General features: G+C 66.8%; 37 protein-coding genes. 20 read left to right on the forward strand and 17 right to left on the reverse strand.

The annotated features are described in order from the left end of the window. From GVL12_RS22310 to GVL12_RS22320, 3 genes are all read left to right on the forward strand, one after another. A partial coding sequence (locus GVL12_RS22310; RefSeq protein WP_200844007.1) for a YDG domain-containing protein occupies positions 1-3159 on the forward strand: 3159 nt, incomplete at its 5' end. A 32-nt stretch (positions 3160-3191) separates the two neighbouring features. Then, the gene (locus tag GVL12_RS22315; RefSeq protein WP_159917764.1) at positions 3192-4871 is read left to right on the forward strand and encodes a ShlB/FhaC/HecB family hemolysin secretion/activation protein; all 1680 of its coding nucleotides are present in this window, start codon (positions 3192-3194) and stop codon (positions 4869-4871) included. 89 nt (positions 4872-4960) lie between these two features. Beyond that, positions 4961-5560, forward strand: coding sequence for a TetR/AcrR family transcriptional regulator (locus GVL12_RS22320; protein WP_235033952.1), 600 nt, complete (start codon positions 4961-4963; stop codon positions 5558-5560). Here GVL12_RS22320 and GVL12_RS22325 read toward each other — a convergent pair. Next, positions 5532-6770, reverse strand: coding sequence for a multidrug effflux MFS transporter (locus GVL12_RS22325; RefSeq protein WP_159917765.1), 1239 nt, complete (start codon positions 6768-6770; stop codon positions 5532-5534). The genes GVL12_RS22320 and GVL12_RS22325 overlap by 29 nt on opposite strands. A 220-nt stretch (positions 6771-6990) precedes the next feature. Between GVL12_RS22325 and GVL12_RS22330 the strand changes: the two genes are divergently transcribed. From GVL12_RS22330 to GVL12_RS22350, 5 genes are all read left to right on the forward strand, one after another. Further along, positions 6991-7512 (forward strand): MarR family winged helix-turn-helix transcriptional regulator, encoded by a 522-nt coding sequence (locus tag GVL12_RS22330; protein ID WP_159917766.1) that lies wholly within the window; start codon positions 6991-6993, stop codon positions 7510-7512. 51 nt (positions 7513-7563) lie between these two features. Next, positions 7564-9009: an efflux transporter outer membrane subunit gene (locus tag GVL12_RS22335; RefSeq protein WP_159917767.1), complete on the forward strand. Its 1446-nt coding sequence runs from the start codon at positions 7564-7566 to the stop codon at positions 9007-9009. Between the two features lie 94 nt (positions 9010-9103). Continuing rightward, positions 9104-10378 (forward strand): HlyD family efflux transporter periplasmic adaptor subunit, encoded by a 1275-nt coding sequence (locus tag GVL12_RS22340; RefSeq protein ID WP_159917768.1) that lies wholly within the window; start codon positions 9104-9106, stop codon positions 10376-10378. Between the two features lie 141 nt (positions 10379-10519). Next, entirely contained in the window at positions 10520-12016 is a 1497-nt protein-coding gene (locus tag GVL12_RS22345) for a DHA2 family efflux MFS transporter permease subunit (protein ID WP_235033954.1), read from the forward strand. A 310-nt stretch (positions 12017-12326) separates the two neighbouring features. Beyond that, positions 12327-12938, forward strand: a complete 612-nt coding sequence (locus GVL12_RS22350; protein ID WP_159917770.1) for a hypothetical protein — start codon at positions 12327-12329, stop codon at positions 12936-12938. A 50-nt stretch (positions 12939-12988) separates the two neighbouring features. Here the strand turns inward: GVL12_RS22350 and GVL12_RS22355 are convergent, their stop codons facing one another. Next, positions 12989-13996, reverse strand: a complete 1008-nt coding sequence (locus GVL12_RS22355; RefSeq protein ID WP_159917771.1) for a porin — start codon at positions 13994-13996, stop codon at positions 12989-12991. A 174-nt stretch (positions 13997-14170) separates the two neighbouring features. Between GVL12_RS22355 and GVL12_RS22360 the strand changes: the two genes are divergently transcribed. The 4 genes from GVL12_RS22360 (at position 14171) to GVL12_RS22375 (ending at position 18102) form a co-directional block, all read left to right on the forward strand. After that, entirely contained in the window at positions 14171-15034 is an 864-nt protein-coding gene (locus GVL12_RS22360) for a fumarylacetoacetate hydrolase family protein (RefSeq protein WP_159917772.1), read from the forward strand. A gap of 10 nt (positions 15035-15044) precedes the next feature. Beyond that, positions 15045-16034: a tripartite tricarboxylate transporter substrate binding protein gene (locus tag GVL12_RS22365; protein ID WP_159917773.1), complete on the forward strand. Its 990-nt coding sequence runs from the start codon at positions 15045-15047 to the stop codon at positions 16032-16034. A gap of 45 nt (positions 16035-16079) precedes the next feature. Next, positions 16080-17282 carry a Rieske 2Fe-2S domain-containing protein gene (locus GVL12_RS22370; RefSeq protein ID WP_200844008.1) on the forward strand — a complete coding sequence of 401 codons (1203 nt, stop codon included), beginning with the start codon at positions 16080-16082 and terminating at the stop codon, positions 17280-17282. A gap of 130 nt (positions 17283-17412) precedes the next feature. Then, positions 17413-18102: a Crp/Fnr family transcriptional regulator gene (locus GVL12_RS22375; protein WP_159917774.1), complete on the forward strand. Its 690-nt coding sequence runs from the start codon at positions 17413-17415 to the stop codon at positions 18100-18102. On the opposite strand, the gene GVL12_RS22380 is transcribed toward GVL12_RS22375, so the two are convergent. Then, positions 18099-18536 (reverse strand): bacteriohemerythrin, encoded by a 438-nt coding sequence (locus GVL12_RS22380; RefSeq protein ID WP_159917775.1) that lies wholly within the window; start codon positions 18534-18536, stop codon positions 18099-18101. The genes GVL12_RS22375 and GVL12_RS22380 overlap by 4 nt on opposite strands. Positions 18537-18757: 221 nt before the next feature. On the opposite strand from GVL12_RS22380, the gene GVL12_RS22385 reads away from it, so the two are divergent. Continuing rightward, positions 18758-19729, forward strand: coding sequence for a PDR/VanB family oxidoreductase (locus tag GVL12_RS22385; RefSeq protein WP_159917776.1), 972 nt, complete (start codon positions 18758-18760; stop codon positions 19727-19729). Between the two features lie 287 nt (positions 19730-20016). On the opposite strand, the gene GVL12_RS22390 is transcribed toward GVL12_RS22385, so the two are convergent. Together GVL12_RS22390 and GVL12_RS22395 are read right to left on the reverse strand one after the other, a co-directional pair. After that, on the reverse strand, positions 20017-20373 hold the full coding sequence (locus tag GVL12_RS22390) for a PRC-barrel domain-containing protein (protein WP_159917777.1): 357 nt from the start codon (positions 20371-20373) through the stop codon (positions 20017-20019). A 146-nt stretch (positions 20374-20519) separates the two neighbouring features. After that, positions 20520-21254, reverse strand: coding sequence for an IclR family transcriptional regulator (locus GVL12_RS22395; protein ID WP_200844009.1), 735 nt, complete (start codon positions 21252-21254; stop codon positions 20520-20522). Between the two features lie 163 nt (positions 21255-21417). On the opposite strand from GVL12_RS22395, the gene GVL12_RS22400 reads away from it, so the two are divergent. Genes GVL12_RS22400 through GVL12_RS22410 form a run of 3 tightly spaced genes read left to right on the forward strand, consistent with a single transcriptional unit; the run spans position 21418 to position 24769 of the window. Beyond that, positions 21418-22866: an aldehyde dehydrogenase gene (locus GVL12_RS22400; protein ID WP_159917778.1), complete on the forward strand. Its 1449-nt coding sequence runs from the start codon at positions 21418-21420 to the stop codon at positions 22864-22866. Positions 22867-22880: 14 nt separating this feature from the next. Then, entirely contained in the window at positions 22881-23765 is an 885-nt protein-coding gene (locus tag GVL12_RS22405) for an NAD(P)-dependent oxidoreductase (protein ID WP_200844010.1), read from the forward strand. A gap of 29 nt (positions 23766-23794) precedes the next feature. Further along, the gene (locus tag GVL12_RS22410; RefSeq protein WP_159917780.1) at positions 23795-24769 is read left to right on the forward strand and encodes a tripartite tricarboxylate transporter substrate binding protein; all 975 of its coding nucleotides are present in this window, start codon (positions 23795-23797) and stop codon (positions 24767-24769) included. A 213-nt stretch (positions 24770-24982) separates the two neighbouring features. On the opposite strand, the gene GVL12_RS22415 is transcribed toward GVL12_RS22410, so the two are convergent. The 4 genes from GVL12_RS22415 to GVL12_RS22430 all read right to left on the reverse strand — a co-directional run bounded on the left by GVL12_RS22415 (position 24983) and on the right by GVL12_RS22430 (position 32101). Next, positions 24983-26434, reverse strand: a complete 1452-nt coding sequence (locus tag GVL12_RS22415; RefSeq protein WP_159917781.1) for an efflux transporter outer membrane subunit — start codon at positions 26432-26434, stop codon at positions 24983-24985. 16 nt (positions 26435-26450) lie between these two features. Next, complete coding sequence (locus GVL12_RS22420) at positions 26451-29669, reverse strand: efflux RND transporter permease subunit (protein WP_159917782.1); 3219 nt, start codon at positions 29667-29669, stop codon at positions 26451-26453. Between the two features lie 156 nt (positions 29670-29825). Continuing rightward, positions 29826-31064, reverse strand: a complete 1239-nt coding sequence (locus GVL12_RS22425; protein WP_159917783.1) for an efflux RND transporter periplasmic adaptor subunit — start codon at positions 31062-31064, stop codon at positions 29826-29828. Positions 31065-31258: 194 nt separating this feature from the next. Beyond that, a complete protein-coding gene (locus GVL12_RS22430) occupies positions 31259-32101 on the reverse strand; it encodes an alpha/beta hydrolase (protein ID WP_159917784.1) in 843 nt (280 codons plus the stop codon). A 165-nt stretch (positions 32102-32266) separates the two neighbouring features. On the opposite strand from GVL12_RS22430, the gene GVL12_RS22435 reads away from it, so the two are divergent. Further along, entirely contained in the window at positions 32267-33181 is a 915-nt protein-coding gene (locus GVL12_RS22435; RefSeq protein ID WP_159917785.1) for a LysR family transcriptional regulator, read from the forward strand. Positions 33182-33402: 221 nt separating this feature from the next. On the opposite strand, the gene GVL12_RS22440 is transcribed toward GVL12_RS22435, so the two are convergent. After that, entirely contained in the window at positions 33403-34341 is a 939-nt protein-coding gene (locus GVL12_RS22440; RefSeq protein ID WP_200844011.1) for a tripartite tricarboxylate transporter substrate binding protein, read from the reverse strand. Positions 34342-34492: 151 nt separating this feature from the next. On the opposite strand from GVL12_RS22440, the gene GVL12_RS22445 reads away from it, so the two are divergent. Next, entirely contained in the window at positions 34493-35308 is an 816-nt protein-coding gene (locus GVL12_RS22445) for a FadR/GntR family transcriptional regulator (protein ID WP_200844012.1), read from the forward strand. Between the two features lie 3 nt (positions 35309-35311). Here the strand turns inward: GVL12_RS22445 and GVL12_RS22450 are convergent, their stop codons facing one another. Continuing rightward, positions 35312-36175, reverse strand: coding sequence for a transglutaminase family protein (locus GVL12_RS22450; protein ID WP_159917787.1), 864 nt, complete (start codon positions 36173-36175; stop codon positions 35312-35314). Between the two features lie 219 nt (positions 36176-36394). Further along, a complete protein-coding gene (locus GVL12_RS22455) occupies positions 36395-37267 on the reverse strand; it encodes a LysR family transcriptional regulator (RefSeq protein ID WP_159917788.1) in 873 nt (290 codons plus the stop codon). Positions 37268-37336: 69 nt separating this feature from the next. Here GVL12_RS22455 and GVL12_RS22460 point away from each other — a divergent pair, with 69 nt between their 5' ends. Then, the gene (locus GVL12_RS22460) at positions 37337-38605 is read left to right on the forward strand and encodes an alpha-hydroxy acid oxidase (RefSeq protein ID WP_235033953.1); all 1269 of its coding nucleotides are present in this window, start codon (positions 37337-37339) and stop codon (positions 38603-38605) included. Positions 38606-38662: 57 nt separating this feature from the next. On the opposite strand, the gene GVL12_RS22465 is transcribed toward GVL12_RS22460, so the two are convergent. The 3 genes from GVL12_RS22465 to GVL12_RS22475 form a co-directional block, all read right to left on the reverse strand. After that, positions 38663-39637, reverse strand: coding sequence for a tripartite tricarboxylate transporter substrate binding protein (locus tag GVL12_RS22465; RefSeq protein ID WP_159917789.1), 975 nt, complete (start codon positions 39635-39637; stop codon positions 38663-38665). A 69-nt stretch (positions 39638-39706) separates the two neighbouring features. Beyond that, positions 39707-40399 (reverse strand): RraA family protein, encoded by a 693-nt coding sequence (locus tag GVL12_RS22470; RefSeq protein WP_159917790.1) that lies wholly within the window; start codon positions 40397-40399, stop codon positions 39707-39709. Beyond that, positions 40399-41388, reverse strand: coding sequence for a hydroxyacid dehydrogenase (locus GVL12_RS22475; protein WP_159917791.1), 990 nt, complete (start codon positions 41386-41388; stop codon positions 40399-40401). The genes GVL12_RS22470 and GVL12_RS22475 overlap by 1 nt, the downstream gene beginning before the upstream one ends. A gap of 123 nt (positions 41389-41511) precedes the next feature. Here GVL12_RS22475 and GVL12_RS22480 point away from each other — a divergent pair, with 123 nt between their 5' ends. Beyond that, on the forward strand, positions 41512-42420 hold the full coding sequence (locus GVL12_RS22480; RefSeq protein ID WP_159917792.1) for a LysR family transcriptional regulator: 909 nt from the start codon (positions 41512-41514) through the stop codon (positions 42418-42420). 64 nt (positions 42421-42484) lie between these two features. On the opposite strand, the gene GVL12_RS22485 is transcribed toward GVL12_RS22480, so the two are convergent. Both GVL12_RS22485 and GVL12_RS22490 read right to left on the reverse strand, forming a co-directional pair. Continuing rightward, positions 42485-43360 carry an IclR family transcriptional regulator gene (locus GVL12_RS22485; RefSeq protein WP_159917793.1) on the reverse strand — a complete coding sequence of 292 codons (876 nt, stop codon included), beginning with the start codon at positions 43358-43360 and terminating at the stop codon, positions 42485-42487. Further along, positions 43357-43770 (reverse strand): PaaI family thioesterase, encoded by a 414-nt coding sequence (locus GVL12_RS22490; RefSeq protein WP_159917794.1) that lies wholly within the window; start codon positions 43768-43770, stop codon positions 43357-43359. Before GVL12_RS22490 ends, GVL12_RS22485 begins: the two co-directional genes overlap by 4 nt. Between the last annotated feature and the right edge of the window lie 447 nt (positions 43771-44217).

Below are 44217 nucleotides of genomic sequence, written 5' to 3' on the forward strand. Positions count from 1 at the left end.
GACAAGACCTATGACGGCAATACCCACGCCGATCTGAACCACAGCGGCGCCGCGTTCGCCAATATGATCGCAGGCGACCAGTTGAGCGTGGCAAATGCCGACGGCAGCTTCCGTGACAAGAACGCGGCCGATGGCAAGACCGTCGATATCACCGGCATTGCCCTCGGAGGCGCCGATGCCCACAACTACACGCTGGCCAGTACGACAGCGACAGCCACGGCCGATATCGCCAAGGCGGAGATTGCCGGCGTCAATGGCATTACCGCCGAAGACAAGACCTATGACGGCAATGCCCACGCCGATCTGAACCACAGCGGCGCCGCGTTCGCCAATATGATCGCAGGCGACCAGTTGAGCGTGGCAAATGCCGACGGCAGCTTCCGTGACAAGAACGCGGGCGATGGCAAGACCGTCGATATCACCGGCATTGCCCTCGGAGGCGCCGATGCCCACAACTACACGCTGGCCAGTACGACAGCCACGGCCACGGCCGATATCGCCAAGGCGGAGATTGCCGGCGTCAACGGCATTGCCGCCGACAGCCGCATCTATGACGGCACGACCGATGCCACGCTCAACACCGCAGAGGCCTTCTTTGACGGCAAGATTCTCAACGATGTGCTGACCGTGGCAAACGCCGACGGCAGCTTCCGTGACAAGAACGCGGGCGATGGCAAGACCGTCGATATCACCGGCATTGCCCTCGGAGGCGCCGATGCCAACAACTACACGCTGGCCAGTACGACAGCCACGGCCACGGCCGATATCGCCAAGGCGGAGATCGCCGGCGTCAATGGCATTACCGCCGACAGCCGCATCTATGACGGCACGACCGATGCCACGCTTAACACCGCAGAGGCCTTCTTTGACGGCAAGGTTCTCAACGATGTACTGACCGTGGCAAACGCCGACGGCAGCTTCGACAACAAGAACGCGGCCGATGGCAAGACCGTCGATATCACCGGCATCGCCCTGGGCGGCGCCGACGCCCACAACTACACGCTGGCCAGTACGACAGCCACGGCCACGGCCGATATCGCCAAGGCAGAGATCGCCAGCGTCAACGGCATCACCGCCGAGGGCCGCATCTATGACGGCACGACCGATGCCACGCTCAACACCGCGGAGGCCTTCTTTGACGGCAAGGTTCTCAACGATGTACTGACCGTGGCAAACGCCGACGGCAGCTTCCAGGACAAGAATGCGGGCGATGGCAAGACCGTCGATATCACCGGCATCGCCCTGGGCGGCGCCGACGCCAACAACTACACGCTGGTCGACACCACGGCCAGCGCCACGGCCGATATCGCCAAGGCAGAGATCGCCAACGTCAATGGCATTACCGCCGAAGACAAGACCTATGACGGCAATACCCACGCCGATCTGAACCACAGCGGCGCCGCGTTCGCCAATATGATCGCAGGCGACCAGTTGAGCGTGGCAAATGCCGACGGCAGCTTCGACAACAAGAACGCGGGCGATGGCAAGAGCGTAGATATCACCGGCATTGCGCTGGGCGGTGCCGACGCCGGCAACTACACGCTGGCCAGTACGACAGCAACAGCCACAGCCGATATCGCCAAGGCAGAGATCGCCAGCGTCAATGGCATTGCCGCCGAGGGCCGCATCTATGACGGCACGACCGATGCCACGCTGAACCTCACAGAGGCCTTCTTCAACGGCAAGGTTCTCAACGATGTGCTGACCGTGGCAAATGCCGACGGCAGCTTCCAGGACAAGAATGCGGGCGATGGCAAGACCGTCGATATCACCGGCATTGCGCTGGGCGGCGCCGACGCCAACAATTACACGCTGGCCACTACGACAGCGACGGCCACGGCCGATATCGCCAAGGCAGAGATCGCCAGCGTCAGCGGCATTACCGCCGAAGACAAGACCTATGACGGCAACACCCACGCCGATCTGAACCACAGCGGCGCCGCGTTCGCCAATATGGTCGCAGGCGACCAGTTGAGCGTGGCAAACGCCGACGGCAGCTTCCGTGACAAGAATGCGGGCGATGGCAAGACTGTCGATATCACCGGCATTGCACTCGGTGGCGCCGACGCCAACAACTACACGCTGGCCAGCAGCAACGCCACGACCACGGCCAGCATCGAGCGCCTGGCCATCGGCGGCGAGATCACCGCCAGCGACAAGGTCTACGACGGCGCCCTTGGCGCCTCCACCAGCGGCACGCTGGGCGCGGTGCTAGGCAATGACAAGGTCACATTGGCCACCAGCGGCAGCTTTGCGGACAGGAACGCCGGCACCGGCAAGACCGTGACCGTCAGCGGCACGCTCGGCGGCGAGGACGCGCACAACTACGCTCTGACCCACAACGCCACGACCACGGCCAGCATCGAGCGCCTGGCCATCGGCGGCGAGATCACCGCCAACGACAAGATATACGACGGTACCCTTGGCGCCTCCACCAGCGGCACGCTGGGCGCGGTGCTAGGCAACGACAAGGTCACATTGGCCACCAGCGGCAGCTTTGCGGACAGGAACGCCGGCACCGGCAAGACCGTGACCGTCAACGGCACGCTCAGCGGCGAGGACGCGCACAACTACGACCTGACCCACAACGCCACGACCGCGGCCAATATCGACCGCCTGGCCATCAACGCCGCGATCACGGCCGACAGCAAGTTCTATGACGGCACGACCGACGCCACGACCCGCGGCAGGCTCGACGGCGTGCTGGCGGGCGACAGCGTCACGCTGGCAACCACTGGCAGCTTCGCCGACCCCCATGTGGATGCGGGCAAGACCGTCCACGTAGGCGGCGCGCTGCAAGGCGTGGATGCACGCAACTACCGTCTGACCCACAACGCCACCACCTTCGCGCAAATCCACGGCTCGCCAGGCAATGTCGTCGACGTACCCGGCAGCGAGCCTGGCGTCGTGGAAAGCCGGACCGACTCCGTGACTGTCGCGAACATCGCCGGCACCACGCTGAACCTGACGCTCGCGTCGGCCGCCAGTGTCGCCGGCGCGAGCCTGGCCTTTGACGGTTGCGCCCACCAAGCGAATGAAGCCTGGGACCAGCCCATCCAGATCAACTCCGGGGGAATGATGTACGCCGGCCTGCCATTCGCGACAGGCACCACGGCCGTCGCCATGGTCGATACCGACCGATGCGTGCCCCTGCGCTGAACCTCCCCTCCCTGCCCTGCATCGCCCCACCCATGACAACATCTACCTGCACGCGTTCGTTTCTCATGCCTGCGCTGTGGAGCGCTGCCCTTGTAGGCCTGCCCCTCGCAGCCAGTGCGCAGATGCTTCCCGATGCCGGCAGGGCCCTCGAAAGCCTGCAGCAGCAACCGCCGACGCCGCCCGCTCCAGCGGCGGTGGAACTGCACATTCCCGAGGCGCCCCGGCCCGCGCGCACCGACAATGGGCTGACCATCGCCGTCCAGGGTTTTGCGATCGACGGCAATACGGCCCTTGACACGGCACAGCTCCAGGCACTGCTCGCGCCGCTCGCAGGCCAGGCCCTGACCCTGGCGCAACTCGAAGCCGGCGTGGCGCGCATCACCGCGCTCTACCGCGAACGCGGCTATCCGTTTGCCTACGCCTATCTGCCGGCCCAGGAGATCGACAACGGCATGGTCCGCGTGAGCGTGCTCGAGGGGCGTCTGGGCCAGATCACACTCGACAACCTGTCGCGCCAGCGCACGCGCGTGCTGGCGCTGCCGCTGGCGCGGCTGCGCAGCGGCGACCTGATCCAGGCCGATGCGCTAGAGACCAGCCTGCTGCGGCTGGGCGACATCGGCGGCGTGCGCGCCCAGGCCAACCTGCGGCCCGGTGCCGAGACCGGCACGTCGGACCTGGTGGTCAAGGTCGAAGACCCGCCACTGGCCAGCGGCGCCATAGGCCTGGACAGTTACGGCAATCGCTTCACCGGAGCCTACCGGGCATCGGGCAGCGTGCAATTCAACGGCGCGCTGGGCCTGGGCGAGCAAATACACCTGCAGACCTTGCTGAGCAACGAGGATCTGTTCAACTTCCGCCTGGGCTACGAGATGCCGCTGGGCCCCTGGAGCACGCGCGTGGGCGCGAGCCTGTCGCACCTGGACTATGCGCTGGACGAGGAATTCGCGGTGCTTGACGCCTACGGCAGCGCCAAGGTGGCCAATATCCACGTCGCCCAGCCACTGGTGCGCAGCCGCCGGATGAACCTCAATGCGCGGCTGAGCTATGAGCAAAAGCGCCTGACCGACCACATTCGCCTGTATGGCACCCACGAGCGCAAGCGCTCGCACCTGGCCACGCTGGCCCTGGAGGGCAACTGGCAGGACAGCCTGGCTGGCGGGGCCGTCAGCCAATGGGGCCTGGCCTGGATCCATGGCCAGCTGCGCCTGGGCAGCGCGGCGCAGCAGCAGCGCGATGCGCTCAGCGCACGCAGCGCTGGCAGCTTCGAGGTGCTCACGGCCAACTTCGCACGCTGGCAGACGTTGAGCGGCCCATGGAGCCTGCATGGCCGCATCAACGGCCAATGGGCCAGCAAGAACCTGGACTCGTCGGAGAAGATGAGCCTGGGCGGGGCCTACGGCGTGCGCGCCTACCCGCAAGGCGAGGCATCGGGCGACCAGGGCCTGCTGGCCACGCTCGAGCTGCGCTACGCGCTGACCAGGGACTGGCAGCTCAGCGGCTTTGTCGATGGCGGCAGGGTCAAGCTCCAGCACCGGCCCTGGAGCGCGGGAAGCAACCACCGCAGCCTCAGCGGCGCGGGCTTCGGGCTGCAGCGCAGTGGCCAGGATTGGTCACTGGAAACCGCACTGGCCTGGCGCGTCGGCAGTGCGCCGGCCGCGAGCGCCCCGGACAAAAGGCCACGGCTATGGATCAAGGCACAGAAGTATTTCTAGGAGCGTCCGGGTAGCTTCGCTTACCCGGCCCGGGAAGGAAGCACCACGACCCGAACTACCGGACGGTCGGGCGACGTAAAATGCCGGCGATGGAACCCATTGCCCTGACCGCCTCCCGTTTGCAGGACGCAGCGCTGGCGCGCTTTGCGCTGCAGGGCTTCGACGCCACGTCGATGGCCGAAATCGCTGCCGACGTGGGCATCAAGAAGCCGTCGATCTATGCGCATTTCCGCAACAAGGATGCGCTGTACCTGAGCCTGATTCCGCTGATGATCGCAGCCGAACTCGACTACGCAAGAAGCGTGCTGGTCGGCGGCGAAACCATACGCCAGCAGTTGCACGCCTATCTGCAAAGCATCCAGGACCGGTATGACGATTCGTTTCGCGTGCAATTCTGGATGCGCGCGCTGTATACGCCGCCCAGCCATCTGTATGACCAGGTCATGGCACCCATGCATGGGTTCATGGACGAGCTCGAGGCCATCGTGCTCGCCGCGATCAGGCAATCCGACCTGGTGCCCAATGCCCAGGGGCTCAGCGCCGAGGTGCTGACCAGGACCTGCCTGGGCCTGATCGACTGCCTGCAGGTCGAGCTGACCTATGCAGGCCCGGCGAAATTCGCGCGCCGGCTGCAGGCGGTCTGGGCGGTGTTTGAAGCCGCTACGGCTGCGCGACCGGCGCCGGAATGACGCTGCACCGCCCTGCCCACCAGCAGCACAGCCCGGCCAGTGCGCCGCAGACCATGATCGCCGCCGGCAAAGGCACCAGGCCCGGCGCGGCCAGCGTCACCAGGCCGCCCACGAGCGCGCCCATCAGATACTGCAGCAGGCCCATCAGCGCCGAGGCCACGCCGGCCTGCTCGCCCGCCTGGGCCATGGTCAGCGCCGTGAGGTTGCCAAACACCAGGCCCAGCGTCCAGACCGACAGGCCCAGCAGCGCGAGATAGACGCCCAGGCTCGCCCAGCCCAGCAGCACCGCGACCAGCAAGGCCAGCCCCGCGAACGCGTGCACCGCAATGCCGGCCATCAGGACGCGCTGCTCGCTGCAGCGCTGGATCAGCCACAGGCTCAACTGCCCGGCCACGACCACACCCACCGCGTTCGACGCAAAGAAGTAGCTGAAATGCACGGGTGTCATGCCGAAATGCTCGATCAGCACAAACGGCGAGACGCTGATGTAGATGAACAGCGCGCCCAGAATGAAGCCGCCGGCCAGCGTATAGGCCATGAAGGCCGGGTTGCGGCACTGCTGGGCATAGGAGCGCAGGATGGCGCGCGCATGCAGCGGTGCGCGCCTGCCCGGCGCCAGCGTTTCGGGAATCGCGCGCAGGCCCCATGCCATGCCCAGCGCGCCGAGCACGGCCAGCGTCCAGAACACCATGCGCCAGCCGCCGTGGGTCAGCAGATAGCTGCCGATCACGGGCGCCAGAATGGGCGCAATCATCATCACCTGCATCAGCACCGAGAACACGCGCGCCGATTCCTGCACGGTGCATACGTCGGAGACGATGGCACGCGGCGCGACCAGGCCCGCGGCCGCGCCCAGCGCCTGCAGGAAGCGCGCGACCAGCAGCCATTCGACGCTGGGCGCGAGGGCGGCCATGACCGAGCCGAGCACAAAGATGCCCAGGCCGATCAGCAAGGGCCAGCGCCGCCCGAAGCGGTCGAGCAGCGGACCGTAGAGGCCCTGCCCCAGCGCCAGGCCGACGAGAAACACCGACAGCGTCTGCTGGATCTTGCCGGCCGATACGCCCAGCTCCTGCGCCACGGCGGGAAACGCCGGCAGGTACATGTCGATGGCCATCGCGTCGAGCGCGGTGATCATGGCCAGCAGGAAAAGAAACGGCCAGCCGAAAGTCGGCCGTGCCGCGGAGGACGACGGAGTAAATGACGCAGTCATGAAACGATTCCTGGCGCGAAGCCACAAAGAAGTCCGTCGGAATGGCGGTACAAAACACCACCTTCCTAACGGTCGGTAGGAAATTCTACTGCAACCGGTTTCACCACGCTCACCCCGGTAAAAACCCTGATGTCACCACGGTGAACTCCCCATGTCCATGCTGAAGCAATAATGTCGATGACAATAGTTGTCTAGGCAATCAAATACCCCGCACAAGCCCATGAACCGCCCATCGCCGACCCCTTCGGACTATTACCAGGCGGGCGTCTACACGCCCGATGAAAGCGCGGCCTTCCTCATGCGCCGGGTGCTGAGTTCCATCCTGCAGCAGGCCGATGCCGAGCTCTCGGTGCACGACCTGACCTATGTGCAATGGCTGCCGCTGTACAAGCTGCTGCTGTGCAGCGACGCCACGAGCGCCGGCCTGGCACGCGACCTGGGCATTGACCCCGGCGCGATCACGCGCGCGCTCGACCGGCTCGAAGCCAAGGGCATGCTGCGCCGCGAACGCTCCACGGCCGATCGGCGCGTGGTGCACCTGGTGCTGACCGACGAAGGCCGGGCGATTGCCGCCAAGGTACCGCAGGCGCTGACCAGCGTGCTCAACGCCCACCTGAGCGGCTTCAGCCACGACGAATGCCGGCTGCTGATCGACATGCTGCGGCGCATGGTGCTCAACGGCGAAGCCTTGCGCGCCGCGCAGGCGGCCGATGCGCCGGCCAAGCCCAGCGCCCAGAGCTGATCCACGCGCGCGCAGCGTCCGTTTTCTCGCATTTCCACTCCCACCACCACCATGCATTCTTTTCCCTCATCGCCCAGCCCGCGACTGCTGGCCTTGTGCGCTGCGCTCGTTCTCGCGGGCTGCGCCCTGCCCGGCCCGGGCCACGCGCCGCTGGCCCAGTTCACGCCCGCAGACACCGGCCTGACCGCGCAAGCGCCCACCCAGGGCCTGCCCACGCCGTCCTGGTGGAGCGCGCTCGGCGATCCGCGCCTGAACGCGCTCGTCGACCAGGCGCTGCAGGGCAGCCCCAGCCTCGCGGCCAGCCGCGCGCGTTTCGAGCGCGCGGCCGCGCTGGCCATGGCCAGCAGCACCGCCAGCCAGCCCCATGCCAGCCTGGGCCTGGACGCCACGCGTCAGCACTACAGTGCCAATGGCCTGGTGCCCGCGCCAATTGCCGGCAACACCTACAACAGCGGCAACGCCCAGGTGGGCCTGAACTGGGCGCCCGATTTCTTTGGCCGCCATGCGGCGGAACTCGAATCGGCGCTGGGCCAGGCACGTGCGGCACAGGCCGACAGCGCCGCCGCCGCCAACCAGCTCGCGGCCCAGGTCGCGCGCAGCTATGTGGCCCTGGCCCGCCTGCTCGCACAGCGCGATGTCGCGGCGCGCACGCTGGACCAGCGCCGGCAGTTGCTCGATCTGAGCCATCAGCGCACCCAGGCCGGTCTTGACAGCCAGGTCGAGCTGACGCAAGCCCAGGCCGGTTTGCCCGACGCGCACACGCAGATCGAAATGCTCGACGAGCAGATCACGCTCGCGCGCCGCACGCTGGCCGTGCTTTGCGGCCAGGCCCCCGAAGCGCAACAGGCGCTCGCGCCGCAGCTCGCGCAACTGGCGCTGCAGGACGTGCCCCAGGCCCTGGGCATGGACCTGCTGGGCCGGCGCCCCGACATCGTCGCCGCGCGCTGGCGCGTCGAAGCCGCGGGCCAGGACACAGCGCGTGCGCGCGCCGACTTCTACCCCGACGTGAGCCTCAGCGCCTTTGTCGGCCTCAACGCCATCGGCCTCGATCAGCTGCTGCAAGGCAGTTCGCGCCAGATGGGCGTGACGCCCGCGCTGCGCCTGCCGATCTTCGAAGGCACGCGCCTGCGCGCCCAGTTGCGCGGGCGCGAAGCCGAGCGCGACACGGCAATTGCCCAGTACAACGGCGCGGTGCTCGACGCCGTGAAGGAAGCCGGCGACGCGATCGCGTCCGTGCAGTCCCTGGGCCGCCAGCAGGCGCTGCAAAGCGAGTCCGCGGCCAAGGCCGAACAGGCCTATGACTTTGCGCTGCAGCGCTACCGCGCGGGCCTGAGCAACCAGATCACCATGCTCAACGCCGAAAACCAGGTCATCGCCCAGCGCCGCCTGGGTGTGGACCTGCAGGCGCGCCAGCTCGATACGCGCATCGCCCTGATGAAGGCCCTGGGCGGCGGCTGGAGCGACGACACCGCCAACCTGCAAGTCAGCCAGCGCTGAACGACGAAAGCCACTCTCTTCGCCCTTAAAAACCAGCGGGCAGCCAGCTGCCCCGGACGCAAAACCGCACCCGTATAACAAAGCGCCGACTCTCATGACCGATCACAAACAACCCTCCGCACCGGCCAACGCAACGCCCGCCGGCAATCCCCCCGCGCGCCGCAAGGGCCTGACCGTGATTGCGGCCGCTGCCGCCATTGCCGCCATCGCCTGGGGCGGCTGGCACTGGGCCCATGGCCGCAACTTCCAGACCACCGACAACGCCTATGCCGCGGGCAACGTGGTGCAGATCACGCCCCAGCTCGGCGGCACCGTGGTCAGCATAGGTGCGGACGACACCGACTTCGTGCGCCCCGGCCAGTTGCTGGTCCAGCTCGACGCGGCCGATGCGCTGGTCGCGCTGGCCCAGGCCGAGGCCCAGCTCGCGCAGACCGTGCGCGAAGTGCGCGCGCTCTACGCCAACAACGCGCCGCTGCAGGCCCAGGTCGCGCTGCGCGAAGCCGAGTTGCAGCGCCTCGAAGCCGACGCTGCGCGTGCCCAGCAGGACGTGGCTCGCCGCCGCCCTCTGCTCGAGACCGGCGCAGTGGGCAAGGAAGAGTTCGAGCACGCGCTGACCCAGTCCACCGCCAGCCGCAACGCCGTCAGCGCCGCCCAGGCCGCGGTGCGCGCGGCGCGCGCCCAGCTCACGGTCGCGCAGGCACAGACCGAAGGCAGCGCGCAACAAGACCATCCCAACGTGGTGCGCGCCGCGGCCAAGGTGCGCGAGGCGTATCTGGCACTGCAGCGCACGCGCCTGCTGTCGCCGGTCGAAGGCCATGTCGCCAAGCGCGGCGTGCAGCTGGGCCAGCGCGTCGCCGCGGGCGCGCCGGTCATGACCGTGGTCGGCCTGAACGACCTCTGGGTCGACGCCAACTTCAAGGAAAGCCAGCTTGCCGAACTGCGCATAGGCCAGAGCGCCGAGCTCACGGCCGATGTCTATGGCAACAAGGTCATCTACCACGGCAAGGTGCTGGGCCTGGGCGCGGGCACGGGCGCGGCGTTCGCGCTGCTGCCGGCGCAGAACGCCACGGGCAACTGGATCAAGGTGGTGCAGCGCGTGCCGGTGCGCATCGCGCTCGACCCCGCCGACCTTGCGAGCCACCCGCTGCGCATAGGCCTGTCGATGGAAGCCAAGGTCGACGTGAGCACCCAGGGCGGCGCACCCGGCGCCATGCTCTCGAGCGTGCCGCGCACCACGCCCGTGGCCTCGACCACGGTCTATGACACCCTCCTGGCCGATGCCGATGAGCGCATCGCGCGCATCGTTGCCGGTGAAGTCCTGCCCGCGCTCAAGGCATTGCCCGCGGTCGCGCCGGCCGCCAGCCTCTAACCCCGCCAGAGAAGTATTCGCATGAGTACCCCCTCCACCGCCGCCGCGGGGGCCGGCCCCGGCGCACCCCGCGCCCCTGGCGCACCTGTCCAGCCGCTGCGACTGTCACCCCTGCATGGCCCGGCCCTGCTGCTGGGCACGATGGCGCTGTCGCTGGCCACCTTCATGAACGTGCTCGACTCGTCGATCGCCAATGTGGCGATTCCGGCGATCTCGGGCGACCTGGGCGTGAGCCCGACCCAGGGCACCTGGGTCATCACCAGCTTTGGCGTGGCCAACGCGATTTCCGTGCCGTTGACCGGCTGGCTCACACAGCGCTTTGGCGCCGTGCGGCTGTTTACCATCAGCGTGCTGCTGTTCGTGCTGACCTCGTGGCTGTGCGGCTTTGCGACTTCGCTTGAAATGCTGGTGTTCTTCCGCGTGCTCCAAGGGCTGGTGGCCGGGCCTATGATTCCGTTGTCGCAGACCCTGCTGCTGTCGAGCTACCCCACGGCCCTGGCGGGCACGGCGCTTGCACTGTGGGGGGTGACGACGCTGGTCGCGCCCGTTGTGGGGCCGCTGCTCGGGGGCTGGATCACCGACAACATCTCCTGGCCCTGGATCTTCTACATCAACGTGCCCGTGGGGCTGTTTGCCGCCGCGCTGACCTGGGGCATCTACCAGCAGCGCGAGACCCCGACGCGCAAGCTGCCGATCGACACCATAGGCCTGGCGCTGCTGGTGCTCTGGGTCGGTGCGCTGCAGCTGATGCTCGACAAGGGCAAGGAGCTCGACTGGTTCGCGTCGGGCGAAATCATCACCCTGGCCGTCGCGGCGGTCATTGGCCTGGCGGTATTCATCGTCTGGGAGCTGACCGACGCCCACCCGGTGGTCGACCTGCGGCTGTTCGCGCGGCGCAACTTCGCCGCGGGCTCGCTGGCGCTGTCGATCGCCTACGGCCTGTTCTTCGGCAACGTGGTGCTGCTGCCGCTGTGGCTGCAGCAATGGATGGGCTACACCGCCACTTCGGCGGGCATGGCGCTCGCGCCCGTGGGGATCTTCGCCATCCTGCTCACGCCGCTGGTGGGCAGGAAAGTCGGGCAATGGGACCCGCGCAAGATGGCCACGGGCGCGTTCATCGTGTTCGCACTGGTGCTGTGGATGCGCTCGCGCTTCACCACCGAGACGGATTTCGCGCACATCCTCATTCCCACGCTGCTGCAGGGCGGCGCGATGGCGTTCTTCTTCATTCCGCTGACCACGCTGACGCTCGCCGGCCTGCCGCCCGAGCGCATTCCGGCGGCCGCGGGCCTGAGCAACTTCGTGCGCATCACGGCAGGCGCCATGGGCACCTCGATCGCCACCACGCTCTGGGACAGCCGCGCGACCCTGCACCACGCCCACCTGAGCGAAGGGCTGGTCCAGGGCCAGGGGGTGTTCGCCATCACCTTACAAAACCTGCAGGCCAGCGGGCTGAGCCAGGTGCAGGCGCTGGCCCAGATCAACCGCTTGATCGACCAGCAGGCCTATACGCGCGCCGCGGACGACATCTTCCTGGGCTCATCGTTCCTGTTCCTGCTGCTGATCGGCATGATCTGGCTGACCCACCGGCCGGCACGCGGCGGGGCCGGGGCTGCTGATGCGGCGGGCGCGCATTGATGGGTAAACAACGGACTTGAGCACGCTGCGGCGTTACACGAGATCCAAACAGCTTCTGGCGCCCCTCGGCGACAGAAGCTGTTTTTCCGCCAGCGTTCCCGGCGCAGGGCCAGCAGCATGTACTGCGCAGCTGACCCCACCCGATGCGAATAACCCCACGCCCTCATTAATAGCTTAAAACTATTGATAATATAAATTGCTTAGTCAGATTAATTTCCAATTCTGGCAAACCGGATTCTTCGCCTTGCCGCAGCAAGCATCCGGGACCGTACGGTCGCCTTCGCAGTCACCAACGCCTCATTCAATCCGTATGCTCAAAGCTCCTTACACCTCTGCCAACAACGCCACCCAGCAGGCGGACAGCTCCGGCGCCCCTTTCCAGCAGTCCGCGGGAAACCACGCTGCAGGCCAAACCCACCCGGTCCATGGCGTCCTCTCCACGCCAACCCCTTTCGCAGGCGCTTCAGCAGACCATCTCAACGACTGGAGCTGGAGCTACTCCAGCTTCGGCTCCAATGTCCCGCGGGCAGATATCCCTGTCGCCTCTTTCGATCGGCAAGAGAGCAACTCCAATGAAGACCCTGAGGAAGATGCCCCAGTGGACCTTCACAACACTTCGTTTTATGGCCTGGAGAACAGTGGTCTGGACGACAGCTTTTTTCAGCTGGAAGGGTCGCAGTTGCTGGAGAGCTTGTCGTTGGAGCATATGGTCTTGCATGTCCATTCCTCGCCAAACCGCCTGCTGCACGCGACTCGCGTGGATGTCGCCCCGCAAGACCTGTCTACGCCTTACGAATACCCGATGTGTGCAGACAGTTTCTTCCACGAAGAGATGGCAGCGCTTGCCATTGAAGAAATTCCCGCTGCTGCCATCGTTGCGCATCTGACGGGTTGCGTGGAGCATGGCGGGGCAACGCAATAACCCCCCTGCGGGAGAACCGGGCCTGCGACATCCGCTCAGGGGGGGGGAACTCAAAAGTCGTGCCGCAACCCCACGCCGAAGACACGCTTGTTCAGCTCGGGCTTACTGGAATCGACCTTGTCATGGTCGTAGAAAGCCTGGAACTCGGTGCGTTTGGACAGCGCGTAGGTATAGGCCAGTTGCTGGCGCGGGCGTTCGGCCGTGCGCGACGTCTGCACTTCGCGCTGCATGATGTTGAGCACCACGGCATGGGCCTGATGCGCGAACTTGACGCCCAGCAGCCAGTAGTCCGCGTTGCGCCGACTGGTGGCGGTGCTCGCATAGCTGTCCCGACCGATCAGCACATAGGGCGCGACCCAACCCACGTCATAGCGCAGGCCGGTCTGCCATTTGTTGGAAAACTCGTTGGGCAACAAGCCGCCCGGGCGGGAGTCCCGGCCATAGCTGATGCCGGTGCGCCAGGGGCCATTGGCGTAGGTCAGGCCCAGGTCCAGTGATTTGGCGCCGTTTTCTGCGCCCACATCGTTGGGCGGGCCGCGAAAGTAAAAACGCCCGCGCAGCATGAAGCCCGCCATGTTCGGGCTGACGTAGCCTATGCCGTTGGACGTGCGGTTGCGCAGGTTCAGGTAGTTGGGGCCGATCTGCGTGGCGCCGGCGTCGTTGGGCGCGAGGTTGATGATGGCCAGGGCCTGCGAAAAAATGGGCGATCCCACCGGCGTGCCCGAGTCCAGCCGCCCCAGCGCAAGACTGCCCCAGTTGCCTTTGAGCCCGACATAGCTGTTGCGGTAAGGCGGCTGCGTGGTGACGCCCGACGAGGCGTCGAAACCCATCTCCAGGCCGAACTGGGCGGCCAGGCCGCCGCCCAGGTCCTCAATGCCGCGAAACCCGAGTTTCGAGCCGTTTTCTTGCAGCACGGTCTGGTGCACGTCACCGGTGCGTACCGTGTTCACGGACGTGTTCACACGGCCGTACACCTGCACGCTTTGCGCCTGGACGGGCGCCAAGCCCGCCGCCAATGAAAGGCTTGCGAGCGCGTTCAACAAAAAACGATGGTTCACTGGTTGGTCTCCTCATGTGGTGCTGGCGATCTTCCGACTCGCCCTGTCCCGGCACAACGAACGCCCAGCCGCCAAAGCAACAAACGCAACAATCGCCGCGTTTTATGCCTGGCCTGGCGCGACAGTGCTGAAGACACTGGCATGGCATCCGACAAACCACCATGAAGGAACACTGTGAGCAACGCGAACTTCCACCTGGGCCGCTACCTCGTCAATGGCCAGACCGTGATCGGCCGCCGCGCCGGCGACAGCATCGACGTCGTCTGCGAAAACGACGATCTGCCGCTCGTACTGAGCAATCCCCCATCCGACTTCCCAGCCAAGCGGCGCCTTGCCGCCGCTGACGTGCAATTGCTGGCACCGCTTGATGCGCGCGCCCGCGTCTTTGCCATCGCCATCAACTACCACGCCCATGGCGCCGAAGCCAAGGCCCAGCCACCCGAGCGGCCGCTGATGTTCTACAAGGCACCGTCGAACTTCGTCGGCCATGGCGGCACGCTCAACCCGAACCGGCAACTCACCGCCAAATTCGACTACGAAGGCGAGATCGCCGTGGTCATCGGCCGCACCTGCAAGAACGCCACCATCGACAACGCCCTGGATTTCGTGGCCGGCGTTTGCGCCTTCGACGACGGCAGCGCGCGCGACATCAGCAAGGTCGCGCTGGGCCAGGCCGGCCCCACGGCCACCTACTGGCCGGACTGGACCGCCAACAAGGGGCTGGACGGCGGCTCGGCGCTGGGCCCGACCATCGCCTGCGGGCCGGACATCCTCGCCCAGCTACGTGCACGCAGCCTGCACATCACCACGCGGCTCAACGGCGAGCAGGTGCAAAGTGAAAGCATGCGGGAAATGATCTTCTCCACCGAGCAAATCATCGCCACCCTGTCCTCCTACATGACCCTGCTGCCCGGCGATGTGATCGCCACCGGCACGCCGGCGGGCGTGGGCGTGGCGCGCAACCGCTTTCTGGCCACCGGCGACACGCTGGAAATCGAAGTCAGCGGCCTCGATACACTGCGCGTCACCGTGGGTTGAGGACCAAAACATGCTGAACAGACGAGTATTGATGAAAGCGGCGGGCAGCCTGCCGCTCGCGTGGTCCGCCGCGACGCCCTGGTCGGCGCTGGCCCAAGGCCCCGCCTACCCCAGCAAGCCGGTCACGCTGGTGGTGCCCTTCGGCCCCGGCAATGCCGCCGACACCATCGGGCGCCTGATTGCCCTGCACCTGGGCAATGCCCTCAGCCAGCAGGTCATCGTCGAGAACCGTCCGGGCGCGGGCGGCGTGAGCGCCGTCAAGCAGGTGGCGGCCGCCAAACCGGACGGCCATACCCTGCTGTACATCGGCGCCGGCGTGGCGATCAGCCAGGGGCTGTTCAAGCCCCAGCCCTATGACATGCTTGCGAGCTTCGCGCCGATCTCCATCGCCAGCAGCAACGACGTTCTGCTGCTGGTGCGCAAGGACTCCCCGCTCACCCAGCTGGAAGACTTCATCCGCGCGGCCCAGGAGAAAAAAGACCGCTGCATGGTCGGCGTCAGCCTGCTGGGAACCACCCAGCACCTGAGTGCCGAGCTGTTCAAGCAGCGCGCCAAGGTCGACTTCACCATCGTGCCCTTCAAGACGGCGGCCGCCGTCGCCACCGCCTTGAGCGCTGGCGACATCGACCTCGGCTTCGAGTTCGTGCCGCCCATGCTGTCCCTGGTCAAGAGCGGCCAACTGCGGGCCCTGGCCATTGCCAACGCCAAGCGCTCCGACGTGCTGCCCGATGTGCCGACCATCGCCGAACAAGGCCTGGCCGGCTTCAACGTGGCGTCCTGGGGAATGATCGTCGCGCCCAAGCACACGCCCGAGGCCGTGGTCCAGCGCCTGAACCAGGAAGTGCAGCGCGCCTTGCTGCACCCGGACGTGGCCAGGCGCCTCGCCGACATCGGCGTGCGCGCGCCCGGCGGCACGACGGCCCAGGCCCAGGAACTGCTGTCGAGCGAAATCGTCCGCTGGCGCAATGTCATCCACGCATCGAACATCTCCCTCCGATAAGGCACAGGCCCTCGCCACGACAGCCCCACCCACACGAGTACCACCATGAGCAACAACCACACACCCGCTTCGCACGACCCGCGCTCCGCGCTGGCCGCCCGCATGGCCCAACTGACCGAGACCTCCGCCGGCACCCCCATGGGCCAGTTGCTGCGCCAGTTCTGGCATCCCATCGCCCTGTCACGCAGCGTTGCCCCGGGCCAGGCGCGTGAAGTCCGTCTGCTGGGCGAAGACCTGGCGCTGTACCGCGGCCAGGGCGGTAGCGCCCACCTGCTGGTCAACCGCTGCGCCCACCGGCTGACCAAGCTGCACACCGGCTGGGTCGAAGGCGACGAGCTGCGCTGCATGTACCACGGCTGGAAGTACGACGCCCGCGGCCAATGCGTGGAGCGCCCGGCCGAACGCCCGGGTAGCCACGCCAACATCCGCGTCACCTCCTACCCCGTGCACGAATACTGCGGCCTGGTCTTTGCCTACCTGGGCGAAGGCGCGCCACCGGTGTTCGATCTGCCGCGCAAACCCAAGTTCGAGGAAGACGGCGTGATGCTGTTCCAGCGCCAGGAAATCTGGCCTTGCAACTGGCTGCAGCACGCGGAAAATTCCCTCGATGCCGTGCACGTGAGCTTTGCCCACCAGATGGGCAAGGTCGGCGTGTTCGGCGACGCCATCACCAGCGGCGTGCCCACGCTGCGCTATGAGGAGACTTCCGCCGGCATCCAGCAGACCGCCGTGCGCGAAATCGACGGCAAGTCCCAGGTCCGCGTCAGCGACTGGACTTTCCCCTATGGCAATCACGTCGCCATTCCCGCCGTCCATGCGGGCGGCCCCTGGATGGAAAGCGCGAACTGGATGGTGCCCATCGACGACACGCACACGCTGCGCATTTCGCTGCGCGCCGCGCCGTCCACCACGCCCGAGGCCGATGACCAACTGCAGCGCTATTTCGACGGCTGCGATGACTATTGCGCAGCCGACCACCACGACGAGCTGTTCGCCGGCAAATACCCGGAGGATCCGCTGGTGCGCCTGACCAGCGCCCAGGACTATGTGGCCCTGATCGGCCAGGGCGAGATCGTCGACCGCGTGCACGAGCGGCTGGGCGCGTCCGACATGGGGATTGCCATGCTGCGCCGGATTCTGGCGCGTGAGCTCGAAGCCCTGCGCACCGGGGCGCCGACCAAGCCATGGCACCGCATCGAACAGGCCTCGACGCTGTTCCAGTACACGGCCGCCGACGCCACGGCCTGAGCCCCATTCCCCGCCGGGAATTCACGGGGAACTGTGATAGATTCAGCGCCGATCACGGCAGCCGCCCAGGTGCGGCCGTGATTTTCGGCCCGCCGAAACCCTCAACGGCGCGGCAAGGACGTGGCTTGGAATGAATGACACCCTCGTACGGCTCGCGATCACCCAATCCGAGCTTTTCTCCCAGTGGCCCAGCGATGCCATCGCGCGCCTCATCACCCAGGCGGTGGTGCTGGTCGTGGAGCCCGACACCTGCGTGCACCATGCCGGCGACCCAGCCGAGCATGTCTCGCTCCTGGTCGCAGGCTCGATGAATCTGTCGCGGAAAATGCCGGGCGGGCGCCACTTCACCGGCGGTCTGCACCTGGCGGGTGAATTCCACGGTCTGGGGCCGGTCGTGGCCCAGGCGCCCCATATGTTCACCGCGACCTGCAAGGAAAAGACCGTGCTGGTGCGGATTCCCGGGGCGCTCATACGCGAGATGATCGCCGGCAACGGGCGCCTGGCCTTTTCCCTGTTTGCCGCACTGGAGCGACGCCACTTGCGGGCCCAGATGCGCCATGCAAGCGCCGCCGTCGACTCGACACAGGCGCGGATAGCCGGCCTGCTGCAATCGATTGATGCGCGCAGCGTGCACGGTCGCACCGACGCCGAAGTCAATTTGTCCCAGGATGAGATCGCCATGATGCTGGGCACGCGTCGGCAGGTGGTGAACCGCGTGCTGCGGGAAATGGCGGAAAAAGGCGCAGTCCAGGTGCGCTACGGCCGGATCTCCATCACCGACAGCGACAAGCTCAGGCAGATGGCCCTGGGGACTGACTAGGCTAGCGGCGCCGGGCGCGGCGTGATCCGCACGCCCACGCCACCGAAGCGTGACTGGCTGCGCACTGCGGCCAGGTTCGCGTCCATTTCGCTCACATGCTCGGGCAGCCAGCGCAGCAGCTCCAGCGCCAGGCTGGAAATCAGCCGATGTGCCACGGTCTGCGACTCGCCCAGAATCAGGTGTACTTCGTCCAACGAGGCCAGCACGGCAGCGTGCTCGTCGAGATGGCAGTCGACGTTGTTGCCGCCCAGCCGGCGCAGATCCGCGTCCTCGCTGGCGAAATGCGCACGCATCTCGGCGCGCAGCTGCTCGACGGCCGGCCGGATTGCGTCGCTTGGTACATCCAGCAGCGCCCGGCACAGACGAAACAGTTCCGCGTGGTCGTGGTCCAGTTGGGCATCCCCCAGCATGGGGGGGTCGGAAATATCGATCATGGGGACTGGCTTTCGTGGATCAGGTTACGCCCCGCAGGGCCATTTGCCTGTGCAAGTCTGGCCACAAGCCGCGTCGCCGGCAACCCGCAAAGCGCGGCGATTGTGTGCTTTGTTGCGAAGCGCCACGCGCCACCCTGGCGTGATCGGGTAAATGCAACATCGACAACAGTTGCGCACCGTGCGGGTTTGAAGCGCCTGCGGCCCTGCCCAAGAATGGGGCCATGAAGACACTCCAAGCCCGACTACACTCGATTGAGCAACTCGCTACCGGAATTCAGCGCTTTGAATTCCGTCCCACCGATAGGGCGACATGGCCGGCAGTCTGCGCCGGCGCCCATGTGGACCTGCACCTTGCGCCGCAGCTCTCACGCAGCTACTCGCTGGTCAATGCACCCGGCGAAAGCCACCGCTACGTGGTGGCGGTGCAGCACAACGCCACGGGCCAAGGCGGATCGCGCTACCTGCACGACACGCTGCGCGTAGGCCAGGAACTGCCGATCTCGGCGCCGCGCAACGCCTTTCCCCTGGATGAATCCGCGGCCCACTCCATTCTCATCGCCGGCGGTATCGGCATCACCCCGCTGTGGAGCATGGCCCAGCGGCTGGTGCAACTGGGCCGGCCCTGGACGCTGCACTATGCGACGCGCACCCCCGCCAGCGCCGCGTTTGCCGAGCAGTTGGTGGCACTGGCCGCCAACAGCCTGGGCAAGGTGACACTGTATTTCGATGGCGGCATCAGCGACCAGGGCCTGGATTTGCAGGCCATCGCCCAGGACAGTCCAGCGGATGCCCATCTGTACTGCTGCGGCCCGGCGCGCATGCTCCAGGCCTTCGAGGAGGCCACGGCGCAGTTGCCGCCCGCGCGGGTACATCGCGAGTATTTCGCCGCACCGCCGGCGCCTGCCCAGGACGCGCAAGGCACGGACCAGGCGTTCACCGTGCGGCTGTCCCAAAGCGGCCAGCTGGTTCCGGTGGACAGTGGCACCACCATCCTCGACGCCCTTCTCAACGCCGGCGTGGACGTGCCCTACTCCTGCATGAGCGGCATTTGCGGCATGTGCGCGACCCGCGTACTGGACGGCGTTCCAGACCACCGCGACCTGGTCCTGTCCGCAGCCGAGAAGGCCTGCGGCCACCAGATAATCCTTTGCTGCTCGCGCGCGAAATCGCAGGAACTGACGCTTGACCTGTGAATGCTGGGCACGCGCCAGCCTAGCTCATGGCCGCAGGCGTCCCATTTCCCGCTTCCTTCGCAGAGGCGATCAAGTCCCGACAGTCGCTCGCCCGGGCGCCAGCGCGCACGTATGCTGCTGGCGACAGCTTCACGGCGGCGCTGTCCCGTGCAGGCTCAGTATCACTGACGACAGGATGTCGTTCTGGAGCATGACGGGGCGTTGCACGAAGGCCAGAGCCCGCCTCGCGACATCCGGTGCGCGGCATCCCCCTGCCCGCACAGGGAGGGATGCACGGCGAAACCGCTTTAGAAATACGGCACGCCGTAGTAATCGCTCACGCGCCGGCCGTATTCATCGGTGTATTCGGGCGCAGTCTCGTGTGCATAGCGCGGCGCGCCTTCGAGTTGCTCCTTGGCGATCGCCACTACATAGCCGCCCATTTCAGGCTCGTACTTGAGCGTGTCCCAGGGCAGCGGGTAACGGTCGGTTCCCATACCGAGAAAGCCGCCGAACTCCATCACGGCGTAGCGCACGCGGCCGGAAATCTTGTCGATCATCAGTGAGTCGATCGAGCCGAGCTTCTCCCCGGCCGGGTTGTAGACGTTGGTGCCGTTGACCTTGTCGGACGAAATGACGCTCGATGCCGTATTCGGTGTATTCATGCGGGTCCCCTTGAATGTGCTGAAGCAAGATGACTTCAGGAACAAGGCTAAGCGCGCAACCGCGCGCGCCGGGTAGTCACCTGGCCGGCAGCGGCGTAGGAGAGACTGACCTGTCTGCGGCTGGGCGATGCCGTTCGACGCGCAAGTCAGTGTGCCTGCGGCTCGAGCGCGCCGCGCCGCGCCCGGCCGCCCAGGGCCAGCGAGCCGAGCTGGCAGGCCTCGATCAGCAGCGGCGCCATGAAGTCCACCGACGCGTCGGTGAATTGCGGCAGCGGCCCCGACAGCGACAGCGCACCGAGCAAGGTATCGCCAGGCCCGATGATGGGCGCCGACAAGGCGCCGCAACTCGGGTCGCGTTCGCCGCGCGACTGGTGTATCCAGGGCCATTGGTCGGCCAGAAAATCCGACGGCAGCTTGCGCAGCACCTTGCCGGCCGCGCCCGCGGCCAGCGGCAGCAGGTCGCCCTCGCGCACGCGGTCCAGCGTCGAATGGTTGGAATCGAGCCGCAGCACGCAAAACCGCGTCTGCGCATCGTGAACGATGTGAAATGACGGGCTGGGCGCGCCCGCGTCGACGAGCTTTTGCATCAGCGGCAGCAGATGCTCGCGAAAGCGAAAGCTCGCGTCGAACGCACGCCCGAGCCGGAACGCCAGATTGCCCAGGCAGTAGGCGCTGTCGGAGCGCCGCATCACCAGGCCGCATTTCTCCAGACTGGCCAGCAGCCTGAGCACCGCGCTCTTGTACAGGCCCGTGGCCGTCGCGATCTCGGACAGGCGCAGCGGCGCGCGTGCCGCTTCGAGCGCGATCACCACGCGCATCGCCTTGTCCACGGCGGCGACGCCCGCCATGTTTGCCTCGTAATTCGTTGCCTTGTCGTTCATGCGGCGATTGTGACGGATTCGGCGCAGCGCCCGGGCAAGTTCCAGCATCAGGCAATAGATATTCTACTCTGCAGAACAATCAGACTAAGTGCATACCCTAAATACGCACATTTACAGAACAACCAAGCCATAGAATCCGCTTCAAATTCTGTGGAGTGGAACTATGGTGGAAATCAAGAAGTTGTTGATCGATGGTGCGTGGATGGATGGCGAGCCCGGCGTCCAGCGCCTGGTGTCGACGAACCCCGCAACCGGCGCGGTCAACCATGAAGTCGCGGCCGCGGGCGCGCAGTTCGCCGCGGCGGCCGTCGCGTCGGCACACAAGGCCTGCAGGCAGCCCGGCTGGCGCGACATGCTGCCCGCCGACCGCGCGCGCATCCTGTACCGCATCGCCGAAGGCATCGAATCGCACAGCGAGGAGATGTCGCGGCTGCAGATGCTGGAAAACGGCAAGGTCTGGAAGGAATGTGTGGCCCAGGTCAGGAGCGCGGCCGCGACGTTCCGCTACTACGCGGGCGTCTGCGAGACGCTGGGCTCGGAAGTCACGCCGGCACGCGGCAACTACCTTTCGATGGCGGTCTACGAAGCCTATGGCGTGGTCGTGGCGATCACCCCCTGGAATTCGCCCATGACCATGGAAGCGCAGAAAATCGCGCCGGCGCTGGCCGCGGGCAACGCGGTGATTCTCAAGCCTTCGGAAGTCACGCCGTCCACAGGCCTGCTGCTGGGCAGGATCGCGCTGGAAGCCGGCCTGCCGCCGGGCATCCTGAACGTGCTGCCCGGCTGGGGCCATGAAGTCGGCGCGGCGCTGGTCGCCCACCCGCAGGTGCGGCTGGTGTCGTTCACGGGGGGCACGGAAAGCGGCCGGCGCATTGCCCAGGTGGCCGCGGCCAAGCTGATGCCCGTGGCGCTGGAGCTCGGCGGCAAGTCGCCGCATATTGTTTTTGACGACGCCGACCTCGACCTCGCGGTCGAAAGCATTGCCGGCGGCATTTTCGAAGGCAGCGGTCAGTCCTGCGTGGCCGGCTCGCGCGCCTTCGTGCAGCGCGGCGTCTACGACGAAGTGCTGCGCCAGCTTGTGGCGCGGGCGCGGGCCATCGCCGTGAATCTGCCGGACCAGGCCAATGCCCAGATGGGGCCGATGGCCAGCTTTGCCCACCGCGACAAGGTCGCGTCCATGGTCGCCGAAGCGATTGCCCAGGGCGCGACGGCCGAATGCGGCGCCAGCGCGCCCCAGGACGCGGCGCTTGCCGCGGGCGCGTTCTACCTGCCGACGATTCTGACCGGCATGCGCAATGACGACGCAATCGCCCAGCAGGAAATCTTCGGCCCGGTGCTGTGCCTGATGCCGTTCGACGACGAAGCCGACCTGGTCGAGCAGGCGAACGCCTCGGTGTTCGGCCTGGCCTCGGGCATCTGGACGGGCAGCTACCAGCGCGCCTGGCGTGTGGCGCGCGCGCTCGAAGCCGGCACCGTCTGGATCAACACCTACAAGCAGCTGTCGATTGCCACGCCGTTCGGCGGCTTCAAGGACAGCGGCATAGGTCGCGAAAAAGGCATCCAGGGCCTGCGCCTGTACCAGCAGGCCAAGGGCATCTTTTTTGGAATGTGAGACGAGGAATGACTATGAGCACTGAGCATCAATTGGGTTTCATCGGACTGGGTGTGATGGGCGAGCCCATGTGCCGCAACCTGGCGCGCAAGTCCGGGCGCCGGGTCCTGGCCTCGGACCTGGACCCGGCGCCGCTCGCGCGCCTGCAAGGCGAAGGCGTGCAGTCTGCAACGCTGGAGGAAATCCTGCGCAATTGCGCAACGATTTTCCTGTCGCTGCCGTCGGGGGAAATCGTCGAGCGGCTCAGCCGCCAGGAGCAGGGATTGCTGGCGCTGGCGCGCAGCGGCCAGACCATCATCGACCTGAGCACCTCGCCGGTGTCGACCACGCGGGAACTGGCGCGCGATTTCGCGGCGCTCGGCGTGACCTTCATGGATGCGCCCGTGGCGCGCACGCGCGCGGCGGCCGAAGCCGGAACGCTGGCCGTGATGGTCGGCGCCACGCCCGAGGACTTCGCGCGCGTGCGCCCGCTGATCGCGACCTTTGCCTCCGACATCGCGCTGTGCGGGCCCGTGGGCTGCGGCCAGGTGCTCAAGATCCTCAACAACATGGTGCTGTTCGAGACCGTGGTCGCGATCAGCGAAGCCAAGGCCATAGGCACGCGCGCCGGCGTCGATGCCGACGTGCTGTTCGAGACGCTGTCCAAAGGCTCGGCCGACAGCTTTGCGCTGCGCAACCACGGCATGAAAGCCGTGCTGCCTGAATCCTTTCCCGAAAGAACGTTCTCGGTGCGCTATGCGCGCAAGGACCTGCTCTACGCGCTGCAGCTCGCCCAGGAGCATGGCGTGCCCGCGAAAGGCGCGCAGCTGGTCGAACAGTGGTTCGACCAGGCGATAGCCGCCGGTGTCGGCGACCAGTACCACCCCGTGATCAGCGAGCTGATCGCTGGCAAGCGCTGAATTTTCCATAACCCCCAGGAGACACCACGATGACATCCCGTAGAACTTTCTCGGCCGCCTGCATTGGCGCCGCCCTGCTCAGCCCCGCACTGTCCTGGGCCCAGTCCGCCTACCCCAAGGGCCCGGTCAAGATGATCGTGCCCTACGCCGCGGGCGGCGCGACCGACATCATCGCGCGCACGCTGGGCGACAAGCTCACCGCCCAATGGGGCCAGCCCGTGGTCATAGAGAACAAGCCCGGCGCGGGCACCACGCTGGCCGCGAGCCAGCTCGCGCGCATGGCCGCCGACGGCCAGGCACTGTACATGACCACCTCGGCCCACACCATCGCGGGCAGCATCTACAGCAAGCTGGACTTCGACCCGGTCAAGGACTTCTCGCCGATCTCGCTGGTCGCCAAGGTGCCGCTGGTGCTTGTGGTGCGCCCGGGCCTGGCCGCCACCAATCTCAAGGAGTTCATCGCGCTGGCGAAAAAGGAACAGAGCGCGCTGTCCTTTGCGTCGCCGGGCAATGGCACGGCCCAGCATCTCGCGGGCGAGATGTTCAACACCGCCGTGCAGGCAAAAACAACGCATGTGCCCTACCGGGGCGACGCGCCCGCGATCACCGACCTGCTGGGCGGCAGCGTGGACGCGATGTATGCGACGCTCACGGTGGTGCTGCCGCACATTGCTTCGGGCAAGCTGCGCGCGATCGCGCTGGCCAACGACAAGCGCGTGCAGAAAGTGCCCGACATCCCGACCTTCGCCGAAGCCGGCCTGGACAAGTTCGAAGCCGCGACCTGGTTTGGCGTGCTTGCCCCGGCGCGCATCGCCGCGCCGCTGAGCGAGCGCATCAGCCAGGACATCAAGGCCATCATCGCCCAGCCCGAGATGCAGGCCAAGCTGATCGACCTGGGCGCCGAAATCGTGGGCAACAGCCCGGCCGAGTTCCGTACCTTCATGGACGAGGAAGCGCAGAAGTGGAAGAAGATCGTCGCGACTTCGGGGGCGACGGTGAATTGAGGGGGAGCGGGTAAAAACCGCTCCGATGGCTTGAGCGCAGGCCGTTCACCCTTCGACGAGCTCAGGGCGAACGGGTCAAAACCGTTCGTGGTGAGCCTCCCTCGCCGGGCGCGTCGAACCATGAACGGCCCTGCTTCATGTCTTGAGCAAAGGCGGTTCACCCTTCAACGAGGCCGCCCAGGCGGGCTCAGGACGAACGGAGAGCGCAGAGTTCTACACCGCCCCCTGCTCCCAGCTGCCACCGATCGCGCGAATCAGCATTACCGTGGTGGTGTATTGCGCGGTGCTGACCTGCAGCGCATTGCGGCGCTGGCGCAGCGCGTTGCGGCGCGCGTCCAGCAGTTCGAGCTGGCTCACATAGCCGTTGCGGTAGCGCACATCCGACAGATGGCTGGCGCGTTCCGCCGATTGCACGGCCTGGGCCAGCACTTCGGACTGGCCCGCCAGCAGGCGCAGCGCGCTGAGCTGGTCTTCTACATCGCGAAAGGCCGTGAGCACCTGGCCGCGCTGCGCGGCGATCGCGGCTTCGAGTCGGGCCTTCGCGCCCTCTTCCTGCGCCGCGCGCTGGCCGCCATCGAAGAGGGGCAGCGACAGCAAGGCGTTGAGGCCCCAGGAGCGCGCCGACCAGCGCAGCAGATCGCCGAGCTCGGGCGAGGCATAGCCGCCGTTGGCGGTCAGCACGATGGAGGGGAACCACGCGGTCTGGGCCACGCCCACGCGCGCCAGTGCGGCCTGCACATTGGCCTGGGCGGCAGAGACATCGGGGCGGCGCGCGAGCACCGCGGCGGGAACGCCGGCCGGAATCACGGGCAGCGTCGCCTGGGTCTGGCCCTGGTCATCTGCCAGCGCAAACTGGCCTGCGACCTCGCCGGTCAGCACCGCCAGCGCATGCACCAGCACCGCCTGCTGGCGTTCCAGCGCCAGCACTTCGAACTCGGTGGCCGAGACTTCGGTCTGCATGCGCGCAACGTCAAGCTCTGCGGCATCGCCGGCCTGAAAGCGGCGTGTCGTCAGGCGCAGGCTGTCGCGGTAGATGTCCAGGCTTTGCACGACCAGCGCGCGCTCGGACTGCACCGCACGCAGCTGCAGATAGGTCTGGGCCACATCGGCCTGCACCATCAGCCGCGTGCTTTGCAGCAGCGCGGCGCGCGACTGCGCATCGCGCGCCGCGGCTTCGCTGGTCTGCGACAGCTTGCCGAACAGATCGACTTCATAGGACAGGTTCAGGCCCGCCGTGCCCAGCGTCGCCGGCGTGGTGCCGCCCGTGGACTGCGCGCCGGCCTGGCGTGCCACGCCCGCCGAGGCGCCGATCTGCGGCAGGCGCTGGGCATCGGCCGAGCGCAGCAGCGAGCGCGCTTCGGCCAGGCGCGCGGCCGCGGCCTGGATGTCGGTGTTGGCATCACCCGCGCGCTCGACCAGCGCGCTCAGCTGCGGGTCAGCAAAGGCCAGCCACCAGGCGCCGCGCGGCTGGGCTTCGGCGGTGCCGGCCGGCGCTTCGCCGGTCGAGGTGCCGCCTTCGGCACTGCTGAACGTGGTGGGCAGGTCAACACCCGCATGCTCGGCCGGTGCCGGCAAGGCGCTGGCGCAGCCCGCGAGCACCAGCGCGGCAAACAGCGGCGCGAGTCGCGTCAATGGCGTTCTGGCCAGCAAAGGGATGGCTTTCATGGGATGGTTCCTCTTCTTATTCATCATGACCACGCGGCGCGGCCAGCACGGGGTGGGCCGTTGCACCTGAGCCGGTGTTGTCGGGGTGGGGGTGCTGCAGCAGCGGCCGGTTGCCGGCCATGCGGCGCAGCACCACATAGAACACGGGCGTGAGGAACAGGCCGAAGGCCGTGACACCGATCATTCCGAAGAACACCGCCACGCCCATGGCGCTGCGCATCTCGGCGCCCGCGCCCGTGGCCAGCACCAGGGGCAGCACACCCATCACAAATGCCAGTGAGGTCATCAGGATGGGGCGCAGCCGCAGGCGGCTGGCCTCGATCGCGGCCTGGACCGGCGTGCGCCCGGCGAACTCGAGCTCGCGGGCGAATTCCACGATCAGGATCGCGTTCTTCGCCGACAGCCCGACCAGCACGATCAGCCCTATCTGCGTGAACACGTTGTTGTCACCGCCGCTGAGCCACACGCCCGTCATCGCCGCGAGCAGGCCCATGGGCACGATCAGAATGATGGCAATGGGCAGCGTGAGGCTTTCATACTGCGCGGCCAGCACCAGGAACACCAGCAGGATGGCCAGCGGAAACACCAGCAGCGCGGAATTGCCGGCCAGGATTTCCTGGTAGGTCAGCTCGGTCCATTCGAAGCCAATGCCTTGCGGCAGCGTCTCGGCGGCCACGCGCTCGATCGCGGCCTGGGCCTGCCCCGACGAGAAGCCGGGCGCGGGCCCGCCGCTCACATCGGCGGACAGGAAGCCGTTGTAGCGCATCGCACGCTCGGGGCCGAAGCTGGGCTCGAGCTTCATCAGCGCCGACAGCGGAACCATCTGGCCCGTGGTCGAGCGCACCTGCAGCAGGCCCACGTCCTCGGCGCGCGCGCGGTAGGCCGCATCGGCCTGCACGCGCACGCTGTAGGTACGGCCGAACTGGTTGAAGTCGTTCGCATACAGGCTGCCCAGATAGATCTGCAGCGTCTCGAAGATGTCCGTGACGGGCACACCGAGCTGGCGCGCCTTGGTGCGGTCGATATTGGCATAGAGCTGCGGTACGTTGACCTGCCAGCTGGTGAACAGCCCGGCGAGTTCCGGCGTCTGGTAGGCCTTGGCCATGAAGGCCTTCACGGCCGCGTCCATGGCTTCGTAGCCCAGCGAGGCGCGGTCTTCGATCTGCAGCTTGAAGCCGCCTGTCGTTCCCAGGCCGGCCACGGGTGGCGGCGGGAACATCGCGATGAAGGCTTCCTGGATGCCGCCAAACGCCTGGTTCAGCTCCCCGGCCACGGCCGCGCCGCTCTGGTCGGCCCGGGTGCGCTCGGCAAAGGGCTTGAGTGTGATGAACACCACGCCCGAGTTCGAGCTGTTGGTGAAGCCGTTGATCGACAGGCCCGTGAACGCCAGCGCGTCCTCGACGTTGGGATTGGTCTTGACGATCTCGCCCATGCGGCGAATCACTTCGTCGGTGCGGTCCAGCGTCGCGCCGTCGGGCAGTTGCGCAAAGCCCACGAGGTATTGCTTGTCCTGCGCGGGCACGAAGCCGCCGGGCACGATCTTGAACAGGCCCCAGGTCGCGCCGACCAGCGCCAGGTAGATCACCAGCATCAGCGCCTTGCGGCCGATCACGCGCTGCACGCCGCCGCTGTAGGCATCCGAGCCGCGCTGGAACAGGCGGTTGAAGCGCCGGAAGAAACCACCGAACACGCGGTCCATGCCGCGCGTCAGCGCGTCCTTGGGTGCGTCGTGGCTCTTGAGCAGCAGCGCGCTGAGCGCGGGGGCCAGCGTCAGCGAGTTGATCGCCGAAATCACCGTGGAGATCGCGATGGTCACCGCGAACTGGCGGTAGAACTGGCCCGTGAGCCCGCTGATGAAGGCCAGCGGCACGAACACCGCGACCAGCACCAGCGCAATCGCGATGATGGGCCCCGAGACTTCGCGCATCGCGCGATACGTGGCTTCGCGCGGCGTCAGGCCCATTTCGATATTGCGCTCGACGTTCTCCACGACCACGATGGCGTCGTCGACGACAATGCCGATCGCCAGCACCAGCCCGAACAGGCTCAGCGCGTTGATCGAGAAGCCCAGCAGGTGCAGCACGGCGAACGTGCCCACGACAGACACCGGCACGGCCAGCAGCGGAATGATGGACGCGCGCCAGGTCTGCAGGAACAGCACCACGACCAGCACCACCAGCGCCACGGCTTCGAGCAGCGTGGTGATCACCGAGCGAATCGAGGCGCGCACGAACTGCGTGGGGTCATAGGCGATGCGGAACTCCACGCCTTCGGGCATGTTCTTTTGCAGCTCGGCCATGGTGGCGCGCACATTGGACGAGATGTCGAGCGCGTTCGAGCCCGGGGCCTGGAACACGCCCATGCCCACGGCGGGCTCGTTGTTGAGCAGCGAGCGCAGCGCGTAGTCGGCCGCGCCCAGCTCGAGCCGGGCCACATCGCGCAGGCGCGTCACCGCGCCGTCTGCACCCGACTTGACGATGATGTCGCCGAATTCCTCTTCGGTCTGCAGACGGCCCTGGGCATTGATCGACAGCTGCATGTCCACGCCGGGCAGGCCGGGCGATGCACCGACCGCGCCGGCCGCGGCCTGCACGTTCTGGCCGCGGATCGCGGCCACGACGTCGGCCGCCGACAGGCCGCGCTGCGCGACTTTCTGCGGGTCCAGCCAGGCGCGCATGGCGTAGTCGCCGCCGCCGAAGATCTGCACCTGGCCCACGCCCTGGATGCGCGCGAGCCTGTCCTTGACGTTGAGCACCGCGTAGTTGCGCAGGTAGTCGATGTCGTAGCGGTCATTGGGCGAGACCATGTGCACGACCATGGTCAGGTCGGGCGCGCTCTTGATGGTGGTGATACCCAGGCGGCGCACTTCCTCGGGCAGGCGCGGCTCGGCCTGCGAGACGCGGTTTTGCACCAGTTGCTGCGCCTTGTCGGGGTCGGTGCCCAGCGCGAAGGTCACGGTGAGCGTCATCACGCCGTCGGTCGTCGCCTGGCTGCCCATGTAGAGCATGCCTTCGACGCCGTTGATCGATTCCTCCAGCGGCGTGGCCACGGTTTCGGCGATCACCTTGGGGTTGGCGCCCGGGTACTGGGCGCGCACCACGACCGAGGGCGGCGCGACATCGGGATACTCCGAGATCGGCAGCGCGCGCAAGGCGATCAGGCCGGCCAGGAAGATCAGCACCGACAGCACCCCGGCAAAGATCGGGCGGTCAATGAAAAAGCGGGAGAGGTTCATACATTTGTTTTTGATTGTTCATGGCATTTGCACCGGGCGAGGCATCCGCAACTGGCGTGCCCCAGCGCGGGGGCAGCGAGCAAGGGCCGCCCCGCAGCGAGGCTGCCGTCCCCCTCTGAGGGGGAAGCGGCGAAGCCGCTCAGGGGGTGTTACCTTTCAGGCGGCGGGCTGCTTGGCTTCTTTGCTCGCGACTTCGGGCTTGTTGCTCATAGGCACATCCTGGGCCTCGATGCGCGCACCGGGGCGCACGCGCTGCAGGCCGTTGACGACGATGCGTTCGCCGGCCTGGAGGCCCGAAGTGACGATGCGCAGGCCGTCCACCGGCGCGCCCAGTTGCACTTCGCGGTACTCGGCCACGGCGTCCCCATTCGCGCCCGCAGCCACGACCATCACGTACTTCTTGCTCTGGTCGGTGCCGACCGCGCGTTCGTTGACCAGCACCGCGGAGGTAGCACCCGCCTGGCCCATGCGGATGCGCGCGAACTGGCCGGGCATCAGCGCACCATGGGGGTTGTCGAACACCGCGCGCACGCGCACCGTGCCGCTTTGCGCATCGACCTGGTTGTCGATCAACTGCAGATGGCCCGCATGCGGCGTGCCACCGGCCGTGCCCGTGCCCATCTGCACGGGAATGCGCTCTATGCGCGCGCGCCCGCCCTGGCCGGCCTCCAGGCCGTCGAGCGCGCGCACCACCACCTGCTCATCGCTGTCGAAGCTCGCGTAGATCGGGCTGACCGACACCATGGTGGTCAGCACCGGCGCGCCCGCGCCCGAAGCCACGAGGTTGCCGACGGTGACTTCGACGCGGCCCACGCGCCCGGCAATCGGCGCGCGCACCTGGGTATAGCCAAGATTGAGGCGCGCGGTCTGCAGCGCGGCCTGGGCGGCGCGCAGATTCGCGTCGGCTTCGCGCTGGGCGTTCACGCGCTCGTCGTGTTCGCGCTGGGCAATCGCGCGCTCTTCCCACAGACGCGTCGAGCGTTCCATTTCGCTGTGGGTGTACGACAGCCGCGCCTGGGCCGCGACCACCTGGGCCTGGGCGCGGTCGACGTCGGCGGCGAACGGCGCGGCGTCGAGCGTGAACAGCAGCTCGCCCTGCTTGATCAGCGCGCCTTCACGGAAATGCACGGCCTGCACGGCACCAGCCACGCGCGGGCGGATGTCCACGCGCTGCACGGCTTCCAGGCGCCCCGAGAATTCGTCCCACAGCGACACATCCTGCTGCACGACCTGGGCGACAGATATGGGAATCGCTGGAGGCGCCGTGGGTTCTGCAGGCGCCTGGGCAGAAGCCTGCAGGCCGAATGCCGCGCCACCGACAACGACAATGGCAGCGGCGGCGATGGCCGCGGTGCGCCAGCGCTGCGGCAAGGAGGTGAGGAATTGTTGTTTCATGGTCGGCCTTGGTCTTGAAAAAGGGTGGTGCGCAGGAGAGCCGCGTTTCTTGGGCGCAACGCTGCCTTCCGGCGCAAAAGTCGAAAAGTCGAAAGAAAAAGGAAAATCGGGGGCCGGCCGTGCGGCAACGGCTCCGCCGGCGTGCCATGGCTTACGCCAGGGCACGCAACTGTCAGGCAGCGGGTGTCAGGAGATCAGGGCGATGGCGGACATCGCGTGGTCGCGAAGAAGCGCTGGAACTGGTCCTGCACTTCCTGCGCGCAAGGGCATGGCCGGGGGTCGGGCGTGAGCAGCGCATCGGGCCACTGCTTGGCCTGGTCGAAGACATGGCGCGTCACGGCAAGCCCCGCGGCTTCGAGCCGGGCCGCGTAGGCCAGGGCTTCGTCGCGCATCGGGTCGTCATGGCCGACCAGCATCAAGGTCGGCGGCAGGCCCGCGAGCCGTTGGGCGGTGCCGGGCACGGCATAGGGGTGAACCGCGTCGCAGGCCGAGCGCAGGAACTTGTGCCAGCCCTGGGCCCATTTGCAGTCGGTGGCCAGGCCCGTGGCGGCGCGCAGCGACGGCGTGCCCACACAGGGATCGAGCATGGGAGACAGCAGGATCTGTCCGGCCAGCGGCGGATGGCGCTGATCGCGCGCCATCATGCACACCCCGGCCGCCAGATTGCCACCGGCCTCCTCGCCGGCCAGATAGACCTGCGCGCCCTTGCCCGCGAGCCGCGTGCGGTGCTTGAAAGCCCACTGCAGCACGCCATAGCCGATTTCCAGCGGCTGCGGAAACGGGTGTTCGGGCGCCAGCGGATAGGCCACCGACACCACGCGCGCTCCCGCCGCTTCAAGCAGGTGAGCGACGGTGCAGCCGTTGTCGAGCGAGCCGGAAATGAAGGCCCCGCCATGAAAATGCACGACCAGCGGCAAGGTCTCGCCGGCTTTCTTGCTGCCATAGGTGCGCACGGCCACCTCCTGACCGGACGCCAGGGCAATGACGTTGTCGGTAGGAAGCGAAGGCGATGGGCGGTCAGGCGAAGGTGAGGTCATGGTGTGATCCGGACGGAACCGTGGAGACACAAATGTAAACGCTGCGGGCCAGCCCATAAACCCGACAAATGCTGCCGCAGTGTTTCCAATTCCTGAACAATCAGCGTACAGGCCGCGTGTCAGAATTCGCCACCCACTGACCACCACCGCACACAAGGAGAGCCCATGGATCAGATACAAGCCATGCGCACATTTGCGCGCGTGGTCGAGGCCGGTACGTTCACGCATGCGGCCGACTCGTTGCAGTTGCCCAAGGCCACCGTGACCAAGCATGTGCAGGCGCTCGAGGAGCGCTTGCGCGTGAAACTGCTCAACCGCACGACACGCCGCGTGACGGTGACCACCGACGGCGCGGCGTACTACGACCGCGCCGTGCGCCTGCTCGCCGATTTCGACGACATGGAAGCGAGCATGACCCAGGCCGGCGCCAACCCGCGCGGCCGGCTGCGCGTGGACGTGGGCACCTCGGTCGCGCGCCTGCTGATCATTCCCCGGCTCGCCGAGTTCCAGCAGCGCTACCCCGACATCCAGATCGACCTGGGCGTGAGCGACCGCACCATCGATCTGATCAGCGACAACGTCGACTGCGTGATACGCGGCGGTGAACTCAGCGACCAGTCGCTGGTCGCGCGGCGCATAGGCAATCTCGAATTCATCACCGTGGCCACGCCCGACTACCTCGCACGCCACGGCACGCCCGCCCATCCGCTGGACCTGGGATCCGGCCACCGCCTTGTGACCTATTTCTCGCCGGTCTCGCAGCGCCGCTATCCGCTGGAGTTCCACCGCAATGGCGAAGTCATAGAAACCACCAACGCTTCGCACCTCACGGTGAACGAAAGCAATGCCTATGTGGCCGCTATCGTCCACGGCCAGGGCATAGGCCAGATCACCACGTTCCAGGCGCAGCAGCATCTGGAGCGCGGCGAACTGGTCACGCTGCTGCCCGACTGGCCCCAGCCCGCGCTGCCGGTCTACGTGGTCTATCCGCCCAACCGCCACCTCAGCGCCAAGGTGCGCGCGTTTGTCGACTGGGCAGCCGAGCTGTTCGCCCAGAACCCGCTGCTGCAACGCGCCTGAGCGTATGCCCCTTCGGCGCCAACGGCGCGCGCATGGCGTCGCAGCGGCAGCCCCGCACATGGGGCTGTGCTCCCATGCAACCCATCGCCATCCTCCAGCGCGAAGCCACACAAGGCCCGGGCGTGCTGCGCGAGCACCATCTTCCACTGGCACTGCGACACCTTCGACATCCCGCGCACCATGTACGGCAGGCACTCATGGCCGTGCGCGGTGGGTGGAGCCTAGCCCAGCTTGTAGCCCGTCTCCTTGACGATGCGCTGCCAGCGGGCGTAGTCCTCCACGAGGATCTTGCCCAAATCGGCGGCGGAGCTTCCCACGGGCGTGTGGTCGTAGCCGCGCAGGCGCTCCTGGATCTGCGGGTCGCGCACGGCCTTCTGCACTTCGCTGGACAGCCTGTCGACGATGGCCTTGGGCGTGCCCTTGGGCGCCAGCAGACCGGTCCAGCTGCCCAGCACCATGCCCTTGTAGCCCAGCTCCTCCAGCGTGGGAACATCGGGCAGCGAAGCCACGCGCTTGGCCGACGTGACCGCGAGCGGGCGCAGTTTTCCGGCCTTGATGTGTGGCATGGTCACGAAGGAATCGAGCGAAATGTCCACCTCGCCCGACAGTACGGCCTGCGCCTGCGGCGCCGTGCCTTTGTACGGCACGTTGATCAGCGTGGGCGCGTCGATGGTGCGCTTCAACTCGTCCGTCAGCAGCGTGAGCATGCTGCTGCCGGACGAGGCCTTGATCGGTGGGTTTGCGGCCCTGGCCAAGGCCACCAGCCCGGCGAAGTCCTTCACCGGCAACTTTTCGGTGGCGACGACGACAAAGGGCAAGGTGCTGACCAGGCTGATGGGCTCCCAGTTGTCGGCGGGATGCAACTTGGTCTGGTAGAGCACGGGCGTCAGCGTCTGCGCGCCTGCCGTATTGAACAGCAAGGTGTAGCCGTTGGGCTCGGCCCGCGCGGCGGCTTCCATGCCGATGAGGCCGTTGGCGCCGCCGCGGTTGTCGACGACAAACGTCTGCTGCAGGCTTTCCGACAGCTTTTGCGCGATCAGGCGCGCCACGATGTCCGTCGTTCCGCCCGGGGGAAAAGGAACGATCAGCGTCACTGTGCGGCTGGGGTAGACATCGCTTGCGTAGGTGGGCAGGCTCGCGCACGCGGCTGCGGCGGCCATGGTTTTCAAAGCGTGTCGGCGTGAAACCGGCTGTTTCGTATCTTGGGGCATGACTGTCTCCTGGATCCAGGTTGCAAAAAATACCGATAGCGGCAGAACGCACCCACCGCTGCATTCCCGGTCCGCCAAACGCTGCTTCCCGCGCTTGGGCATGTCCGGTGAGATCCGCCCTGCGGTCACAGCGTTGCAGCCAATTGTTCAATGGTTAACCATTGAGCCCTGGTATTATGAAAATCAAACTTCCGTGGTGTATATGCTGGTAAGTTCTAATGCAGTGGGGCCCATCAAGGGCCAGCGCACCCGCGACGCGCTGGCCGATGTGCTGCGTGCCCAGATCCTGGGCGGACAGCGGCAGCACGGCAGCGTGCTTCCCGCCGAACGCCTGCTGGTGACGGAAACCGGGCTCAGCCGCGCCGCCGTGCGCGATGCGCTGCGCATCCTGGAAAGCGAAGGCTTGATCGAAACCAGGCCGGGCCGGTACGGCGGCTCCATCGTGCGGCAGCCGGCGAGCGACGCCCTTGACAAGCCCATCGCCGTGTTCGTGCGCGGACGGCAAGTGTCTCTGCGGGAACTCGTGGAAGTGCGCGTGATGATCGAGCCCATGGTCGCGGAACTGGCGGCCAGCCGGCGCACGCCGCAGGAACTCGCTGCACTGGAGCAGTTGACGCAGGAGCTGGCAGCCACCATCGACGATATCCCCTTGTTCCTGGACGCCAACGTGCGCTGGTACCTGGCGCTTGCCGAGGCATGCCACAACGACCTCTTGCGCGCCTTCTTTTCCTCCATCGCCGGGCCGATCCTGGAGGCATCGGGCAAGCATGGCATTGCGACCCAGCAAACGCGGCAGTTCATCCTGCAGTCGCACCACCGCGTGCTGCAGGCGGTGCAAAGCAGCGACCCGCGCGCGGCGCGCAGACGCATGGAACGCCATGTCGCCGGCTATGCGGAGCGCTTCGGCGTAGCCTAGTCCCTAGGCCGTAGACAGCGCGAGTGAAGTGTGGGCCGGCAGCTCCAGGCCGGCCGCCGCATCTTCGACGGCGACGACATGGATATGCGGCTGCTCGCTCATCACGCCGCCAAAGATGGTCGCGAAGGCCACGTCCGCAGCGTCGCGCCCGGTCGCCAGGCGCATCATGCCCATGGGAATCGCCGTGCCCGAAGGATCGAACTGATACCAGCGATCGCCCAGATACACCTCGACATAGGCATGGAAGTCCGGCGGACCCAGGGCGGGATCGGCGCCGTAGTCGGTACCGGTGACAAAGCGCGCGGGGAGATTGAGCGCCCGGCACAGCGCAATCATCAGATGCGCGAAGTCACGGCACACGCCCACGCGCTCGACCAGCGTGTCCACGGCCGAAGTCGTGCCGCTGGAGCTGTTGGAGCGAAACGTCACATGCTGGCGCACCCAGTCGCAGACCGCCTGCACGCGCACATAGCCTTGCGGCAGATAGCCAAACTGGCCCACGGCGAAATTCGACAGGCGGTCCGACTGGCAATAGCGGCTGGGATAGATGAAGGGCAGCACTTCGAGCGGCAACGCGCGTACCGGCACTTCGCCGATCTGCGCCGGCTCGCCCGTGTGGTGCGTGATGTCCACGGTCGCCGTGTACTGCACGGTGAGCGGGCCGGGCAGCGCGCTCAGCCGCAGGCAGCGCTGGCCCATGTCGGGGCTTTGCTGCAACTCCCACGAAGCCTCGGGCTGGCTGATCACCAGGTTTTCTTCGGCCACCACCTGATGGGGCGTGTGTGCGGCATGGATGTAGAAGAAGAAATCCGCGCCCGGTGCAAACACCGTATAGGACAGCGCCATCTGCAGTTGAAGTCTGATCATGCTCATCTCGGGCTACCAGAACAAGGAGGATTCCTGCGCCAAATGCTCCCCTTCGCGCCGCGCATGCTGGCTCGCCAATGGACCCACGCGCTGGCCCCAGTATGCAGCGCTTGCCTGGCACGGGCTGTCAGCAAACACCACCAGTTCACACCCGGGCATGTGCAGGCGCAAAGCGACAGTTCATGCCCGACAGCGCCGCATACCCCGCACCGCACGCCGTCAGGGCATTGCCGCCGCTTCCACGAACGCCTGCTCCACGGCATCGAGCCGCTGCATGCCGGCGTCCGAAACCCGCCGCACCATGCAGATCTGGCGCACGGGCGCCGCGCGCCCCAGGGGAATCTCGCGCACGCCATAGGCATCGCGCAGCTGGTAGCGGATCTTGGGCAGCACCGACACGCCTATGCCCGCGGCCACCATGGCGACGATGGCGTCCATGCCCGGCACGTCGAGCAGCGGCTGGCGCTGCGGCAGCAATTGATTCACGAAGCGCGCCGCCATCTGGCCCGCGACCACCGAGCGGTCCAGCCGTATCCAGGGCGAATGCGTCAGGATCTGTTTGACGGTGCCCGGCGCCATCTGCGCCGGCACGACCAGCACGAACTGCTCGCGCAGCAACTGCGTCCACAGCAGGCGGCTCGATCCGCCCGAGACGGGGCGCACGACCACGGCCGCATCGACGCGCCCCGCCTTGAGGCTCAGCAGCAGGTCGGGCGTGGTGCCGCGATCGATCTGCAGCGCGATTTTCGGCGCCTTGCGCTGCAGCGCCGCGAAGGCCTGGGGCAGCAAGGTGGTCATCGCCGATTCGGTGATTCCCAGCCGCACATTGCCCGCGGGCGCGGCGCCTGCCACATGGCGCATGGACTCGAGCTCGGCCAGGCTGCGATCCACCACGGCGGCGAGTTCGATCGCAAACGGCGTGGGCCGCGCATTGCGTGCCGAGCGGTCGAACAAAGGCTGGCCGAAGTGCTGCTCGAGCTGCTTCATCTGCAGGCTCACGGCGCTGGGCGTCAGGTTCACCTGCTCCGCGGCCTGGGCAAAGCTGCCCTGGCGCACGACCGCGGACAAGGTGGCAAGCAATTGCATTTTCATGAGTTTTTCTTGTGTATCGAATGACGAATGATCAAGCAACAATGCTGCATTGTCTTCTAGCATCCAGGCATGTTCAATCGTTTTCGCCAGGCCATGCAACCCACTTTCCGCCTTGAGGACTTTGCCGCACCGAACTCGGCCTCACCATCGAGCGCCGGCGCCCGCGCGGTCCCGCGCCGTCTGCGCAAGATGCTGTCGCTAGACGACTTCGAGGACGCGGCGCGGGCCTTCCTGCCCCGCCCCATCTTTGCCTATGTGTCCGGCGGCTGCGAAACCAACCGCTCACTGCAGGGCAACCGCAGCGCCTTCGGCGACTACGGCTGGCAGACGCGCATCCTGAAGAACACTTCGGCACGCAGCCTCGCCACCACGCTGCTGGGCCGGGACTACGCGGCCCCGTTCGGCATCGCGCCCATGGGCATCAGCGCGCTGTCGGCCTACCGCGGCGACCTGGTCCAGGCACAGGCAGCAGGCGCGGCCAATATTCCTATGATCCTCAGCGGCACTTCATTGATTGCCATGGAGGACGTGGCCCGCGCCAACCCCGGGGCCTGGTTCCAGGCCTATGTGCCCGGCGAGCCCGAGCGCATCGTGCAATTGCTCGATCGGGTGGAGCGCGCGGGATTCGGCACGCTGGTGGTGACCGCCGACACCCCGGTGTCGGGCAACCGCGAAAACAATCTGCGCGCGGGCTTTTCGACACCGCTGCGCCCCAGCCTGCGCCTGGCCTGGGAGGGCATCACCCACCCGGGCTGGCTCTGGGGCACGGCCATGCGCACGCTGGCGCAGCACGGCATGCCGCATTTCGAGAACTCCCACGCCCAGCGCGGCGCCCCCATCCTGTCGGCTACCGTGACACGTGATTTCGGCGCGCGCGACCATCTGAACTGGGAGCACTTCGACCTGATACGCCGGCGCTGGAAAGGCCAACTGGTACTCAAGGGCGTGCTGCACCAGGACGACGCACTCAAGGCCCGCGACCATGGCGCCGACGGCATCATTTTGTCCAACCATGGCGGGCGCCAGCTCGACGCCGCGGTGTCGCCGCTGCAGGTGCTGCCCGGCGTGGTGCAGGCGCTGGGAAGCGACTACCCGGTGATGATAGACAGTGGTTTTAGACGCGGCAACGATGTGCTGCTGGCACTCGCGCTGGGCGCCAAGTTCGTCTTTGTCGGACGGCCCTTCAACTACGCGGGCGCGGTGGCCGGCGAAGCCGGCGTGCGCCATGCGATCGGCATACTGGCTTCGGAAATGCTGCGCAATATGGCGCTGATTGGTGTCAATAGCCCAGCGGATCTGGGCCGCGAGCACCTGTTCGCTACGCGTTCTTCGGCATGAAGAAAAACACGCCGACATCCATGGGATACCGGCGTGCGCGGCTTCCGATCGAACGCCTCACTCGAGCTTGATATTGGCCTCCCGGATCAGGCTGCCCCATTTCGTGTGTTCGGCCTTGATGAAGGCCGCGAACTGCTGGGGCGTGCCGGTCACGGGAATATTGCCTTCGAAGGCCAGCTTGTCCTGCACGTCCTTGCGGCCCAGCATCGCCACCACTTCCTTGTTGACGCGCGCCACGACCTCGGCCGGCAGGCCCGCGGGGCCGACCAGGCCCAGCCAGGTGGTCGCGTCGAAACCGGGATAGCCCTGCTCGGCCACCGTGGGCACATGGCCTATCACGGGCAGGCGCTGGGCCGAACTCACGGCCAGCGCGCGCACCTTGCCCGACGCCATCTGCGACATCACCGACACGCTGTTGCCGAAATACAGCTGGATCTGGCCGCCGAGCAGCTCGTTCATCGCCGGGCCTGCGCCCTTGTACGGCACCTGCAGCACCTGGATGCCCGCGCGGCGCGCGAGCATCTCGCCGGCCAGGTGGCCCACCGTGCCGTTGCCTGCCTGGCCTATGCTGAACTCACCCGGCCTGGCCTTGGCGGCCTGGATGAAATCGGCCAGCGTGCGAAACGGTGAATCGGCGCGCACCACGAGCACCACGGGCTGCACCGCGATCTCGACGATGGGCGTGAAGTCCTTCAAGGGATCGAAAGGCATCCTGGCGTAGAGCGCGGGATTGATAGACAGATTGGACGCCTGGCCCATGCCCATGGTGTAGCCGTCGGGCTGGGCCTTGGCCACCGCGTCCAGGCCGATGTTGCCGGCCGCGCCCGGGCGGTTCTCGACGATCACCGTCCATTGGTTGAGCACCGTGAACCGCTCGGCGATCAGCCGCGAAGTGGCATCGGTGCCGCCCCCGGGCGGAAACGGCACGATCAGCTTGATCGGCTTGGCGGGCCAGTTGCTCTGGGCAAAGGCGGCGGTCGTGGATGCCGTCAGTGCCAGCGCGCCGGTATGAAGAAAAGTGCGTCGTTGCATGGATTGTCTCCTTTGGTTTTATGGATGGTTACGGCGGTGCGGCAAACGGGCCCATCGGCCCGCAAGCTTCTAGACGGGTAAACCCTTTTCCCGCAACACGGCGTCAAAGCGCTCGGGGTCGGCCGTGCCGGCGCGATTGGTTTCGCGAATCCTGGCTTCCTTGACCAGATGCGCGCGCGTCTTTTGCAGCACGTCCTCGGCCTGGTCGGCCGGTATGGCGATCACGCCATCGGCATCGCCGACGATCAGATCGCCGGGCATGACGACGAGGCCCGCGCAGGCAACGGGTACATTGACTTCGCCCGGGCCGTCCTTGCTCGGGCCGCGGTGGGTATGGCCCCTGGCGAAGATCGGCATGCCGTCCTCGGCCCATTCGCACAGATCGCGAATGGCGCCGTCGATGACCAGGCCACCGAGCCGCCTGGCCACGCAGGTGGTGCGCATCAGGCCGCCGACCAGGGCCTGCGAGACATCGCCGCCGCCGTCGATGACCAGCACGTCGCCGGGCTCGACCATCATCAGCGCCTTGTGGATCATCAGGTTGTCGCCGGGACGCACGCGCACCGTGACGGCCGGGCCGCACAGCACGGTCTCGAGCCGGCGGTGGTACTGGCGCAGCCCTATGGTGCCGATATTGCGGCTCATGGAGTCGCCTATCGCCGCGACCGGCAGCTCGCGAAACGCCGCGACGATTCCGGCGCCGGGGCCGGCGGCGCGGGGGTGGATGCAGTAGCCTGCGGGCCACGAGGGGGTAGTGCTCATCAAATGCTCTGGTTGTGTTGGGAAAACACCTGCGGGTTCACGCAGGCGGAAAGATCGGGCGCCCGGCCCGTGAGAAAGCCCAGCACGTTGCGCGCCGCGCCCGTGGCCATGCCTTCGAGCGCGGCCGCTGTCGAGCCGCCGACATGGGGCGTGAGCACGACATTGGGCAGCGCGATCAGCGCACTGCTTGGCGGCAAGGGCTCGACGGCCATGGTGTCGAGCCCGGCGGAAAACAGCGCGCCCGAGCCCAGCGCCTGCACCAGCGCGGGCTCGTCAATGACTTCGCCGCGCGCCGTGTTCACGAGCATCGCGCCACGCGGCAGCAAGGCCAGCCGGGCCGCATCGATCAGGCCGCGCGTGCGGGCATTGAGCGGAATATGCAGACTCAGCACATCGGAGCGCGGCAGCAGTGTCTCCAGGGATTCGTGCAGCGCCACGCCCTCAACGGGAGAGGGCCCGCGCAGGCCGGGATCGAAGGCCTCGACTTCCATGCCCAGCGCCAGCGCCACCTTGGCGACGCGCTGGCCCACCTGCCCGAAGCCGACCAGGCCCAGGCGCCGGCCCGCGAGCTGAACGCCGTCCTGGGCCCGCGTCCAGCGGCCGGCGCGCAACTCGGCATCGAGTGCCGCGACCTTGCGCGCCGCGGCCAGCATCAGGCCCAGCGTGAGTTCGGCGACCGACTGCGCGTTGGCGCCGGGCGTGACATACACCGGGATGTAACGCTCGGTGGCCGCGGCAACGTCAATATTGGGCACGCCCACGCCGTGCTTGGAGATGACCTTGAGCGTAGGGCAGGAACGGATGGCGGCGGCCGACAGTTCGACCGTGCGCGAGATCACGGCGTCGACCGGCTCGCTGGCCAGGGTCTGCTCGACTTCGGCCGCGCTGCTGCCGTCGCGCATGAACAGCACGCGGCAGCCTGCGCCCTCGAGAATGCGCAGGCCCGCGGGAGCGAGCTGTGGCGCGGTAATGAAAATCGTGAATGCCATGGTGTCTCGTTGCGGGATCTCGGGTGGATCCTGTTGGAGGTGAATTCTGCGCAGCACCATTCATTCGGTCTATTGAATAATGGTGATTTACTCATTTCTTTTAGTAATTGAACAAGGCGCCCCATGGACCTGCATCTGCGCGATTTGCGCTACTTCGAAGCGGCGGCTGAAATGGGCCACTTCGGCCAGGCGGCCGAGCAGCTCGCGCGCAGCCAGCCCGCGCTGACCAAATGCATACAGCGGTTGGAGCAAGCCTTCGGCAGCCCGCTGTTCGAGCGCGAAGGCCGCGGCATACGGCTTACGCCCGTCGGCGAGATGCTGCTGGGCCGGGCGCGCATGCTGCGCAATACCGCCGAGGAAGTGGTGCGCCAGGTGCAGGAGTTCGCGCAAGGCCATGCGGGCCATGTGCGCATAGGCAGCGGACCGGTCGCGGCCGATCATCTTTTGCCGCAGGTCTGCGGCCTGGCGCTCGAAGGCGGCCACAAGACGACGATCAGCATCGTCGTCGGCCCGAGCTGGGAACTGCGCGAACAGTTGCGCGAAGGCAAGATCGACCTGTTGATAGGCCTGACCATAGACGGCGATCCGAGCACGGTCGCGTATCCCATACTCGAAGACGTGGTGGTCGTTGCCGCCAGCCGCAGCCACCCGGTGTTCAACACGCCGAAGATCACGATGCAGACGCTGCTGGCCTACCCCTGGGCCTTGCCCGCGCCCATCATTCCCAGCCGCCAGTGGCTGGACATGGCCTTCTCGACAAAAGGCCTGGCGCTGCCCAGCGTGCAGATCGAGGCCAGCTCCATTGCCCTGCTGCCGCGCATGATCGCGCGCACCCATCTGCTGAGCTTTGTCTCGCGGCATACGCTGGATCTGCCGGGCGGCGACCACCTCGAGGAAGTGCGGCTGGAAGCCACGACGCTGCGGCGCAAGCTCGGCGTCACCGTGCGCCGCACGGGCGAGCTGTCGCCCGCGGCGCAGCGCATTGTCGCGCTGCTGCGCACGCAGGGCCCGGCGCTGGCGAGCGCGTATTGAAGCGCGCAGCGCCGATTGCCAGCGTCTTCCCTGGTGCCTGCGGCCTCAGAACGTGTTCACGTTCTCAGGGACGGCCGGCAAGCGCGTCGACTTCGGTGCGCATATCCTGCACCAGCCGCTGCACCGCGGCGCCGTCGAGCAGGCTGCTCATGCCCACGGCGACGACGGTGTGCGTGAGCTGCTGGCGCGCATTGAACACCGGCAGCGCGACCACCGTGAGGCCGCGCACGAAATGGTCGCGGTCCAGCGCCCAGCCCTGGCGCTTGGCGAGTTCGACTTCGTTGCGCCAGGTGGCGAACGTGGGCGCGTCGTCCCAGGGAATCGCCGCGTAGATTTTCTTGAGTTGCGCGAGCGTGCCGCCGAGCTCGGCAGCAATCAGCCGGCCCGTGGCGCTGACCAGGCTGGAGAACTGGCTGCCGACATCGGTGTGCAGGCGAAACGGCTGGTTGGACTTGGACAGCGCCAGCACCACCACGCTCTGGTGCTGCGTGACTTCGACGCCCATGGCCGTCACGCCGTGCCGGGCCGCGAGCCTGTCCAGGCCCGGCTGCACGCGCTGGGCGAAACTGCCGCCTTCGAGCACGCTGCGCGCCAGGCTGATCATTCCGCCGGCCAGCGTATAGCGCTTGGTCGCGGTGTCCATCTGCACCAGGTCTTCGCTGACCAGCACGCGCAGGATATGCAGGCAGGTGCTGGGCACCAGGCCCAGCTGGTCGGCAATCGCCTTCACGCCCAGCCCGGGCTTGCTTTCGCCCAGCAGCCGCAGGATGGCGATCGATCGGCTCACGGCCGGCACGGGCCGTACACGGACTGCCTTGGGTTGACTCGGTTCACTGGCCATGCTGCTGGTTTTCTGGTGGCGACGACGCAATGTCGGGCTGTCCAGCTTACCCGAAGCCGCGCGCGCCGCAGGCGCCCAGGCCGTGGCCAGCGAAATCATGGCACGCCTCGCTGGGCTACGACCTTCATGATGGCCTGGGCCTGCAGCACCGGCGCGCCGGCCTGCGTGGCCAGCCCCTGCAAAAAGATGAGGCTGCGCGTGCGCTGCGTGACCTGGGCGCGCACTTCGACAAAACCGCCCTCGCCCACGCTGGCCAGGAAATGGCTGTCGAGCTGCAAGGTCAGGCAGGGCGTGCGCTGCGCGGCCTGCCAGGCAATGGTGCTGAGCGCATGGTCCATCAGCGTGAGCAAGGCGCCGCCATGCAGCATGCCGGCCGGGTTGAGGTGCTGCGAAGCCACTTGGAGGCCATAGGCCCAGCCGGCGTCTTCGCGCCGGCTCCACAGCGGGCCCGCCAGGCCCATGAAGCCGGGGAGTTCGTGGGGTTTCCAGCCTTGGGAAAGCGGGTCCATGGGGGTTTCCTTTGCTTGAACTAGAGGCCAGGCCGTTCCTGCTTCGACGGGCCCGCCGAGGGGGCTCGGCACGAACGGGGGGGAGGGAGTGCCGTGCGAAGACTCACCAATACCGTTCGCCCTGAGCGGGGTAAGCGAGCCGGGGCCTCGCAATGCATTCAAAAGAAACAGCGAACGTCAAAATCCCCGTTCGCCCTGAGCCTGTCGAAGGGTGAACGGCCTGCGCTCAAATCATGAGGACAGGCCGTTCATGGTTCGACAAGCTCACCACGAACGGTTCACAGTTTTGCCGCCGTTTGCCTAAATAGGTCACTTCCTAAGTCATTGATTTAGTTGACAAAAAAAGCTGTTTCTTGAGAGCCCGTCGAAGGGCGTTTCAGGGCGCAGCCTGCGTTGGAGAAACGCGCCATAAAAACGGATTTCGAATGGAGACACCCGCCCTCCACG

The organism is Pantoea sp. 18069 (genome assembly GCF_902706035.1).
Classification (GTDB): Bacteria; Pseudomonadota; Gammaproteobacteria; order Burkholderiales; family Burkholderiaceae_C; genus Comamonas.

Bases quoted from the DNA above. Each gene is read 5' to 3' on its own strand.
- GVL12_RS22315 (WP_159917764.1), top strand. From the start codon at position 3,192: ATGACAACATCTACCTGCACGCGTTCGTTTCTCATGCCTGCGCTGTGG.
- GVL12_RS22320 (WP_235033952.1), top strand. From the start codon at position 4,961: ATGGAACCCATTGCCCTGACCGCCTCCCGTTTGCAGGACGCAGCGCTG.
- GVL12_RS22325 (WP_159917765.1), bottom strand. From the start codon at position 6,770: ATGACTGCGTCATTTACTCCGTCGTCCTCCGCGGCACGGCCGACTTTC.
- GVL12_RS22330 (WP_159917766.1), top strand. From the start codon at position 6,991: ATGAACCGCCCATCGCCGACCCCTTCGGACTATTACCAGGCGGGCGTC.
- GVL12_RS22335 (WP_159917767.1), top strand. From the start codon at position 7,564: ATGCATTCTTTTCCCTCATCGCCCAGCCCGCGACTGCTGGCCTTGTGC.
- GVL12_RS22340 (WP_159917768.1), top strand. From the start codon at position 9,104: ATGACCGATCACAAACAACCCTCCGCACCGGCCAACGCAACGCCCGCC.
- GVL12_RS22345 (WP_235033954.1), top strand. From the start codon at position 10,520: ATGGCGCTGTCGCTGGCCACCTTCATGAACGTGCTCGACTCGTCGATC.
- GVL12_RS22350 (WP_159917770.1), top strand. From the start codon at position 12,327: ATGCTCAAAGCTCCTTACACCTCTGCCAACAACGCCACCCAGCAGGCG.
- GVL12_RS22365 (WP_159917773.1), top strand. From the start codon at position 15,045: ATGCTGAACAGACGAGTATTGATGAAAGCGGCGGGCAGCCTGCCGCTC.
- GVL12_RS22370 (WP_200844008.1), top strand. From the start codon at position 16,080: ATGAGCAACAACCACACACCCGCTTCGCACGACCCGCGCTCCGCGCTG.
- GVL12_RS22375 (WP_159917774.1), top strand. From the start codon at position 17,413: ATGAATGACACCCTCGTACGGCTCGCGATCACCCAATCCGAGCTTTTC.
- GVL12_RS22380 (WP_159917775.1), bottom strand. From the start codon at position 18,536: ATGATCGATATTTCCGACCCCCCCATGCTGGGGGATGCCCAACTGGAC.
- GVL12_RS22385 (WP_159917776.1), top strand. From the start codon at position 18,758: ATGAAGACACTCCAAGCCCGACTACACTCGATTGAGCAACTCGCTACC.
- GVL12_RS22390 (WP_159917777.1), bottom strand. From the start codon at position 20,373: ATGAATACACCGAATACGGCATCGAGCGTCATTTCGTCCGACAAGGTC.
- GVL12_RS22395 (WP_200844009.1), bottom strand. From the start codon at position 21,254: ATGAACGACAAGGCAACGAATTACGAGGCAAACATGGCGGGCGTCGCC.
- GVL12_RS22400 (WP_159917778.1), top strand. From the start codon at position 21,418: ATGGTGGAAATCAAGAAGTTGTTGATCGATGGTGCGTGGATGGATGGC.
- GVL12_RS22405 (WP_200844010.1), top strand. From the start codon at position 22,881: ATGAGCACTGAGCATCAATTGGGTTTCATCGGACTGGGTGTGATGGGC.
- GVL12_RS22410 (WP_159917780.1), top strand. From the start codon at position 23,795: ATGACATCCCGTAGAACTTTCTCGGCCGCCTGCATTGGCGCCGCCCTG.
- GVL12_RS22415 (WP_159917781.1), bottom strand. From the start codon at position 26,434: ATGAAAGCCATCCCTTTGCTGGCCAGAACGCCATTGACGCGACTCGCG.
- GVL12_RS22420 (WP_159917782.1), bottom strand. From the start codon at position 29,669: ATGAACCTCTCCCGCTTTTTCATTGACCGCCCGATCTTTGCCGGGGTG.
- GVL12_RS22425 (WP_159917783.1), bottom strand. From the start codon at position 31,064: ATGAAACAACAATTCCTCACCTCCTTGCCGCAGCGCTGGCGCACCGCG.
- GVL12_RS22430 (WP_159917784.1), bottom strand. From the start codon at position 32,101: ATGACCTCACCTTCGCCTGACCGCCCATCGCCTTCGCTTCCTACCGAC.
- GVL12_RS22435 (WP_159917785.1), top strand. From the start codon at position 32,267: ATGGATCAGATACAAGCCATGCGCACATTTGCGCGCGTGGTCGAGGCC.
- GVL12_RS22440 (WP_200844011.1), bottom strand. From the start codon at position 34,341: ATGGCCGCCGCAGCCGCGTGCGCGAGCCTGCCCACCTACGCAAGCGAT.
- GVL12_RS22445 (WP_200844012.1), top strand. From the start codon at position 34,493: ATGTCCGGTGAGATCCGCCCTGCGGTCACAGCGTTGCAGCCAATTGTT.
- GVL12_RS22450 (WP_159917787.1), bottom strand. From the start codon at position 36,175: ATGATCAGACTTCAACTGCAGATGGCGCTGTCCTATACGGTGTTTGCA.
- GVL12_RS22455 (WP_159917788.1), bottom strand. From the start codon at position 37,267: ATGAAAATGCAATTGCTTGCCACCTTGTCCGCGGTCGTGCGCCAGGGC.
- GVL12_RS22460 (WP_235033953.1), top strand. From the start codon at position 37,337: ATGTTCAATCGTTTTCGCCAGGCCATGCAACCCACTTTCCGCCTTGAG.
- GVL12_RS22465 (WP_159917789.1), bottom strand. From the start codon at position 39,637: ATGCAACGACGCACTTTTCTTCATACCGGCGCGCTGGCACTGACGGCA.
- GVL12_RS22470 (WP_159917790.1), bottom strand. From the start codon at position 40,399: ATGAGCACTACCCCCTCGTGGCCCGCAGGCTACTGCATCCACCCCCGC.
- GVL12_RS22475 (WP_159917791.1), bottom strand. From the start codon at position 41,388: ATGGCATTCACGATTTTCATTACCGCGCCACAGCTCGCTCCCGCGGGC.
- GVL12_RS22480 (WP_159917792.1), top strand. From the start codon at position 41,512: ATGGACCTGCATCTGCGCGATTTGCGCTACTTCGAAGCGGCGGCTGAA.
- GVL12_RS22485 (WP_159917793.1), bottom strand. From the start codon at position 43,360: ATGATTTCGCTGGCCACGGCCTGGGCGCCTGCGGCGCGCGCGGCTTCG.
- GVL12_RS22490 (WP_159917794.1), bottom strand. From the start codon at position 43,770: ATGGACCCGCTTTCCCAAGGCTGGAAACCCCACGAACTCCCCGGCTTC.